69 protein-coding genes and 2 other annotated features (1 of these 71 only partly in view) are annotated in these 57,198 nt (G+C 36.7%); all 69 genes read right to left on the bottom strand.

The annotated features are described in order from the left end of the window. Window positions 1-226, bottom strand: the start of a protein-coding gene (locus tag COE53_RS04240; RefSeq protein ID WP_483295420.1) for an ATP-binding protein. Its footprint begins 1,088 nt before the window's first position; only the first 226 of its 1,314 coding nucleotides appear in the window; it begins with the start codon at window positions 224-226; its stop codon lies off the left edge, out of view. Between the two features lie 114 nt (window positions 227-340). Then, window positions 341-2,035: an NAD-dependent malic enzyme gene (locus tag COE53_RS04235; protein ID WP_142350392.1), complete on the bottom strand. Its 1,695-nt coding sequence runs from the start codon at window positions 2,033-2,035 to the stop codon at window positions 341-343. 232 nt (window positions 2,036-2,267) lie between these two features. After that, window positions 2,268-3,704 carry an aspartate ammonia-lyase gene (gene aspA, locus COE53_RS04230; protein ID WP_091024988.1) on the bottom strand — a complete coding sequence of 479 codons (1,437 nt, stop codon included), beginning with the start codon at window positions 3,702-3,704 and terminating at the stop codon, window positions 2,268-2,270. 18 nt (window positions 3,705-3,722) lie between these two features. After that, window positions 3,723-4,994: a cation:dicarboxylate symporter family transporter gene (locus tag COE53_RS04225; protein ID WP_069033622.1), complete on the bottom strand. Its 1,272-nt coding sequence runs from the start codon at window positions 4,992-4,994 to the stop codon at window positions 3,723-3,725. Window positions 4,995-5,366: 372 nt separating this feature from the next. Then, window positions 5,367-5,759, bottom strand: a complete 393-nt coding sequence (rpsI, locus tag COE53_RS04220) for a 30S ribosomal protein S9 (protein ID WP_056467505.1) — start codon at window positions 5,757-5,759, stop codon at window positions 5,367-5,369. A 21-nt stretch (window positions 5,760-5,780) separates the two neighbouring features. Next, a complete protein-coding gene (rplM, locus tag COE53_RS04215; protein WP_056467502.1) occupies window positions 5,781-6,218 on the bottom strand; it encodes a 50S ribosomal protein L13 in 438 nt (145 codons plus the stop codon). 157 nt (window positions 6,219-6,375) lie between these two features. Further along, window positions 6,376-7,119: a tRNA pseudouridine(38-40) synthase TruA gene (gene truA, locus COE53_RS04210; RefSeq protein ID WP_069033621.1), complete on the bottom strand. Its 744-nt coding sequence runs from the start codon at window positions 7,117-7,119 to the stop codon at window positions 6,376-6,378. A 12-nt stretch (window positions 7,120-7,131) separates the two neighbouring features. Continuing rightward, window positions 7,132-7,926, bottom strand: a complete 795-nt coding sequence (cbiQ, locus tag COE53_RS04205; protein WP_069033620.1) for a cobalt ECF transporter T component CbiQ — start codon at window positions 7,924-7,926, stop codon at window positions 7,132-7,134. Then, the gene (locus COE53_RS04200; protein WP_098947490.1) at window positions 7,923-8,789 is read right to left on the bottom strand and encodes an energy-coupling factor ABC transporter ATP-binding protein; all 867 of its coding nucleotides are present in this window, start codon (window positions 8,787-8,789) and stop codon (window positions 7,923-7,925) included. Before COE53_RS04200 ends, cbiQ begins: the two co-directional genes overlap by 4 nt. Beyond that, entirely contained in the window at window positions 8,765-9,607 is an 843-nt protein-coding gene (locus COE53_RS04195; protein WP_091024993.1) for an energy-coupling factor ABC transporter ATP-binding protein, read from the bottom strand. The genes COE53_RS04200 and COE53_RS04195 overlap by 25 nt, the downstream gene beginning before the upstream one ends. A 113-nt stretch (window positions 9,608-9,720) precedes the next feature. Then, a complete protein-coding gene (gene rplQ, locus COE53_RS04190; protein ID WP_056467487.1) occupies window positions 9,721-10,083 on the bottom strand; it encodes a 50S ribosomal protein L17 in 363 nt (120 codons plus the stop codon). An 84-nt stretch (window positions 10,084-10,167) separates the two neighbouring features. Continuing rightward, a complete protein-coding gene (locus tag COE53_RS04185; RefSeq protein ID WP_056467484.1) occupies window positions 10,168-11,112 on the bottom strand; it encodes a DNA-directed RNA polymerase subunit alpha in 945 nt (314 codons plus the stop codon). 166 nt (window positions 11,113-11,278) lie between these two features. Then, entirely contained in the window at window positions 11,279-11,668 is a 390-nt protein-coding gene (gene rpsK / locus COE53_RS04180) for a 30S ribosomal protein S11 (RefSeq protein WP_056467481.1), read from the bottom strand. Window positions 11,669-11,697: 29 nt separating this feature from the next. After that, window positions 11,698-12,063: a 30S ribosomal protein S13 gene (gene rpsM, locus COE53_RS04175; protein WP_056467478.1), complete on the bottom strand. Its 366-nt coding sequence runs from the start codon at window positions 12,061-12,063 to the stop codon at window positions 11,698-11,700. 21 nt (window positions 12,064-12,084) lie between these two features. Continuing rightward, window positions 12,085-12,198, bottom strand: a complete 114-nt coding sequence (gene rpmJ, locus COE53_RS04170) for a 50S ribosomal protein L36 (RefSeq protein ID WP_000868344.1) — start codon at window positions 12,196-12,198, stop codon at window positions 12,085-12,087. 38 nt (window positions 12,199-12,236) lie between these two features. Next, a complete protein-coding gene (infA, locus tag COE53_RS04165; protein ID WP_056467475.1) occupies window positions 12,237-12,455 on the bottom strand; it encodes a translation initiation factor IF-1 in 219 nt (72 codons plus the stop codon). A gap of 226 nt (window positions 12,456-12,681) precedes the next feature. After that, window positions 12,682-13,332 (bottom strand): adenylate kinase, encoded by a 651-nt coding sequence (locus tag COE53_RS04160; RefSeq protein WP_056467472.1) that lies wholly within the window; start codon window positions 13,330-13,332, stop codon window positions 12,682-12,684. A 49-nt stretch (window positions 13,333-13,381) separates the two neighbouring features. Further along, entirely contained in the window at window positions 13,382-14,689 is a 1,308-nt protein-coding gene (gene secY / locus COE53_RS04155; RefSeq protein ID WP_069033616.1) for a preprotein translocase subunit SecY, read from the bottom strand. A gap of 1 nt (window position 14,690) precedes the next feature. Further along, window positions 14,691-15,131, bottom strand: coding sequence for a 50S ribosomal protein L15 (gene rplO, locus COE53_RS04150; protein ID WP_056467467.1), 441 nt, complete (start codon window positions 15,129-15,131; stop codon window positions 14,691-14,693). A 30-nt stretch (window positions 15,132-15,161) separates the two neighbouring features. Beyond that, window positions 15,162-15,344: a 50S ribosomal protein L30 gene (rpmD, locus tag COE53_RS04145; protein ID WP_056467464.1), complete on the bottom strand. Its 183-nt coding sequence runs from the start codon at window positions 15,342-15,344 to the stop codon at window positions 15,162-15,164. Between the two features lie 15 nt (window positions 15,345-15,359). Continuing rightward, window positions 15,360-15,860, bottom strand: coding sequence for a 30S ribosomal protein S5 (gene rpsE, locus COE53_RS04140; RefSeq protein WP_056467462.1), 501 nt, complete (start codon window positions 15,858-15,860; stop codon window positions 15,360-15,362). A gap of 20 nt (window positions 15,861-15,880) precedes the next feature. Next, the gene (rplR, locus tag COE53_RS04135; protein ID WP_069033615.1) at window positions 15,881-16,243 is read right to left on the bottom strand and encodes a 50S ribosomal protein L18; all 363 of its coding nucleotides are present in this window, start codon (window positions 16,241-16,243) and stop codon (window positions 15,881-15,883) included. 33 nt (window positions 16,244-16,276) lie between these two features. Beyond that, entirely contained in the window at window positions 16,277-16,813 is a 537-nt protein-coding gene (gene rplF, locus COE53_RS04130) for a 50S ribosomal protein L6 (protein ID WP_069033614.1), read from the bottom strand. Between the two features lie 30 nt (window positions 16,814-16,843). Next, a complete protein-coding gene (gene rpsH / locus COE53_RS04125) occupies window positions 16,844-17,242 on the bottom strand; it encodes a 30S ribosomal protein S8 (protein WP_056467453.1) in 399 nt (132 codons plus the stop codon). Window positions 17,243-17,275: 33 nt separating this feature from the next. After that, window positions 17,276-17,461 carry a type Z 30S ribosomal protein S14 gene (locus COE53_RS04120; protein ID WP_056467450.1) on the bottom strand — a complete coding sequence of 62 codons (186 nt, stop codon included), beginning with the start codon at window positions 17,459-17,461 and terminating at the stop codon, window positions 17,276-17,278. A 34-nt stretch (window positions 17,462-17,495) separates the two neighbouring features. Beyond that, the gene (gene rplE / locus COE53_RS04115; protein ID WP_069033613.1) at window positions 17,496-18,035 is read right to left on the bottom strand and encodes a 50S ribosomal protein L5; all 540 of its coding nucleotides are present in this window, start codon (window positions 18,033-18,035) and stop codon (window positions 17,496-17,498) included. Window positions 18,036-18,063: 28 nt separating this feature from the next. After that, complete coding sequence (rplX, locus tag COE53_RS04110; protein WP_056467443.1) at window positions 18,064-18,375, bottom strand: 50S ribosomal protein L24; 312 nt, start codon at window positions 18,373-18,375, stop codon at window positions 18,064-18,066. A 56-nt stretch (window positions 18,376-18,431) separates the two neighbouring features. Continuing rightward, a complete protein-coding gene (gene rplN, locus COE53_RS04105; protein ID WP_056467440.1) occupies window positions 18,432-18,800 on the bottom strand; it encodes a 50S ribosomal protein L14 in 369 nt (122 codons plus the stop codon). A 46-nt stretch (window positions 18,801-18,846) separates the two neighbouring features. Then, window positions 18,847-19,110, bottom strand: a complete 264-nt coding sequence (gene rpsQ, locus COE53_RS04100; protein WP_069033612.1) for a 30S ribosomal protein S17 — start codon at window positions 19,108-19,110, stop codon at window positions 18,847-18,849. Between the two features lie 21 nt (window positions 19,111-19,131). Beyond that, complete coding sequence (rpmC, locus tag COE53_RS04095; RefSeq protein WP_056467434.1) at window positions 19,132-19,332, bottom strand: 50S ribosomal protein L29; 201 nt, start codon at window positions 19,330-19,332, stop codon at window positions 19,132-19,134. Further along, window positions 19,322-19,756: a 50S ribosomal protein L16 gene (rplP, locus tag COE53_RS04090; RefSeq protein WP_069033611.1), complete on the bottom strand. Its 435-nt coding sequence runs from the start codon at window positions 19,754-19,756 to the stop codon at window positions 19,322-19,324. Before rplP ends, rpmC begins: the two co-directional genes overlap by 11 nt. Before the next feature lie 2 nt (window positions 19,757-19,758). Next, entirely contained in the window at window positions 19,759-20,418 is a 660-nt protein-coding gene (gene rpsC, locus COE53_RS04085) for a 30S ribosomal protein S3 (RefSeq protein ID WP_056467428.1), read from the bottom strand. Between the two features lie 3 nt (window positions 20,419-20,421). Then, window positions 20,422-20,763, bottom strand: coding sequence for a 50S ribosomal protein L22 (rplV, locus tag COE53_RS04080; protein WP_056467425.1), 342 nt, complete (start codon window positions 20,761-20,763; stop codon window positions 20,422-20,424). A gap of 17 nt (window positions 20,764-20,780) precedes the next feature. Beyond that, the gene (gene rpsS, locus COE53_RS04075; RefSeq protein ID WP_069033610.1) at window positions 20,781-21,059 is read right to left on the bottom strand and encodes a 30S ribosomal protein S19; all 279 of its coding nucleotides are present in this window, start codon (window positions 21,057-21,059) and stop codon (window positions 20,781-20,783) included. 57 nt (window positions 21,060-21,116) lie between these two features. Beyond that, the gene (gene rplB, locus COE53_RS04070; protein WP_056467419.1) at window positions 21,117-21,947 is read right to left on the bottom strand and encodes a 50S ribosomal protein L2; all 831 of its coding nucleotides are present in this window, start codon (window positions 21,945-21,947) and stop codon (window positions 21,117-21,119) included. A 31-nt stretch (window positions 21,948-21,978) separates the two neighbouring features. Beyond that, on the bottom strand, window positions 21,979-22,269 hold the full coding sequence (gene rplW, locus COE53_RS04065; RefSeq protein ID WP_056467416.1) for a 50S ribosomal protein L23: 291 nt from the start codon (window positions 22,267-22,269) through the stop codon (window positions 21,979-21,981). Beyond that, on the bottom strand, window positions 22,269-22,892 hold the full coding sequence (gene rplD / locus COE53_RS04060) for a 50S ribosomal protein L4 (protein WP_069033609.1): 624 nt from the start codon (window positions 22,890-22,892) through the stop codon (window positions 22,269-22,271). Before rplD ends, rplW begins: the two co-directional genes overlap by 1 nt. A 27-nt stretch (window positions 22,893-22,919) precedes the next feature. Further along, window positions 22,920-23,549 (bottom strand): 50S ribosomal protein L3, encoded by a 630-nt coding sequence (gene rplC / locus COE53_RS04055; RefSeq protein ID WP_056467410.1) that lies wholly within the window; start codon window positions 23,547-23,549, stop codon window positions 22,920-22,922. 33 nt (window positions 23,550-23,582) lie between these two features. Further along, window positions 23,583-23,891, bottom strand: coding sequence for a 30S ribosomal protein S10 (gene rpsJ / locus COE53_RS04050; RefSeq protein WP_056467407.1), 309 nt, complete (start codon window positions 23,889-23,891; stop codon window positions 23,583-23,585). A 336-nt stretch (window positions 23,892-24,227) separates the two neighbouring features. Further along, window positions 24,228-25,415 carry an elongation factor Tu gene (gene tuf / locus COE53_RS04045; RefSeq protein WP_056467401.1) on the bottom strand — a complete coding sequence of 396 codons (1,188 nt, stop codon included), beginning with the start codon at window positions 25,413-25,415 and terminating at the stop codon, window positions 24,228-24,230. A gap of 130 nt (window positions 25,416-25,545) precedes the next feature. Next, window positions 25,546-27,624 carry an elongation factor G gene (gene fusA, locus COE53_RS04040; protein ID WP_069033608.1) on the bottom strand — a complete coding sequence of 693 codons (2,079 nt, stop codon included), beginning with the start codon at window positions 27,622-27,624 and terminating at the stop codon, window positions 25,546-25,548. A 235-nt stretch (window positions 27,625-27,859) separates the two neighbouring features. Beyond that, window positions 27,860-28,330, bottom strand: a complete 471-nt coding sequence (gene rpsG / locus COE53_RS04035; RefSeq protein ID WP_056467395.1) for a 30S ribosomal protein S7 — start codon at window positions 28,328-28,330, stop codon at window positions 27,860-27,862. 32 nt (window positions 28,331-28,362) lie between these two features. Then, window positions 28,363-28,785, bottom strand: coding sequence for a 30S ribosomal protein S12 (gene rpsL / locus COE53_RS04030; RefSeq protein ID WP_056467392.1), 423 nt, complete (start codon window positions 28,783-28,785; stop codon window positions 28,363-28,365). A 248-nt stretch (window positions 28,786-29,033) separates the two neighbouring features. Continuing rightward, on the bottom strand, window positions 29,034-32,642 hold the full coding sequence (rpoC, locus tag COE53_RS04025) for a DNA-directed RNA polymerase subunit beta' (protein WP_091024918.1): 3,609 nt from the start codon (window positions 32,640-32,642) through the stop codon (window positions 29,034-29,036). Window positions 32,643-32,689: 47 nt separating this feature from the next. Continuing rightward, a complete protein-coding gene (rpoB, locus tag COE53_RS04020) occupies window positions 32,690-36,220 on the bottom strand; it encodes a DNA-directed RNA polymerase subunit beta (protein ID WP_069033606.1) in 3,531 nt (1,176 codons plus the stop codon). A 246-nt stretch (window positions 36,221-36,466) separates the two neighbouring features. Further along, window positions 36,467-37,066, bottom strand: a complete 600-nt coding sequence (locus COE53_RS04015) for a class I SAM-dependent methyltransferase (RefSeq protein WP_069033605.1) — start codon at window positions 37,064-37,066, stop codon at window positions 36,467-36,469. A gap of 110 nt (window positions 37,067-37,176) precedes the next feature. Further along, window positions 37,177-37,536: a 50S ribosomal protein L7/L12 gene (rplL, locus tag COE53_RS04010; RefSeq protein WP_069033604.1), complete on the bottom strand. Its 360-nt coding sequence runs from the start codon at window positions 37,534-37,536 to the stop codon at window positions 37,177-37,179. A 56-nt stretch (window positions 37,537-37,592) separates the two neighbouring features. Next, complete coding sequence (gene rplJ, locus COE53_RS04005) at window positions 37,593-38,093, bottom strand: 50S ribosomal protein L10 (protein WP_069033603.1); 501 nt, start codon at window positions 38,091-38,093, stop codon at window positions 37,593-37,595. A gap of 43 nt (window positions 38,094-38,136) precedes the next feature. Continuing rightward, window positions 38,137-38,274, bottom strand: a sequence feature (ribosomal protein L10 leader region). Between the two features lie 54 nt (window positions 38,275-38,328). After that, entirely contained in the window at window positions 38,329-39,018 is a 690-nt protein-coding gene (gene rplA / locus COE53_RS04000; protein WP_056467376.1) for a 50S ribosomal protein L1, read from the bottom strand. 115 nt (window positions 39,019-39,133) lie between these two features. Then, window positions 39,134-39,559: a 50S ribosomal protein L11 gene (rplK, locus tag COE53_RS03995; RefSeq protein ID WP_056467373.1), complete on the bottom strand. Its 426-nt coding sequence runs from the start codon at window positions 39,557-39,559 to the stop codon at window positions 39,134-39,136. 169 nt (window positions 39,560-39,728) lie between these two features. Then, window positions 39,729-40,262 carry a transcription termination/antitermination protein NusG gene (nusG, locus tag COE53_RS03990; protein ID WP_056467370.1) on the bottom strand — a complete coding sequence of 178 codons (534 nt, stop codon included), beginning with the start codon at window positions 40,260-40,262 and terminating at the stop codon, window positions 39,729-39,731. A gap of 114 nt (window positions 40,263-40,376) precedes the next feature. Then, the gene (secE, locus tag COE53_RS03985; RefSeq protein WP_235832964.1) at window positions 40,377-40,574 is read right to left on the bottom strand and encodes a preprotein translocase subunit SecE; all 198 of its coding nucleotides are present in this window, start codon (window positions 40,572-40,574) and stop codon (window positions 40,377-40,379) included. 110 nt (window positions 40,575-40,684) lie between these two features. Further along, on the bottom strand, window positions 40,685-40,831 hold the full coding sequence (rpmG, locus tag COE53_RS03980; RefSeq protein ID WP_082459366.1) for a 50S ribosomal protein L33: 147 nt from the start codon (window positions 40,829-40,831) through the stop codon (window positions 40,685-40,687). Window positions 40,832-40,965: 134 nt separating this feature from the next. Continuing rightward, window positions 40,966-41,616 carry an RNA polymerase sporulation sigma factor SigH gene (sigH, locus tag COE53_RS03975; protein ID WP_056467364.1) on the bottom strand — a complete coding sequence of 217 codons (651 nt, stop codon included), beginning with the start codon at window positions 41,614-41,616 and terminating at the stop codon, window positions 40,966-40,968. A gap of 65 nt (window positions 41,617-41,681) precedes the next feature. Beyond that, complete coding sequence (locus COE53_RS03970) at window positions 41,682-42,161, bottom strand: NYN domain-containing protein (RefSeq protein ID WP_254664585.1); 480 nt, start codon at window positions 42,159-42,161, stop codon at window positions 41,682-41,684. Window positions 42,162-42,195: 34 nt separating this feature from the next. Then, window positions 42,196-42,939, bottom strand: a complete 744-nt coding sequence (gene rlmB / locus COE53_RS03965; protein ID WP_069033601.1) for a 23S rRNA (guanosine(2251)-2'-O)-methyltransferase RlmB — start codon at window positions 42,937-42,939, stop codon at window positions 42,196-42,198. Between the two features lies 1 nt (window position 42,940). Further along, entirely contained in the window at window positions 42,941-43,357 is a 417-nt protein-coding gene (locus COE53_RS03960) for a Mini-ribonuclease 3 (RefSeq protein ID WP_098947489.1), read from the bottom strand. A gap of 4 nt (window positions 43,358-43,361) precedes the next feature. Beyond that, a complete protein-coding gene (gene cysS, locus COE53_RS03955) occupies window positions 43,362-44,762 on the bottom strand; it encodes a cysteine--tRNA ligase (RefSeq protein ID WP_069033599.1) in 1,401 nt (466 codons plus the stop codon). Between the two features lie 4 nt (window positions 44,763-44,766). Beyond that, window positions 44,767-45,405 carry a serine O-acetyltransferase gene (cysE, locus tag COE53_RS03950; protein WP_069033598.1) on the bottom strand — a complete coding sequence of 213 codons (639 nt, stop codon included), beginning with the start codon at window positions 45,403-45,405 and terminating at the stop codon, window positions 44,767-44,769. 83 nt (window positions 45,406-45,488) lie between these two features. Further along, window positions 45,489-45,708: a binding site (T-box leader), on the bottom strand. A 42-nt stretch (window positions 45,709-45,750) separates the two neighbouring features. Next, window positions 45,751-47,211, bottom strand: a complete 1,461-nt coding sequence (gene gltX, locus COE53_RS03945) for a glutamate--tRNA ligase (RefSeq protein ID WP_098947488.1) — start codon at window positions 47,209-47,211, stop codon at window positions 45,751-45,753. A gap of 42 nt (window positions 47,212-47,253) precedes the next feature. Next, a complete protein-coding gene (gene ispF, locus COE53_RS03940) occupies window positions 47,254-47,733 on the bottom strand; it encodes a 2-C-methyl-D-erythritol 2,4-cyclodiphosphate synthase (protein WP_069033596.1) in 480 nt (159 codons plus the stop codon). A gap of 11 nt (window positions 47,734-47,744) precedes the next feature. Then, entirely contained in the window at window positions 47,745-48,431 is a 687-nt protein-coding gene (ispD, locus tag COE53_RS03935; RefSeq protein ID WP_098947487.1) for a 2-C-methyl-D-erythritol 4-phosphate cytidylyltransferase, read from the bottom strand. A gap of 20 nt (window positions 48,432-48,451) precedes the next feature. Further along, window positions 48,452-49,522 (bottom strand): PIN/TRAM domain-containing protein, encoded by a 1,071-nt coding sequence (locus tag COE53_RS03930; RefSeq protein ID WP_069033594.1) that lies wholly within the window; start codon window positions 49,520-49,522, stop codon window positions 48,452-48,454. A gap of 49 nt (window positions 49,523-49,571) precedes the next feature. Next, a complete protein-coding gene (gene disA / locus COE53_RS03925; RefSeq protein WP_069033593.1) occupies window positions 49,572-50,645 on the bottom strand; it encodes a DNA integrity scanning diadenylate cyclase DisA in 1,074 nt (357 codons plus the stop codon). A gap of 2 nt (window positions 50,646-50,647) precedes the next feature. After that, window positions 50,648-52,027 carry a DNA repair protein RadA gene (radA, locus tag COE53_RS03920; RefSeq protein WP_069033592.1) on the bottom strand — a complete coding sequence of 460 codons (1,380 nt, stop codon included), beginning with the start codon at window positions 52,025-52,027 and terminating at the stop codon, window positions 50,648-50,650. A gap of 179 nt (window positions 52,028-52,206) precedes the next feature. Continuing rightward, entirely contained in the window at window positions 52,207-54,648 is a 2,442-nt protein-coding gene (clpC, locus tag COE53_RS03915) for an ATP-dependent protease ATP-binding subunit ClpC (RefSeq protein ID WP_069033591.1), read from the bottom strand. Window positions 54,649-54,668: 20 nt separating this feature from the next. Then, entirely contained in the window at window positions 54,669-55,736 is a 1,068-nt protein-coding gene (mcsB, locus tag COE53_RS03910; protein ID WP_098947486.1) for a protein-arginine kinase McsB, read from the bottom strand. A gap of 5 nt (window positions 55,737-55,741) precedes the next feature. After that, complete coding sequence (mcsA, locus tag COE53_RS03905; RefSeq protein ID WP_069033589.1) at window positions 55,742-56,290, bottom strand: protein-arginine kinase activator protein McsA; 549 nt, start codon at window positions 56,288-56,290, stop codon at window positions 55,742-55,744. A 19-nt stretch (window positions 56,291-56,309) separates the two neighbouring features. Continuing rightward, window positions 56,310-56,771: a CtsR family transcriptional regulator gene (locus COE53_RS03900; protein WP_069033588.1), complete on the bottom strand. Its 462-nt coding sequence runs from the start codon at window positions 56,769-56,771 to the stop codon at window positions 56,310-56,312. Window positions 56,772-57,198 lie beyond the last annotated feature (427 nt).

Below are 57,198 nucleotides of genomic sequence, written 5' to 3'. Positions count from 1 at the left end.
CACGGAATACAAAAACAGATATGCCTATTAACAGCCCTATTAGAACAGAATGATAATTCCTAAAATACAATAAAGAAAAGAAAAAAATTGGGGTTCCAAAACTAACACGAAATATATTATCAAATGGATGAAAGTTTAGTTCACCGGCTATCGGAACAATAACCATAAGTGCAATAACAATCCAGAAATCTTTACCTTGCAATCCTTTAGATTTCAAATCCGCCACTTCCTGATTTTTGCTACTAGTATATCGTCTTGTTGTTATTAACACAATGATCCTCCATACTACTAAATTTCATAAGAAAATACAGCTTGATAAAACAAGCTGTATTTTTTATTTTTATATAGTGACCAATTCTTTAGTAGCTTTAATAGGTCGATATGCAGGCTCCCACATAGCGTTACGTACAGCTTGCTCAATATCGTCGTGTACAACTCGAGCTACCCCGTCAGCAACTGCTGCTTTTGCTACTTCAATCGCAACTACTTCTGAAATAGTACGTAGATTCTCAATTTGAGGTAGTAATGGTGCACCTAATTTACTTACATCGATCATTTCCGCTACAGCTTCTGCTGCCGCTGCAAACATTCCATCAGTAATAATACTTGCGCGTGAAACATTTGTTCCAAGTCCTAAGCCTGGGAAAATAAGAGCGTTATTTGATTGACCAATTACATAAACCGTTTTGTTATATGTTACTGGAGCAAAAGGACTTCCTGTTGCTACCAATGCTCTTCCTTCAGTCCACTTGATTAAATCAGAAGGTTTTGCTTCTGCAAGTGGTGTAGGATTGGACATCGGTAAAATTACAGGTCTTTCAACATGTGCTGCCATATCTCTTACAATCTCTTCTGTGAAAGCACCGGCAACAGTTGAAGTACCAATTAAGAGCGTAGGATGAACTTGGCTTACAACTTCTGCTAGGCTTGCACCTGAATTATTTTCCTCGATAGGGCGTGCATATGGTTGTTGGAAGTCGAACAACCCTTCCATATCCTCTGCAAGCAATCCATTTCGGTCAATACACCAGAATCTGCGGTTTGCTAATTCGAATGAAAGGCCTTCACGTACCATTGCATCACGTACTTGATCTGCTATTCCAATACCTGCTGCTCCTGCACCGAATACAACTACACGATGTTCACTTAATGGAATACCAGATGCATTCACTGCCGCTAGCACAGCTGCAAGTGATACAGCTCCTGTACCTTGAATATCATCATTGAAAGTACAAACTTGGTGACGATACCTATCTAAAATGTTTCGCGCATTTTTAGAGCTAAAATCCTCCCAATGAAGTAATGCATTTGGGAATTTTTCGACTGCAGTCGTTACAAACTTATCAATAAACGCATCATATCGGCTATCGCGAACGCGAGGATGTCTGTTTCCAACATAAAATGGATTATCTAGTAGCTCTTCGCGATCAGTACCGACATCTAAAATGACTGGTAATACTCGTGCTGGATCAATACCTGCCGCAGCTGTATATACCGCTAATTTACCGATTGCGATATTAATACCTCCAACTCCCCAGTCACCAATTCCTAATATTCCTTCACCGTCAGTAATAACGATTAAATCAATTTCATCTGCATTTGCGCCATAATTATCAAATGCTTGTTCGATACCATCTTCTTCATTAATCGATAAATACAAACCACGAGGTCTTCTATATTCATTACTATAACGTTGAATCGCTAAACCAACTGTTGGTGTATAAACAACAGGAAGCATTTCTGGTAAGTGATCAGTTAGTACTCGATAAAATAACGTTTCATTACGATCATGTAAAGCTGATAATGCAACATTTTTATGCAAATCAGTAGGTTGTGACGAGAATTGCGCGTAAGCACGTTTAGCTTGCTCCTCCAGCGTCAGTACAGCTGGCGGTAATAATCCTGTTAAACCTAATTCTTTTCGTTCCTCTTGAGTAAATGCAACTCCTTTATTAAGCATTGGCACACCTAATAATTCGGCACCTCGCAAGGTAGTCTCCACTTCACCATTCGAACCTACCTTGAATTTATGCATATAATCCCATCCCTTATCTATCTATTTTATTTTATTTTTATCTTTTTTAGTTAAGCAAAAAAGGGCTTTTCGCCCTTACTTTGTAATAATTAATTGTCAAACTGATTTAAAATGACTGTTCTTTCAATGTGCAAAGCCAGAAGCGGTGCTAAATTTACATACATGGCGGTATAAGCACCGCAAACAGGCTAAGCAACATAGAAAGTGAGCGTAAATCAGAAGGCTGACTGTTTTATTGACGCTCTAAAAGAACTGCACCAGCAATACCAGGGTGAGTCATTTCAAATGGATCTAAAATTAAATCAAGTTCTTCTTCTGATAATACGTCATATTTTAAGCAAAGTTCACGAATTGGTTTTCCTGTTAGAATTGCTTCTCTAGCTATTCTCGCAGCAACTTCATAACCGATATGTGGATTAACCGCTGTGATTAGACCAACGCTCTTTTCTACATATTCTTTCATTCTGTCTTCATTCGCTTCAATTCCTTTTAAACAATTATCTGTAAACGCACGGAATGCATTATTCATTATGTTAATTGATTGAAGTAAATTAAATACTAGAACAGGCTCCATAACGTTTAATTCTAATTGTCCTGCTTCAGACGCTAAACAGATTGTATGATCATTACCGATTACTTGGAAAGCAACTTGGTTAATTACTTCTGCCATTACAGGATTTACCTTACCTGGCATAATAGATGAACCTGGTTGACGAGCTGGCAATGAAATTTCACCAAGTCCTGCACGTGGGCCTGAAGCCATTAAACGTAAATCATTCGCAATTTTAGACATATTCATCATACATACTTTTAGAGCAGCCGATACTTCTGTATAAGCATCAGTGTTTTGAGTAGCATCAACAAGATGCTCAGCTCCAACAAGTGATAATCCGCTTATTTCAGCAAGTTGCTTAACAACTAGTTCAATATAGCGTGGATCTGCATTTAAACCAGTCCCAACCGCTGTAGCTCCCATATTTACCTCATATAAGTGCTGACGAGATTGTTCGATACGTTTTATATCACGACCAAGTACTCGAGAATATGCTTCGAATTCTTGTCCTAAACGAATCGGTACTGCATCTTGTAAGTGAGTACGGCCCATTTTAATTACATGGTCAAATTCTTTTGCCTTTAAGTCAAATATATCACGCATATAATTCATTGTGTTTAATAATTTCTCTAACATATTTAAAGTCGCGATATGAATTGCAGTTGGGAATGCATCATTTGTAGACTGCGACATATTTACATGGGTATTAGGACTAATGCAGAAATAGTCACCTTTTTCTTTACCTAGAATTTCAAGCGCACGATTTGCAATAACCTCATTTGCATTCATATTCATTGATGTCCCTGCGCCACCTTGGATAGGATCAACAATGAACTGATCATGCCATTTGCCCTCAATAATTTCTTGAGCTGCCTCTGCAATCGCTTTACCATTTCCTTCATAAAGGCGTTTTGTTTCTACGTTAGCAAGTGCTGCTGCCTTCTTTACAATTGCTAAAGCTTTAATAAGCTCTTCGTGAATTTTATAACCAGTAATAGGAAAGTTCTCAACTGCGCGTAATGTTTGGACACCATAGTAGGCATCTGCAGGAATTTCTTTTTCCCCTAAAAAATCTTTTTCAATGCGTATGTTTGGTTTAATTTCAGTAGCCGCCATTTGTTTTTTCTCCCATCTTTACGCAACTTTTGATTCCTTAATAGACTCAATATATTGTTGCGCTTTCTCTTTATCGTATTCGCCTTCCCATTTCGCCATCGTAATGGCCGCTAACGAGTTTCCTAATACATTTACTGCAGAACGAACCATATCTAAAATACGGTCAATACCCGCAATTAATGCGATTCCTTCTAAAGGTAATCCCATTGAACCTAGTGTAGCCAGTACTACTACGAACGATGCACCAGGGACACCGGCCATACCTTTTGATGTAAGCATTAGTACAAATAATAATGTTATCTGCTCCATAAATGACATGTGAATATTGTACATCTGAGCAACAAATAATGCAGCAAGAGCTTGGTAAATCGCTGAACCCGTTAAGTTAAATGAGTACCCTGTCGGTATAACAAAGGATACAATTGCTTTTGGACAACCCATTTCTTCCATCTTTTTCATAATGTTTGGAAGTACTGCTTCCGAACTTGCTGTTGTAAATGAAAGAATCAGCTCTTCCTTTAAAATCTTCATTAGTGTAAAAATATTCGTCCCTGTCATTTTAGCATTAATACCTAAAATAACAATAGCAAAAAATGCCACAGTTATATAAACAGCTAAAACAAGTTTACCAAGTGGTAATAAAGTACTTACACCAAACTTTGCAACTGTTACAGCAATCAACGCGAAAACCCCAAACGGAGCAGTTTTCATAACTTGATTTGTAACCCAAAACATCGCTTCTAATACGCCTTCAAAAAATCCAAGAACAGGCTTCCCTTTTTCCCCTATCGCTGCTACTCCTAAACCAAATAAAACAGAGAAGAAAATAATCGGCAATAAATCACCTTGTGCCATTGATTCAAATACATTTTTCGGGAAAATATGAACAATTGTCTCTGCAAAACCACTTTGTTGTGTTGCCGTCGCTGTTTGTTCATATGCTGAAATATCACCTTTTTGCAGATGAGTCATATCCACGCCTTTACCTGGGTGGAATAAATTCGCTGCAAGCATTCCAATTCCTAGTGCAATCGTCGTAATAATTTCAAAATAAAGAAGTGTTTTTCCTCCAAGTTTTCCTAGCTTCTTTATATCCCCTACACCTGCTACAGCTACTACAAGAGCTGAAATTACAATTGGCATAACGATCATTTTAATTAAATGAATAAAGATATCACCAATCGGTTGAATATAAGATATTGCCTTTTCGTTTCCGTATACTAAAGCTCCTACAACAATACCTAATATAAGAGCAACAAAGATTTGCGTAGCTAATCCAAATTTCTTCATATAAATCCCCCTTGTTAACGCTTTCATATATATAAATGAAATACATAACTAATTTTAAATGCAAACCTACAAAACAATACAAAAACCTACAAACGCTCTTAAAATAATTATAAAAAGTTTCAAAAAAGCTAAATGCTTGACCATTATTGAACAATGAGGAGAGCAAAGAATAGAAGTGCGAGTAAAAAAAACCGTTTCATTTTGGAATAACAACAGGGATGCAACAATCAAAGGAAAGATCAGAGAAAAGGAAGCAGTTGAGTGGAAGGATTGAACATAGGAATTTCAATTATATATATGATGAATAAACCCGCAAAATAAAAAAACTCCTGTCCACAAAGTGGAGAGGAGTTTTGAACGTATAAATAAAAATTAACGTTTTGAGAACTGAGGAGCTCTACGTGCACCTTTAAGACCGTATTTTTTACGCTCTTTCATACGTGCATCACGAGTTAATAATCCAGCGCGTTTTAAAGTTCCGCGGTATTCAGGATCAACTTGTAATAATGCTCTTGAGATACCGTGACGAATTGCACCAGCTTGACCAGTGTATCCACCACCGTTAACGTTTACTAAAATATCATAGCTACCTAATGTTTCAGTTGCAACAAGTGGTTGTTTAACAACTTCTCTTAATGCAGCGAATGGGATGTAATCTTCAAAATCACGACCGTTAATGATAACGCGTCCTTCGCCAGGAACTAAACGTACACGAGCTACTGAGCTTTTACGACGTCCTGTGCCATAGTATTGTACTTGTGCCATGTGAATGCCCTCCTTTTATAATTATCCGCGAAGTTCGTAAACTTCTGGTTTTTGTGCTTGGTGTGGATGCTCGTTACCAGCATACACGTGTAACTTTTTAATTTGAGCACGTCCAAGACGTCCTTTTGGAAGCATACCTTTAACAGCTAACTCAAGCATTTTAACTGGGTAGTTAGTACGCATTTCTAAAGCTGTACGCTCTTTTAAACCACCAGCATACATTGTATGACGGTAGTAAATTTTATTGTTTAATTTGTTTCCTGTTAATTCAACTTTCTCAGCATTGATGATGATTACGTTATCACCTGTATCAACGTGTGGTGTGAAAGTTGGTTTGTGCTTACCGCGAAGTAAAGTAGCTACTTCAGTTGCAAGACGACCTAAAGTTTTTCCTTCAGCGTCTACAACGAACCACTTACGTTCAACTTCGCTAGCTTTTGCCATATAAGTTGTGCGCATTCTATTTTCCTCCTAATACAATATACATAAAGTAAAATTGTTTTTATTGTTTATCTTTAACACGACTGGTTCCGGGGCTAATCGTGGTTCTTAAAACAATACCGTATTTAATATTAAACTTTATACCTTCTAATGTCAAGCAAATGTTACACCAGGATTAGTTGTTATAATCAACTTTCCATAAAAAAAGTCCATTAGGCGGTGAAGTCTTGCCAGCCTTGGCTCGATCACGTGCTAACAATGCGTTTTTAACACTTTTTACATCACGCTTTCCTTGCCCTACTTCAATTAATGTTCCAACAATTATTCTTACCATATTATAAAGAAAACCATTTCCTTCAAGAGCGATGACAATCCCCTGATCTGTTTTATTAATACTTCCTTTATAAATCGTTCGTACTTTGTCCTTTATATCTGTATTTGATGCACAAAAGGAACTAAAATCATGAGTACCTAATAAGCATTCTAAAGCTTCTTGCATTTTAGCAATATTTAAATCAAAAGGAAAAAAATAATGATGGTTTCTGGAAAAAACATTTTCATCTTTTTCATTCCAAATAAAATAACGGTATTCTTTTCGAACGACGTCAAATCTAGAGTGAAAATGATCATCGACGATTTCTACAGATCTAACATTAATATCTTTAGGCAATTGTGCATTTAACGCTCTTTTCCATTGCTCTGGTTGAAGGGCATATTCACTATCAAAATGAATTACTTGTCCTACTGCATGTACCCCTGTATCTGTCCTACCAGATGCATGGATTCTAATTGGAATACCTTTGTGCATTTTTGTTAGAACCTTCTCAAAATCTGTTTGGACTGTTCTCTGATTAGGTTGAACTTGGTAACCATTAAATAGTGTGCCATCATATGAAATTATACATTTAATTCGATTCATAACTTATCTCCATTACTTACGTAAAAACAATAATAGTAAAAATAATATCAGTAATACAACAAAACATGCTGTATCCCGTACATGCCACTTCATAATGCGAAACTTTGATCTTCCATCTCCGCCTTGGTAACCTCTAGCTTCCATCGCAACTGCTAAGTCTTCAGCCCGTTTAAATGAATGAATAAATAATGGAACAAGTAAAGAAATTAATGCTTTTAACCGGTCTTTTATAGGTCCTGAAGAGAAATCCACTCCTCTAGACGATTGTGCCTTCATAATCTTTTCAGTCTCTTCCATAAGCGTTGGAATAAAGCGTAGGGAAATTGACATCATTAAAGCCATTTCATGCACAGGTAGACCAAACCTTTTAAATGGATTAAATAATGACTCAAGTCCATCGGTAATTTCGATTGGATTTGTTGTTAATGTCAGTAAAGTAGTAATTGAAACTAAAAGAAAAAATCTCAAAGATATATAAATCCCTTGAATAATTCCTTCTTTATGAATTTCGACCCATCCAAAATGATAAATTAGTGGTCCCTCTTTATTTGTAAAAACATGCAATAAAAACGTAAACACTGCTAATAACCAGATTGCTTTTAATCCTTTTAAATAATAATTAAGAGGTACTCTTGATAGCAATACTGTTACAATTGAAAATAAAAATAATATGCCGTATGTTATAAAATTATTTGCTAAGAAAACGATACAAATAAAAATGAACATTGTAAGAAGTTTTGCTCTAGCATCTAGACGATGAATAAGTGAATCGATTGGAATATATTTTCCGATAATTAGACTATTCATTTTGTTTCCCCATTATAAAGATTCGCTATATAATTAGCGAGCTGTTCGATTGTTAAACTTGTAGCTTTTTCATTAATGCCTAATTTTTGATTTAGTTCTTGGTGGAATTTTAAAGAAAGTGGAATCTGTAATCCAATTTCCTCTAATTCCTTTTCATATGAGAACACTTCTAAAGGGCTTCCCTTTAAATACGTAGTCCCTTTTTGAAGCACATGGATCGTATCAGCATATCTCGCTGCATCTTCCATGCTATGCGTCACCAAAATGATCGTCAGGCCCTTTTCTTTATGCAATTGGTAAAACATATCCATTAAAGCCTTTTGACCACTAGGATCAAGACCAGCAGTTGGTTCATCCAAAACTAAAACCTCTGGCTCCATTGCTAAAACACCTGCAATAGCAATCCTTCTCATTTGACCACCACTTAATTCAAATGGTGACTTTATTAAATATTCTTCACTTAAGCCTACTTTTTCAATTAGATCTTTAGCTCTTTTTTTTGCTTCTTCTTCAGATACACCAAAATTCATTGGACCAAAGCAAATATCTTTTTCTACAGTTTCTTCAAATAATTGTTGCTCAGGAAACTGAAAAACTAATCCTACTTTTTTTCTTAATGATTTTAAATTCTTGTTTTTTTTATCTGGCAAAAGGGTAATATCGTCTATTTTAGCGATGCCCTCTGTTGGTTGTAAGAGGCCATTTAAATGTTGCAGAAAAGTAGATTTACCTGAGCCTGTGTGACCAATTACAGCATAATATGACCCATTTGGTATCGTAACATCAATATCATAAAGAGCACGATGCTCAAAAGGTGTCTTCGGCTGATAAGTATAGCCTACTTTTTCAAAAGTAATTTGCATAATTCGCTCACCAAGCTTTCTTGCTCTAGATGGTCTTGTCTCAAAGGTAAACCTTTTTCGATTAATAAACTAGAAAGGTTATTTGTAAAAGGAGATGCTAATCCTAGCGACTCTAAAGAAAACTCTGTTTTTAAAAGCTCTTCTGGAGTTACGCTTTGAACTAAATGACCATCATGCATAATTAAAATACGGTCTGCATGTATTGCTTCTTCTATATCATGAGTAATTGAAATAACAGTCATATTAATGTCTTTATGTAAATCACGTATTGTCTCGATTACTTCTTTTCTACCGAAAGGATCTAACATCGATGTAGCTTCATCTAATATTAATATACTTGGTTGAATTGCTAATGCTCCTGCTATTGCTACTCTTTGTTTTTGGCCTCCAGAAAGAGAGTGTGGCTCATGGAGTACAAATTCATTCATATTGACGATGTTTAAAACTTCTTCAATTCGACGATCCATTTCTTTTTTCTCAATTCCATGGTTTTCTAAACCAAATGCAATATCATCTATTACTGTTGTGCCTACAAACTGATTATCAGGATTTTGAAATACCATCGCTATTTTCTTTCGCACGTCCCAAATTGTTTTTTCTGATAAGCTAATTTCCTCATCAATCACAATTTGACCCTCTTCGGGTAATATTAATCCATTTAAAAGTTTAGCTAATGTTGACTTTCCTGATCCGTTTCGCCCAACTATAGCAATCCATTCATTTTCTTTAATAGTAAATGATACAGAATGAACTGCATTTGATTGTGCCTGTGGATATTTAAAAGATATGTTATCTACTTTAATACTATCTTTTCTCATTTGTTCACCTATAATTTCTCATTGTTTATAGATATATAATAGTCTAAAAGTAAACAGAAAAAAAGGGCAACGACATGTTTACAAGAAACGTCGAGCCCTTTTGTATTCGAATATTAAACTAATTCGATAACAACCATTGGTGCAGCGTCTCCACGACGAGGACCAATTTTTGCGATACGAGTGTATCCACCTTGGCGCTCAGTGTAACGAGGAGCGATGTCAGCAAATAATTTTTGTAAAGCGTCTTGACCGTTTTCAGCGTTAGCAACTTCATTACGGATGTAAGCAGCAGCTAGACGACGAGCGTGTAAGTCTCCACGTTTACCTAAAGTAATCATTTTTTCAACAACTGAACGTAACTCCTTCGCACGAGTTTCAGTTGTTTGAATACGTTCGTTGATAATTAAATCAGTAGCTAAGTCACGTAACATAGCTTTACGTTGTGAGCTAGTACGTCCTAATTTTCTGTATCCCATTTCTAGTTCCCTCCTTTGTAAGTAGTATCAAAATTGGGTCATATAGACATGAAGAGAACGCCTCTCCCTTTATCGAAGCTACAATCAGTCTTCTTTACGTAGGCCTAGACCTAACTCTTCTAACTTATGTTTTACTTCTTCTAAAGACTTACGACCTAAGTTACGTACTTTCATCATGTCTTCTTCTGTCTTATTCGCAAGCTCTTGTACAGTATTAATACCAGCTCGCTTTAAGCAGTTATATGAACGAACAGAAAGATCAAGTTCTTCAATCGTCATTTCAAGGACTTTATCTTTTTGATCTTCTTCTTTTTCAACCATGATTTCTGCATTTTTAGCTTCGTCAGTTAAACCTACAAAAATGTTTAAGTGTTCAGTAAGAATTTTTGAACCAAGTGCGATAGCATCCTTAGGTCCAATACTTCCGTCAGTCCAAACATCAAGTGTTAACTTATCGAAATTTGAAACCTGTCCCACACGTGTATTTTCAACTTGGTATGTGACACGAGACACTGGAGTGTAAATCGAGTCGATAGGAATAACACCTATTGCTTGATCCTCTCTTTTGTTACCATCTGCAGGGATGTATCCACGTCCACGTCTAGCAGTTAGACGCATACGTAAATGAGCATCTTTAGCAAGAGTTGCAATATGAAGATCTGGATTTAGAACTTCCACATCGCTATCATGCGTAATATCGGCCGCAGTAATTGGCCCTTCACCGCGTACATCAATTTCTAATGTTTTTTCTTCATCTGAATAAATTTTCAGAGCAAGTTTTTTAACATTAAGGATAATTGTTGTAACGTCTTCTACAACACCTTCAACTGTAGAGAACTCATGTAACACGCCATCAATTTGAATAGCAGTTACAGCGGCACCAGGAAGTGAGGATAAAAGGATACGACGTAAGGAGTTACCTAGCGTTGTACCATATCCACGCTCAAGTGGTTCAATAACGAATTTACCATATTTGGAATCGTCACTGATCTCAACCGTTTCGATTTTCGGCTTTTCGATTTCAATCATTTTTTAAACCCTCCTTCAAAACGTCGAAACCCTCGGTTAGACCATGCTAACCGAAAGTCCCTATTAGGCAGTTCCTAATTGTGCACAACAAGAGATGTCTGTTAATATTTGCCAAACATATATCATAATCCATTATAGACAATTTTTGAAAATTTATACAGACAAATTATACACGACGACGTTTTGGTGGACGGCATCCGTTATGTGGAACTGGAGTAACGTCTCTGATAGCAGTTACTTCAAGACCAGCAGCTTGAAGAGCACGGATAGCAGCCTCACGACCAGCACCCGGACCTTTAACAGTTACGTCAAGAGTTTTTAAACCGTGTTCCATAGAAGCTTTAGCAGCAGTTTCAGCAGCCATTTGTGCAGCGAATGGAGTAGATTTACGAGATCCTTTGAAACCTAATGATCCAGCGCTTGACCAAGAAATTGCGTTACCATGAACATCAGTGATTGTTACGATTGTGTTATTGAAAGTTGAACGAATATGAGCTGTACCAGCTTCAATATTCTTTTTCACACGACGTTTACGTACATTTGTTTTACGTGCCATGTTGAATACCCTCCTTTACTTAAAAAATATTATTTCTTCTTGTTCGCTACTGTGCGGCGTGGGCCTTTACGAGTACGAGCATTGTTTTTAGTGTTTTGACCACGAACAGGTAAGCTACGACGGTGGCGAATACCACGATATGAACCGATTTCGATTAGACGTTTAATGTTTAAAGAAACTTCACGACGAAGATCCCCTTCAACTTTCAACTTATCGATTAATTCACGAATTTTACCTAATTCTTCTTCTGTTAAATCACGTACACGAGTGTCTTCTGAAATACCAGCTTCAGCTAAGATTTTTTCAGAAGTTGCACGACCGATTCCGTATACATAAGTTAAAGAAACAACCACGCGTTTGTCGCGAGGAATATCTACACCAGCAATACGAGCCATTCTAGTGCACCTCCTTCTTTATTAACCTTGTTTTTGTTTATGTTTTGGATTTTCACAAATTACCATTACTTTACCACGTCTGCGGATAACTTTACATTTTTCACAGATTGGTTTTACTGATGGTCTCACTTTCATGATTTCAACCTCCTTGTAGATTACGGAGTGCATATTTATTATTTAAAACGGTACGTAATACGGCCACGAGTTAAATCATATGGAGATAGTTCTACAGTAACTTTGTCACCTGGAAGAATACGAATGAAGTTCATACGAATTTTACCAGAAACGTGTGCAAGAACGACATGACCATTTTCCAATTCAACCTTGAACATCGCATTCGGAAGTGTTTCCGTAACGGTACCTTCAATTTCAATTACATCATCTTTCGCCATTAGGGCATTCTCCTTTCTTCAAATCAGTAGCTTGCTTGTAGGCAAACATACGCTTAGGAACATTAAGCCAAAGTGCTCTGATATGTTGGAGATTTTTGGCCTACTAAAGACCTATATTATATCAATCGTTCCAAGCAAAGCCATGTTTAAGCTTTAATAACAGTATCAGTTTTGACGAAACAACAATACGTCATACACAAGGAACGACGATCTTATCGTTCAATTATTAAACTAACTCTTTTAAAAGATTATCAATGTCATTGAAAACTTTATTAATCTCTTGTTCACCTTCAATTGTTTTTACATAACCAAGATTATTATAGAAATCAAGTAAAGGCTGAGTTTGTTTGATATTTACTTCAAGGCGATTTGCAACTGTTTCTTCATTATCATCCGCACGTTGATAAAGTTCTCCGCCACATTTAGGGCAAACACCCTCTTCAACAGGTGGATTGAAAATTAAATGATAAGTTGCTCCACACTCTTTGCAAATACGACGACCTGTTAAACGTTCAATTAAAAGTTGTTGGTCTACATGAATGTTTAACACGAAGTCAATTTTACGATTCATTACTTTCAGAGTCTCTTCTAGTGCTTCAGCCTGCGCAACTGTTCTAGGAAAGCCATCCAGTAAAAAACCATTTTGGCAATCATCTTTAGCTAATCGTTCACGTACAATACCAATTGTTACCTCATCAGGAACAAGATGACCTTGATCCATAAACGATTTTGCTTGAAGACCTAGTTCTGTGCCGTCTTTAATCGCTGCACGGAACATATCACCAGTAGATATATGAGGAATGCCGTATTTTTCGACAATTTTCTCAGCTTGTGTGCCTTTGCCTGCACCAGGAAGCCCCATAAGAATTAAATTCATGGTTAATCCTCCTCAAAATTAGGTGAGCAATAGGGAATTATGCATTTCCCTATGCTCGTTCTTTTATAAAGCCTTTGTAGTTTCTCTTAACAAGCTGACTTTCTAATTGTTTCATTGTTTCAAGCGCAACGCCGACTACGATTAGTAAACTTGTTCCTCCAATTTGAGCTGAAGGTGGTAAGTTCGCAATTTTACCAAATACGATTGGTAATAAAGCGATGACAGCTAAGAAAATTGCTCCTACGAAAGTTAAACGATATAAGACTTTAATGATATATTCTTGAGTGCTCTTACCTGGGCGAATACCCGGGATGTAGCCACCTTGCTTCTGAAGATTTTCAGCCATTTGCTCTGGATTTGCCTGAACAAAAGTATAAAAATATGTGAAAGCAATGATCAAGATTAAATAAAATGCCATTCCCCATGGATTGTTATACGTAAAATGCGTTTTAATCCATTCAGTCACATTGTTACTTGGTAAGAACGATGCAATTGTTGAAGGAGTAATTAAAAATGAAACAGCGAAGATTACCGGAATAACCCCAGCGCCATTTACTTTTAAAGGCAAGTGAGTAGATTGTCCTCCGACATAGCTATTATTACCATTGTTACGTTTAGCATATTGAATTGGAATTTTACGATTAGCTTGTTGAATGTAAATTACAGCTACGATTACTAAAAGTAAAACTAAAAACACTATACCAACCTTAACGATGTTCATGAATAGCGCGTCTCCAGCATTTTGAAATTGTTGCTGATAGACTTGGTGAAGTGTATTAGGAATAGCAGCAACTATACCGCCAAAGATGATAACTGATATACCGTTCCCTACACCTTTAGCAGTAATCTGCTCACCTAACCACAATAAGAAAGATGTTCCAGCTGTTAGTACAATTGCTATATAAATATAGGTTGACCAACCTGGATTTTCTATTAACATTCCGCCAGTAACATTGTTCATACTGATTGATAATCCAATTGCTTCTACAAAACCTAGAATAATTGTGATGTATCTAGTCAGTTGAGTCAATTTACGTCGACCAATCTCACCTTGCTTCGACCATTCAGTTAACTTCGGAACAACGTCCATTTGAAGTAACTGAATAATGATTGAAGCAGTAATGTAAGGCATTATACCCATTGCAAAAATCGAGAACTGTTTAAGAGCTCCTCCACCGAATGTATTTAACACTCCGAAAATACTCGTCGTACTATCTTGAGATGCTAATACATCAGCGTTGACGTTTGGAACAGGTATAAACGTTCCAATACGAAATACAATTAACATTAATAACGTAAAGAATATTTTTTTTCTAATATCTGCAATGCGCATAAAGTTGGAGATTGTCCGGAACATTTTAGATCACCTCAGCATTTCCACCAGCTGCTTCGATTGCCTCTACTGCAGAAGATGAGAACTTGTGAGCTTTAACAGTAAGTTTAACTTCTAACTTACCTTTACCTAAAATCTTAATACCAGCTAATTCTTTACGAACAATACCAGTTTCGATCAGTAACTCAGGAGTTACTTCAGTTCCGTTTTCGAAGCGATTTAACGTTTCAACATTAACGATTGCGTAATCTTTACGGTTGATGTTAGTGAAACCACGTTTTGGTAAACGACGGAATAAAGGAGTTTGACCACCTTCAAATCCAAGACGAACACCGCCACCTGAACGAGCGTTTTGTCCTTTATGACCTTTACCAGCAGTTTTACCAGTACCTGAACCAATACCACGACCGATACGTTTAGATACTTTACGAGAACCTTCTGTAGGTTTTAATTCATGAAGTTTCATTAGGGCACCTCCTTACTTATTCATGTTCAATTAAATTTCTTTTACAGATACAAGGTGAGAAACTTTATTAATCATCCCACGCATTGCAGCGTTATCTTGTTTAACAACAGTTTGGTTTGTTTTAGTAATACCTAAAGCACGAACTGTTGCGATTTGATCTTGTTTACGACCAATTACACTGCGAGTAAGGGTAATTTCTAACTGTTTAGCCATCGTTATCCCTCCTTATTAACCTAGTAATTCTTCTACAGATTTACCACGTAATTTTGCAACTTCATCCGCACGTTTTAAGTTACTTAAACCTTCGATTGTAGCACGTACAATGTTTACTGGTGTGTTAGAACCAAGAGATTTAGATAAAATATCATGTACCCCAGCAAGTTCTAATACCGCACGAACAGGACCTCCAGCGATAACTCCAGTACCTTCAGAAGCAGGTTTTAAGAATACTTCACCAGCTCCAAAACGACCAGTAATTACGTGAGGAATTGTAGTTCCAACGATTGGTACATTAATTAGATTTTTCTTAGCATCTTCAACAGCTTTACGAATAGCATCAGGTACTTCTTGAGCTTTACCAGTACCAAAACCTACATGACCGTTTTTGTCACCAACAACTACTAATGCTGCAAAGCGGAAACGACGACCACCTTTTACAACTTTAGCAACACGGTTGATCGTAACTAAGCGTTCTTCAAGCTCTAATTTATTAGGATCAATGCGACGCATGTATGTCCCTCCTTCTTTTATTAAAATTGTAAACCAGCTTCACGAGCAGCTTCAGCTAAAGCTTTTACGCGACCATGATATAAGTAACCACCGCGGTCGAATACAACTACAGAAACACCTTTTTCAGTAGCACGTTTTGCAACTAAGCTACCAACTAATGTTGCTGCTTCGATGTTACCAGTACCATTTAAAGTTAATTCTTTATCTAAAGTTGATGCACTTGCTAATGTTACACCATTAACATCATCAATGATTTGAGCATAGATATGGTTGTTTGAACGGTAAACGTTTAAACGTGGACGTTCTTGAGTACCAGATAATTTAGTACGAACACGAGCATGTCTTTTTTTACGTACTGCATTTTTATCAGCCTTAAAGATCATCTTGGTCACTCCTTTCTCTTATCTAGTTATAGATTACTTCGCAGTTTTACCTTCTTTACGACGAACCATTTCGCCTTCGTAACGGATACCTTTACCTTTGTAAGGCTCTGGTGGACGTACTTGACGAATGTAAGCAGCAAGAGCACCTACACGTTCTTTGTCGATACCTTTAATACTGATTTTAGTATTTGAAGGTACTTCGATTTCAACACCATTTTCAGGAGTGATCTCAACTGGGTGAGAATAACCAACAGCTAGAACAAGTTTGTCACCTGTTTTAGTCGCACGGTAACCTACCCCAACTAATTCAAGGTTACGAGTATAACCATTAGTTACACCTTCAACCATGTTACCTAAGATAGCACGAGTTGTACCATGAAGAGCACGGTGCTCTTTGTTATCAGTTGGACGTGCAACTGATAATACGTTCTCGTTAACTTCGATTGTCATATCAGGGCTAAAAGTACGAGTTAACTCACCTTTAGGTCCTTTTACTGTAATAGTATTGTTGTTATTAGTAAGAGTAACTCCAGCAGGAATTACAAGTTCTTTTTTACCAACACGAGACATTCACTACACCTCCATTCTCTCTGTGTTATATTACCAAACGTATGCTAAGATTTCGCCACCAGTTTTTGCTTGACGAGCTTCTTTATCTGTCATTACACCTTTAGATGTTGAAACAATAGCAACACCTAAACCGTTAAGTACGCGAGGTACTTCGTCAGCTTTCGCGTATACACGTAAGCCAGGCTTAGAAATTCTTTTTAATCCAGTGATAACACGTTCGTTGTTCACACCATATTTTAAGAAAATACGGATGATACCTTGTTTATCATCTTCAATGTACTCAACGTCACGGATGAAACCTTCACGTTTTAGAATTTCAGCAACCTCTTTCTTTAGGTTAGAACCTGGGAATTCTAATTTCTCGTGACGTACCATGTTCGCATTACGAATGCGAGTAAGCATATCTGCAATAGGATCTGTCATGACCATGTTCAGATAACCTCCTTCCTAATATCTATAGAATTACCAACTAGCTTTTTTAACGCCAGGGATTTGTCCTTTATAAGCAAGTTCACGGAAACAAATACGGCAAAGTTTAAATTTACGTAATACTGAGTGTGGACGTCCGCAACGTTCGCAACGTGTATACTCTTGTACTTTAAATTTCTGAGCACGTTTTTGTTTCGCAATCATTGATTTTTTAGCCACGTTTTCGCCTCCTCTTCTTTAGCGCTGGCTTTCATTATTTTTGAAAAGGCATTCCGAATAATGTTAGCATTTCACGAGCTTCTTCATCAGTATTTGCAGTAGTTACAATAACGATGTCCATACCACGTACTTTGTTTACTTTATCATAATCGATCTCTGGGAAGATTAATTGCTCTTTAACACCTAAAGTGTAGTTTCCACGGCCATCGAATGCTTTTTTAGAGATTCCACGGAAGTCACGTACACGAGGTAAAGTTACAGAAACTAATTTCTCAAAGAATTCGTACATACGCTCACCGCGTAATGTAACTTTAGCACCGATAGGCATTCCTTCACGAAGACGGAATTGAGCGATTGATTTTTTAGCTCTAGTAACAACAGGTTTTTGACCTGCGATTAAAGTTAATTCCTCAACAGCAGTATCTAATGCTTTTGAATTTGAAACAGCCTCACCAACACCCATGTTGATGACGATCTTTTCAATTTTTGGCACTTGCATAACTGATTTATAGTTAAACTTGCTCACTAGAGCAGGAGTGATTTCATTTTGATATTTCTCGACTAGGCGGTTCATTCAGTTGACCTCCTTTCATAAATTTCTATTATTTATCAAGTAATTCGCCTGATTTTTTTGCAATACGTACTTTTTTACCATCCACTAATTGGTAACCTACGCGTGTAGGTACTCCAGTTTTTGGATCTAATGCCATAACATTAGAAACATGGATTGGTGCTTCTTTCTCGATGATGCCACCTTGTGGGTTAGCTTGAGTAGGTTTTGAGTGTTTTTTAATGATGTTAACACCTTCAACTAGTACGCGGTTATTCTTTGGAAAAGCAGCAAGGATAACACCTTGTTTTCCTTTGTCTTTACCAGAGATAACTTGAACTTTATCACCTTTTTTTACATGCATCTTCTTCGTGCACCTCCTTAATAAGGCTTTCTGAAGTATTTATTAAAGTACATTAATTAAAGTACTTCTGGAGCTAATGATACGATTTTCATGAAGTTGCTATCACGTAATTCACGTGCAACTGGTCCGAAAATACGAGTACCACGTGGGCTCTTATCATCTTTAATGATAACAGCTGCGTTTTCATCAAATTTGATGTAAGTACCGTCTGGACGACGAACACCGCGTTTCGTACGAACGATAACAGCTTTAACTACATCACCTTTTTTAACAACGCCACCTGGTGTTGCTTGTTTTACTGTACATACGATGATATCACCGATGTTAGCAGTTTTACGGCCTGAACCACCTAATACTTTAATAGTAAGTAATTCACGTGCACCTGAATTGTCAGCAACTTTTAAACGAGTTTCTTGTTGGATCATGTCAAATTGACCTCCTTTCGGATTAAGAATGATATCCGATCATCTATTAGATAATAACAGCTTCTTCTACGATTTCAACTAAACGGAAACGTTTTGTAGCTGATAATGGACGAGTCTCCATGATTTTTACGATATCGCCAACTTTTGCAGTGTTTAGCTCATCGTGCGCTTTATATTTCTTAGAATATCTAACGCGTTTTCCGTATAGTTTATGTGTTTTATAAGTTTCAACTACAACAGTAATTGTCTTATCCATCTTATCAGAAACTACACGTCCTGTGTAAACTTTACGTTGGTTACGTTCGCTCACTGTGCAAACCTCCCCTCATCATTAATTATTAGAGTTAATTTCTCTTTCACGAACTACAGTTTTCATACGAGCAATTGCTTTACGAACCTCGCGGATACGAGCAGTGTTCTCTAATTGTCCTGTAGCTAATTGGAAACGAAGATTGAATAACTCTTCTTTAAGAGATTTCACTTTTAATTCAATTTCAGCAGTGGTAAGATCGCGAATCTCATTAGTTTTCATTAGAATCACCACCATTGTCTTCACGTTTTACAAACTTACATTTAACTGGTAATTTGTGAGCTGCTAAGCGTAGTGCTTCACGAGCTACTTCTTCAGATACACCAGCGATTTCGAACATAATTTTTCCTGGTTTAACGACTGCTACCCAACCTTCAGGAGCACCTTTACCGCTACCCATACGAACCTCAAGAGGTTTAGCTGTGTAAGGTTTAGAAGGGAAGATTTTAATCCATACTTTACCGCCACGTTTCATGTAACGAGTCATTGCACGACGCGCTGCTTCAATTTGACGGTTAGTAATCCAAGAAGCTTCAGTAGATTGTAAACCGAATTCACCAAATGCTACTTCAGTACCACCTTTGGCACGTCCGCGCATTTTTCCACGATGCTCTCTTCTATATTTAACACGTTTAGGCATTAACATAATTAATTTCCTCCTTCCTCAGAAGCTTTCTTTTTTGTAGGAAGAACTTCACCTTTGTAGATCCATACTTTTACGCCTAGTTTACCGTATGTTGTATCTGCTTCTGCAGTTGCATAATCGATATCCGCACGTAATGTATGAAGTGGCACTGTACCTTCACTATATGATTCTGAACGAGCAATATCTGCTCCGCCAAGACGACCAGAAACTTGTGTTTTAATACCTAATGCACCAGCACGCATAGCACGTTGAAGTACTTGCTTTTGAGCACGACGGAAAGAAACACGGTTTTCTAATTGACGAGCGATGTTTTCAGCTACTAATTTAGCATCAAGATCTGCTCTTTTAATTTCGATGATGTTGATATGAACACGTTTGCCAGTAAGGTTGTTTAAAGCTTTACGAAGAGCTTCAACTTCCGAACCACCTTTACCGATTACCATACCTGGTTTTGCAGTGTGAACAGTAATGTTTACACGGTTAGCAGCTCTTTCGATTTCTACTTTAGAAACAGCAGAATCTTTTAAACGAGTGCTGATGTACTCACGAATTTTGATGTCTTCATGTAAAAGATCAGCGTAATCTTTTTCAGCGTACCATTTAGATTCCCAATCTTTAATAATACCAACACGAAGTCCGACTGGATTTACCTTTTGTCCCATCGATTATCCCTCCTTCTTCTCTGATACCACGATTGTAATGTGGCTTGTGCGTTTGTTGATTGCGCTAGCACGTCCTTGTGCACGAGGGCGGAAACGTTTTAAAGTAGCACCTTCATCAACGAATACTTTTTCGATGTATAAGTTATTAACATCCATATCATAGTTGTGCTCTGCGTTAGCAATAGCAGATTTTAATAATTTTTCTACAACAGGAGAAGCAGTTTTTGGTGTGTGTCGAAGGATTGCGATCGCTTCGCCAACTTGTTTACCTCGGATTAAATCGACTACTAGACGAACTTTACGAGGAGCGATACGAACTGTTCTCAGTACAGCTTTAGCTTGCATTGGAGTGCCTCCTCTCATTATCTTCTAGTTTTCTTGTCATCCGCATCGTGACCTTTATAAGTACGAGTTGGAGCAAATTCACCAAGTTTGTGACCTACCATATCTTCCGATACATATACAGGTACGTGTTTACGACCATCGTACACTGCAATAGTATGTCCGATAAATTGTGGGAAAATAGTCGAACGACGTGACCAAGTTTTAACAACTTGCTTAGAGTCAGTCTCGTTTAATTTCTCAACTTTAGCTAATAAGTGATCATCAATAAATGGACCTTTTTTCAGGCTGCGTCCCATTGTGGTACCTCCCTTCGTGATTGACCTACGGTTCTAGTGAACCGTAGCACAATCGCGTTATTTTTTACGACGACGAACGATAAACTTGTCTGACGCTTTGTTTTTCTTACGAGTTTTGTAACCAAGAGTTGGTTTACCCCATGGAGACATTGGTGATTTACGTCCGATTGGAGAGCGTCCTTCACCACCACCGTGTGGGTGATCAACTGGGTTCATTACAGATCCACGTACAGTTGGGCGTTTACCCATCCAACGAGAACGACCTGCTTTACCGATGTTAATAAGTTCGTGATGTTCGTTACCAACTTGACCTACTGTCGCGCGGCAAGTTGCTAAAATCATACGTACTTCACCAGAGTTTAAACGAACTAGTACATAACGATCTTCTTTACCTAATACTTGAGCAGAAGTACCAGCTGAACGTACTAATTGTCCTCCACGACCTGGTTTTAACTCGATGTTGTGAATTGTAGTACCTACTGGAATGTTTACAAGTGGTAAAGCGTTACCTACTTTAATATCTGCTTCAGGACCTGAAACGATTTCCATTCCTACTACTAAGTTTTTAGGAGCTAGGATGTAACGTTTTTCTCCATCAGCGTAGTTAATTAACGCAATGTTTGCAGAACGGTTTGGATCGTACTCGATTGTAGCAACGCGTCCTGGTATACCATCTTTATCTCGTTTGAAATCGATGATACGGTATTGACGTTTGTGTCCACCACCTTGGTGACGAACAGTAATTTTACCTTGGTTATTACGGCCAGCTTTTTTACTAAGTGGAGCTAATAATGATTTTTCTGGTTTGTCAGTAGTGATCTCAGCAAAATCATTAGTAGTCATACCACGGCGACCGTTAGTGGTTGGTTTATACTTTTTGATTCCCATCGTAATTTCCCTCCTTTTCTAGTAGTTAGTATTAAACGCCTTCGAATAATGTAATTTCTTGGCTATCAGCAGTTAATTTAACGATTGCTTTTCTACGACGGTTTGTGTAACCAGCATGTTTACCCATACGTTTAAACTTACCTTTGTAGTTCATTACGTTAACTTTTTCTACTTTAACACCGAAGATTGCTTCAACAGCATCTTTAACTTCAGTTTTGTTAGCTCTTACATCTACTTCAAAAGTGTATTTTTTTTCAGCGATTGCTTCCATAGAAGCTTCAGTGATAACTGGGCGTTTGATAATATCACGAGGATCCTTCATTACGCAAGCACCTCCTCTACTTTTTCCACCGCAGCTTTAGTCATGATTAATGTATCATGATGTAAAACGTCGATTACGTTTACTTCATTTGCTGCAAGAACTGTGATTCCAGGGATATTGCGAGCAGATAAAGCTACGTTTTCATTTAGGTCAGCTGTTACGATTAAAACTTTCTTAGCAACTGATAAGCCAGTTAATACAGTAACCATATCTTTTGTTTTTGGTGCGTTTAACGCTAAATCTTCAAGAACTAGCATGCTTTGTTCTAATACTTTAGTAGATAAAGCTGATTTAATCGCTAAGCGACGTACCTTTTTAGGTATTTTATATGAGTATGATCTTGGAGCTGGACCGAATACGATACCACCACCACGCCATTGTGGAGAACGGATTGAACCTTGACGAGCACGGCCAGTTCCTTTTTGTCTCCATGGTTTGCGACCACCACCACGTACTTCAGAACGTGTTTTAACTTTGTGTGTACCTTGACGTAAAGATGCACGTTGCATCATTACAGCATCAAATAAAGCATGTTCGTTTGGAGCGATTCCGAATACAGCATCAGCTAATTCGATTTCTCCTACTTGAGCACCTGTTTGATTAAACATAGTAACTTTAGGCATTTTATTTCCTCCTTTCTTCTAAATTAATTATTTAGATTTAACCGCAGTACGGATTGTTACGTAAGATTTTTTAGAACCTGGTACATTACCTTTTACTAAAAGTAAGTTACGTTCAACGTCAACTTTAACGATTTGTAGGTTTTGTACAGTTACTTTTTCTCCACCCATTTGACCAGGTAAAGCTTTGTTTTTGAATACACGGTTCGGAGCAACAGGACCCATTGAACCTGGACGACGGTGGTAACGAGAACCGTGAGACATTGGTCCACGAGATTGTCCGTGGCGCTTAATGCTACCTTGGAATCCTTTACCTTTTGAAGTTCCAGTTACATCAACGATGTCACCATTTGCAAAAATATCTACTTTGACTTCTTGACCAACTTCATAAGCTGATACGTCAGCGTTGCGAAGTTCACGAACGAAGCGCTTAGGTGCAGTGTTTGCTTTAGCAGAGTGCCCTTTTTCTGGTTTGTTAGCTAATTTTTCACGTTTGTCAGCGAAACCGATTTGGATAGCTTCGTAGCCATCAGTTTCAGTAGTTTTCTTTTGTAAAACCACGTTTGGAGTAGCTTCGATTACAGTTACTGGAATTAACTCGCCGTTTTCAGCAAATACTTGTGTCATACCGATCTTTTTCCCTAAGATTCCTTTAGTCATAAGTCACACCTCCTGAATTTATATATAATGTTATTAAAGTTTGATTTCAATATCAACGCCAGATGGTAAATCTAGTCTCATTAATGAATCAACTGTTTGAGGAGTTGGATTCACGATATCGATTAAACGTTTGTGAGTGCGCATTTCGAATTGCTCACGAGAATCTTTGTATTTATGAACCGCACGAAGGATCGTGTAAACTGATTTCTCAGTTGGTAACGGAATCGGACCAGATACAGAAGCACCAGAACGTTTCGCTGTTTCAACGATTTTCTCTGCAGATTGATCTAAAATACGGTGATCATAAGCTTTTAAACGAATACGAATTTTTTCTTTTGCCATAATTTTCCCTCCTTTTTCGCCTATTTAAATAATAGACATACTCCATGGAAATTTCCTTACACTCGCCATGGCAAAGCGGCCGGGTGTATCAGCAACCTTCCACTTCTACGCAGTCAAAGACCAACATCATCTATTATACATAAAAAATAATGCTATTGCAAGCATTTGTTATAAGTTTAGATAAATAATGTTCTCGTCGTCTTCAGTACTTAGTTATTATATTATCTTCAATTATTAAAATCAAGCAAGAATCGGTTATATTGCATATTTTAAATATTTCCAATTAACTTATAAAAAAAGCTTAGAAGAAAAGATCTTCTAAGCTTTTAAGTTTAATTATTCAACGATTGTAGCAACTACGCCAGCGCCTACAGTACGTCCACCCTCACGGATAGAGAACTTAGTTCCTTCTTCAACAGCGATTGCGTTGATTAACTCAACAGTCATTTCGATGTTGTCGCCAGGCATAACCATTTCAACGCCTTCTGGTAATTGGATGATTCCAGTTACGTCAGTTGTACGGAAATAGAATTGTGGACGGTAGTTAGCGAAGAATGGAGTGTGACGTCCACCTTCTTCTTTAGATAAAACATAAACTTCAGCTTTGAACTTAGTGTGTTGTTTAACTGAACCTGGTTTAGCTAAAACTTGACCACGTTGGATATCGTCACGAGCAACCCCACGAAGAAGTGCACCGATGTTATCTCCAGCTTCTGCTTGGTCAAGAAGTTTACGGAACATTTCAACACCTGTTACAGTAGTTGATTTTGGCTCTTCAACAAGACCGATGATTTCTACTACGTCACCAACTTTAACGATACCACGCTCAACACGACCAGTAGCAACTGTTCCACGACCAGTAATTGAGAATACATCCTCAACTGGCATTAAGAAAGGCTTGTCAGTTTCACGAGCTGGTGTTGGGATATAAGAATCAACTTCAGCCATTAATTCATGAATTTTAGCTTCCCACGCAGCATCTCCTTCAAGAGCTTTAAGTGCAGAACCTTTGATTACTGGAATGTCATCGCCAGGGAATTCGTATTCTGATAATAGATCACGGATTTCCATTTCAACTAATTCAAGTAACTCTTCATCGTCAACCATGTCACATTTGTTCATGAATACTACGATGTAAGGTACACCTACTTGACGAGATAAAAGAATGTGCTCACGAGTTTGAGGCATTGGACCATCAGCAGCAGATACTACTAAGATACCACCGTCCATTTGAGCAGCACCAGTGATCATGTTTTTAACATAGTCAGCGTGACCTGGGCAGTCAACGTGTGCATAGTGACGAGTTTCTGTTTCGTACTCAACGTGTGCAGTAGAGATTGTGATTCCACGCTCTCTTTCTTCTGGAGCTCCGTCGATTTGATCGTAAGCGCGAGCTTCAGCTCCACCTACTTTAGCTAATACAGTTGTAATAGCAGCAGTTAATGTAGTTTTACCATGGTCAACGTGTCCGATTGTACCAATGTTAACGTGTGGTTTTACACGTTCGAATTTAGCTTTACCCATTGTAAAAATCCTCCTTATAATTAAGAAAATTAATTTTTAGTTTTATTATTATGCTATAAAGGGTAACTTGTACCCCTTATAGCTAACATCTAACATAAATAGTTATACATGATGAGAACTAAATAATCAATTACTCACCTTTATATTTTTTAATAATTTCTTCAGAAATTGATTTTGGTACATCTTCGTAATGGTCAAATACCATTGAGAACGTTCCACGACCTTGAGTGTTAGAACGTAATGAAGTTGCATAACCAAACATTTCTGAAAGTGGTACCATAGCACGAACAACTTGAGCGTTACCGCGTGCTTCCATACCTTCAACGCGTCCACGACGAGATGTAATATCACCCATGATATCTCCTAAGTATTCCTCAGGGATAACAACTTCTACTTTCATTAATGGTTCAAGTAGAACTGGGTTACATTTCTTAACAGCATTTTTAAGAGCTAATGAAGCAGCTACTTTAAACGCCATCTCGTTTGAGTCAACATCATGGTAAGATCCATCGAATAATTTCGCTTTAATGTCGATTAGTGGGAAACCAGCTAATACACCATTTTTAAGTGAATCTTCAAGACCTGCAGCTACAGCTGGGATGTATTCACGAGGAACAACACCACCAACGATTGCATTTTCAAATTCGAAGCCTTTTCCTTCTTCGTTTGGTGAGAATTCAATCCAAACGTGTCCGAATTGTCCACGTCCACCTGATTGACGAACGAATTTACCTTCTACTTGTGCAGAAGAACGGAAAGTTTCACGGTATGCTACTTGAGGAGCACCAACGTTAGCTTCTACTTTAAATTCACGACGCATACGGTCAACGATGATATCAAGGTGAAGCTCACCCATACCAGCGATGATTACTTGACCAGTTTCTTGGTCAGTATGTGCACGGAAAGTTGGATCTTCTTCAGTTAATTTAACTAATGCTTGACCCATTTTATCTTGGTCAGCTTTAGATTTTGGTTCGATCGCAATTGAGATAACTGGATCAGGGAACTCCATAGACTCAAGAATTACTAGATTCTTTTCATCACATAAAGTATCACCAGTTGTAGTGTCTTTAAGACCTACAGCAGCAGCGATATCTCCAGCGTATACTTTCGAAATCTCTTGACGAGAGTTAGCATGCATTTGTAGGATACGTCCTACACGCTCACGCTTACCTTTTGTAGAGTTTTGAACGTATGAACCAGATTCTAACGTACCTGAGTATACTCGGAAGAACGTTAATTTACCAACATAAGGATCAGTCATGATTTTGAATGCTAATGCAGCGAAAGGCTCTTCATCACTTGAAGGAACGATTTTCTCTTCATCAGTATCAGGTAATGTTCCTTTGATAGCTGGTACATCTAATGGAGATGGTAGGTAGTCAATTACTGCATCAAGCATTAATTGAACACCTTTGTTTTTGAAAGCAGAACCACAAACTACTGGGTAGAATTGTACTGAACATGTAGCTGTACGAATAGCAGCTTTTAATTCAGGAATTGTGATTTCTTCACCTTCAAGGTATTTCATCATTAATTCTTCATCTAACTCAGCTACCGCTTCGATTAAACGACCACGGTACTCTTCAGCTAGTTCTTGATATTCTTCTGGAATTTCGATTGTTTCAATGTCAGTTCCTAAGTCATTATTATACTTAATAGCTTTCATTTCAACTAGGTCAACAATACCCCAGAAGTTATCTTCAGCACCCATCGCTAATTGGATTGGGTGTGCGTTAGCTTGTAAACGGTCATGTAACGTACCTACAGAGTATAAGAAATCCGCGCCGATTTTATCCATTTTGTTAACGAATACTACACGTGGAACTCCGTAAGTAGTTGCTTGGCGCCAAACTGTTTCAGTTTGAGGCTCAACACCTGATTGAGCATCAAGTACTGCTACTGCGCCATCAAGTACACGTAGTGAACGTTCAACTTCTACAGTGAAGTCTACGTGACCTGGAGTATCAATGATATTTACACGGTGGTTATTCCACTGAGCTGTTGTAGCAGCAGATGTGATTGTGATACCACGCTCTTGCTCTTGCTCCATCCAGTCCATTTGTGAAGCTCCTTCATGAGTTTCACCAATTTTGTGAATACGACCTGTGTAATAAAGGATACGCTCTGTTGTTGTTGTTTTACCAGCATCAATGTGAGCCATGATCCCGATATTACGAGTGTTATTTAAGGAGAACTCTCTAGTCATCAGGGTTCTTTCTCCCTTCCAGTATTAGTTAGGATTTTTTAGTACAAGAAAAAGTTATTCCTATACATACTTCATGTTATTAAGTTAAGCAAGCACTACAAGCAAGGAACTATTATGTCATCCTAAATTATGTAATCCGACGTTCACCTATTTAATCTAGCAAGCTAAATTAGAAATAGGTGAACGACTTAACCAACATTCATTATGTGCAGAAATAACTAAATTGCTTTTAATCTTACCAACGGTAGTGAGCAAACGCTTTGTTCGCTTCTGCCATTTTGTGTGTATCTTCACGTTTCTTAACTGCAGAACCTGAGTTGTTAGCTGCATCAAGAATTTCATTAGCTAAACGCTCTTCCATCGTTTTTTCTCCACGAAGACGAGCATAGTTAACTAACCAGCGAAGACCTAAAGTTGTACGGCGCTCAGGGCGAACCTCAACTGGTACTTGGTAGTTTGAACCACCAACACGACGAGCTCTAACTTCTAGAACTGGCATGATATTTTTAAGAGCTGCTTCGAATACTTCCATTGGTTCTTTACCAGAACGTTCTTGGATTAATTCAAATGCTCCGTATAAGATAGCTTGAGACTTTCCTCTTTTTCCGTCAATCATCATTTTGTTGATTAAACGAGAAACTAATTTTGAATTATAAAGTGGATCTGGCAATACATCTCTTTTTGCAACAGGACCTTTACGTGGCATGTTATTTCCTCCTTTCGGCTAGTTGTTATTTATTACTTCTTAGCTGCTTTTGGTCTCTTAGTTCCATATTTAGAACGACCTTGCATACGTTTGTCAACACCTGCAGTATCTAATGCACCACGAACGATATGGTAACGTACCCCCGGTAAATCTTTTACACGTCCACCACGGATAAGAACAACACTGTGCTCTTGTAAGTTGTGTCCGATACCTGGGATATAAGCAGTTACCTCGATTTGGTTAGTTAAACGCACACGAGCATATTTACGTAAAGCTGAGTTTGGTTTCTTTGGAGTCATTGTACCAACACGAGTACAAACACCACGTTTTTGTGGAGCTGATAAATCAGTTGATTTTTTCTTTAATGAGTTGAAACCTTTATTTAATGCTGGTGATTTTGATTTCCATACTTTAGAAGTACGTCCATTACGCACTAACTGGTTAATAGTAGGCATGAGTTTTCCTCCCTTCAAATATTTATAAGACCACACATCCAGGTGGTTCATAATAAGTTGAAAACAAAGTTTTTGCAAGAAGAAGGAAGCCCTACTTCTCACAAAAACAGTTTTAACTACTGTATATTCCTAAATTAGCCCCGGATCTAACCTGCTTAGATTAGCAGTGCTATTGTCTAGGAGCAACCTTGAATATCTTATCATTTTTCATCAAATGATGTCAACTCAAGTTTGAAAATATTTTAAGTTTATTTTTCAACTAATACTTCTTCGTTCATTTCAACTGATTCAGTTAAATCTTTAACAAGATCTACTTTACGGTATCTGTTCATACCTGTACCAGCTGGAACCAACTTACCTATAATAACATTCTCTTTTAATCCTAGCAACTCATCACGTTTTCCTTTAATCGCAGCGTCTGTTAATACACGCGTTGTTTCTTGGAATGATGCAGCAGATAGGAATGAGTCTGTTTCTAATGATGCTTTTGTAATACCTAGTAATAATGGGCGCGCAGTAGCTGGTTGTTTACCTGCAAATAAAGCTTCTTTATTCGCTTCAGTAAACTGGTGTAGTTCTAATAATGTACCAGGTAGTAAAGTTGTCTCACCTGCATCCATTACACGAACTTTCTTCAGCATTTGACGTACCATTACCTCTACGTGCTTATCGCCAATTTCTACCCCTTGCATACGGTATACTTTTTGCACTTCACGTAGTAAGTATTCTTGAACAGCATTTGTACCTTTTACTTTTAACAGTTCTTTCGGATCGATTGAACCTTCTGTCATTACTTGACCACGTTCAATTGATTCACCTTCTTGAACTTTTAGTCTAGCGCCATAAGGAACTGGGTAGTTTCTAGATTCAACTGAGCCTTGAACAATAATTTCTTGTTTATCTTTAGCGTCAGTAGAAATTGAGATAATACCATCAATTTCAGAAATAACTGCTTGACCTTTAGGATTACGTGCTTCAAATAGTTCTTGAATACGAGGTAAACCTTGAGTAATATCGTCTCCTGCTACCCCACCTGTATGGAATGTACGCATCGTTAACTGTGTACCTGGTTCACCGATTGATTGTGCAGCAATAATACCTACTGCTTCACCAACTTCAACCTCAGCACCTGTAGCTAAGTTACGGCCATAACATTTTTTACATACTCCATGGTTAGTATTACATGTGAACGCAGAACGAATATTAACTTCTTCAATACCAGCATCGATAATTTCACGAGCTAAGTCTTCTGTAATTAAATCGTTCTCTTGAGCAAGTAATACACCTGTTTCTGGGTGGCGTATAGTTGAACGTAAATGACGACCAACTAAACGATCGTATAATCCTTCAATAATTTCGTTACCTTCTTTAATTGCCTTAACATGTAATCCACGGTCAGTACCACAATCATCTTGGCGAACGATTACATCTTGTGCAACGTCAACTAGACGACGAGTTAAGTAACCTGAATCGGCTGTTTTTAGTGCTGTATCGGCAAGACCTTTACGTGCACCGTGTGTAGAGATGAAGTATTCAAGTACCGTTAGACCTTCACGGAATGAAGATTTGATTGGTAACTCGATAATACGACCAGCCGGGTTGGCCATCAGACCACGCATACCTGCAAGCTGAGTAAAGTTTGATGCGTTACCACGGGCACCAGAGTCACTCATCATAAAGATAGGGTTACGTTTATTTAGGGAAGCCATCAGTTTTCCTTGAATTACATCCTTCGCATCACTCCAAATAGCGATTACACGATCATAACGCTCATCTTCTGTGATTAAACCACGACGGAATTGTTTTAGTACTTTATCTACTTTTTCTTGAGCTTCAGCAATAATTAACTGCTTCTCCGGTAATACGATGATATCGGATACACCAACTGTAATACCAGCTTTAGTAGAGTGTCTAAATCCAAGATCCTTCATGCGGTCTAGCATTTTTGATGTTTCAGTAATTTTGAAACGTTTAAATACTTCTGCGATGATATTTCCAAGTATTTTCTTTTTGAAAGGAGCAATTTCTTCTCTGCTTTCAATGATTTCTTTAATATTCGAACCTTTAGATACAAAATACATCTGAGGAGTTTCCTTCTCAAGATTACTCTGAGTAGGTTCATTAATATATGGGAACGAAGTAGGTAAGATTTCATTGAAGATTAACTTACCAACCGTTGTAATTAATAATGAATTTTTTTGTTCTTCAGTAAATGTTTCGTTATTTAATGAATTTGCTGCAACAGCAACACGAGAATGTAAATGTACATAACCATTTTGGTATGCAATTAACGCCTCATTGATATCTTTAAATACCATACCTTCACCGACAGCGCCTGCACGCTCAAGAGTTAAGTAATAGTTACCTAATACCATATCTTGAGATGGTGTAACTACTGGCTTACCATCTTTCGGGTTAAGGATGTTTTGTGCTGCAAGCATTAGGATACGAGCTTCTGCTTGTGCTTCACTTGATAACGGTACGTGAACAGCCATTTGGTCACCATCAAAATCGGCATTGTATGCAGTACATACAAGTGGATGAAGACGGATTGCACGGCCTTCTACTAATGTAGGTTCGAACGCTTGGATACCAAGTCTGTGTAGAGTTGGGGCACGGTTTAGTAACACCGGATGCTCACGAATAACTGATTCTAATACATCCCAAATCTCAGGGTGTAAACGCTCAATTTTACGTTTCGCAGACTTAATGTTATGTGCTAATCCACGCTCTACTAATTCTTTCATCACGAATGGCTTGAATAATTCAATTGCCATTTCTTTTGGTAATCCACATTGATACATTTGTAAGTTTGGTCCTACAACGATAACCGAACGGCCAGAGTAGTCAACACGTTTACCAAGTAAGTTTTGACGGAAACGCCCTTGCTTACCTTTAAGCATGTGAGAAAGAGATTTTAATGGACGGTTACCTGGTCCAGTAACTGGACGGCCACGGCGACCATTGTCAATTAACGCATCAACTGCTTCTTGAAGCATACGTTTTTCGTTTTGTACGATGATGCTTGGTGCACCAAGGTCTAATAAACGTTTTAAACGGTTGTTACGGTTAATTACTCGACGATATAAATCGTTTAGATCTGAAGTTGCAAAACGTCCACCATCTAATTGAACCATAGGTCGTAATTCAGGTGGGATTACTGGTAGCACATCTAAGATCATCCAAGAAGGCTCATTACCAGAGTTACGGAATGCTTCTAAAACTTCTAAACGTTTAATTGCTCTTGTACGACGTTGACCTTGAGCAGTTTTCAACTCCTCTTTTAATGAATCAACATCTTTTTCAAGATTAATATCGCTTAATAGTTTTTTAATTGCTTCAGCACCCATAGATGCTTGGAAAGTTTGACCATAACGCTCACGATAAGCACGGAACTCCTTCTCGGAAAGCAATTGTTTCTTTTCTAAAGGAGTATCTCCAGCTTCTGTTACTACGTAAGAAGCAAAGTAGATTACTTCTTCCAGAGCACGAGGGGACATGTCTAAAACAAGTCCCATTCGGCTTGGAATACCTTTGAAATACCAAATATGTGATACTGGTGCAGCTAATTCAATGTGACCCATACGCTCACGACGTACTTTTGCACGAGTTACTTCAACTCCACATCGATCACAAACTACACCTTTATAACGTACACGTTTATATTTTCCGCAATGACATTCCCAATCTTTCGTAGGACCGAAAATGCGTTCACAGAAAAGACCATCTTTTTCAGGTTTTAATGTACGGTAGTTAATTGTTTCAGGTTTTTTAATTTCCCCGTATGACCACGAGCGAATTTTGTCAGGCGATGCAAGTCCGATCTTCATATACTCGAAATTATTTACATCTATCAAGGGGCCTACCTCCCTTTCTGTCCTAAGGTTTTACCCTAATATAATACTTATTCTTTTACGTATTCCATATCCATCGCTAAATGTTCTGAAGCTTGATCATCATCATCTTCAGTATCACGCATTTCGATTTCTTGATCTGTTGCAGACATCATTTTAACATCCATACCTAGAGATTGTAATTCCTTAATCAATACTTTGAATGATTCTGGAACACCTGGTTCTGGTACATTTTCACCTTTAACGATTGCTTCATATGTTTTCACACGGCCAACAACGTCATCAGATTTAACTGTTAAGATCTCTTGTAATGTATAAGCAGCACCGTATGCTTCAAGTGCCCAAACCTCCATCTCACCAAAACGCTGTCCACCAAATTGTGCTTTACCACCAAGTGGTTGTTGCGTAACAAGTGAGTATGGTCCCGTTGAACGAGCATGTAACTTATCGTCAACCATGTGTGCAAGTTTGATCATATACATGACACCTACAGAAACACGGTTATCGAAAGGCTCACCACTACGTCCATCATATAATACAGTTTTAGCATCACGTGCCATACCAGCTTCTTCAATTGTTCCCCAAACATCTTCCTCACGCGCTCCGTCAAATACTGGAGAAGCAACATGAATGCCAAGATATCTTGCAGCCATACCTAAGTGCAGCTCTAATACCTGACCGATGTTCATACGAGAAGGTACCCCTAATGGGTTTAACATGATATCAACTGGCGTTCCATCAGGTAAGAATGGCATATCTTCTTCTGGTAAAATACGAGATATAACCCCTTTATTACCATGTCGTCCAGCCATTTTATCCCCTTCAGAGATTTTACGTTTCTGAACGATATAAACACGAACAAGTTGGTTTACTCCTGGTGGTAATTCATCACCGTTTTCACGAGTGAATACTTTCACATCAAGAATAATTCCGCCTCCACCGTGTGGAACACGTAAAGATGTATCACGAACTTCACGAGCTTTTTCACCGAAGATTGCATGTAGAAGACGTTCTTCAGCAGTTAATTCAGTTACACCTTTAGGCGTTACTTTACCAACTAATAAATCTCCATCTTTAACTTCCGCACCAATTCGGATAATTCCACGCTCATCAAGATTTTTAAGTGCATCTTCACCAACGTTTGGAATATCACGAGTGATTTCTTCAGGTCCTAATTTTGTATCACGAGCTTCTGATTCATATTCTTCAATATGAACTGAAGTGTAAACATCTTCTTTAACAAGACGGCGACTCATAATAATCGCATCCTCGTAGTTGTAACCATCCCATGTCATGAATGCTACTAATACGTTACGTCCTAGAGCTAATTCACCTTTTTCCATTGAAGGTCCATCTGCAAGAATTTCGCCTCTTACTACTTCGTCACCAACACTTACGATTGGGCGTTGGTTATAACAAGTACCTTGGTTTGATCGTACGAATTTTAACATACGATATTTATCAAGGTCACCTTTAACTTTTTGTCCATCTACTTCTAAGTAGCGACGTACCCAAACTTCTTTCGCTTCAACACGTTCAACGATACCTGGGTGTTTACAAATTACTGCAGCACCAGAGTCTTTTGCTGAAACGTATTCCATACCTGTACCTACGATTGGTGATTCAGGGTTTAATAATGGTACTGCTTGACGTTGCATGTTCGCTCCCATTAGGGCACGGTTTGAGTCATCGTTCTCTAAGAAAGGAATACATGCTGTCGCAGCTGATACTACTTGTTTTGGAGATACATCCATGTAGTCAATACGTTCACGTTTAACAACTGTGTTGTCTCCACGGAAACGAGCTACTACATCTTCATCTAAGAAGCTTCCGTCTTCACCTAAACGTGCATTCGCTTGGGCTACAACGTATAGATCCTCTTCATCAGCAGTTAAATAGTCAATTTTATCAGTTAGACGACCTGTTTCAGGGTCTACACGACGATATGGAGTTTCAATGAAACCAAATTGATTTACTTTTGCATAAGAAGAAAGTGAGTTAATTAATCCGATGTTTGGTCCCTCAGGCGTTTCAATCGGACACATACGACCATAGTGAGAGTAATGAACGTCACGTACTTCAAATCCTGCACGTTCACGTGTTAAACCACCTGGTCCAAGTGCTGATAGTCTTCGTTTATGAGTTAATTCAGCAAGAGGATTTGTTTGATCCATGAATTGAGATAACTGTGAACTACCAAAGAATTCTTTAATTGAAGCAATTACAGGGCGAATATTAATTAACGCCTGTGGAGTAACTGCGTTTGTATCTTGAATTGACATACGTTCACGTACTACACGTTCCATACGAGATAAACCGATACGGAATTGGTTTTGAAGTAATTCACCAACTGAACGTAAACGACGATTTCCTAAATGGTCAATATCGTCAGTGTCACCTACGTTATGTAGCAGGTTAAAGAAGTAAGAAATTGAAGAAATAATGTCCGCAGGTGAAATGTTTTTCACACTTTTGCTTACATTCGCATTTCCAATAACTTGAATAACTTGTTCACCATCTTCTACAGGAGCGTAAATTTTAATAGATTGTAAAGTAATCTCATCTTCTAATACGCCACCAGCAGGGTGAGCAACTTTTTCACCGATATTCTTTTCTAAGAATGGAAGAATACGGTCTAACGTACGGCGATCAAGAGTTGTCCCTTTTTCTACAATAATTTCACCAGTTTCTGGGTCCACTAGAGTTTCTGCAATACGTTGGTTAAACAGTCTATTTTTAATGTGTAATTTTTTATTTATTTTGTAGCGTCCAACGCTAGCTAAGTCATAACGCTTCGGATCAAAGAAGCGAGTAATTAATAGGTTTTTAGCGTTTTCTACTGTAGGTGGTTCACCTGGACGTAATCTTTCATAGATTTCAAGAAGCGCTTTTTCAGTGCTATCTGTGTTATCTTTTTCAAGAGTATTACGTAGGTATTCATTTTCGCCTAATAAGTCTAGAATCTCTTGGTCTGTACCAAACCCAAGCGAACGTAGTAGTACCGTTACAGGTAATTTTCTTGTACGGTCAATACGTACATAAACTACATCCTTCGCGTCCGTTTCGTACTCTAACCAAGCACCACGGTTCGGAATAACTGTAGCCGTAAAACCTTTTTTACCATTTTTGTCTATCTTTCCACTATAGTACACACTTGGAGAACGTACTAATTGTGAAACGATTACACGTTCAGCACCATTAATAATGAATGTGCCTGTGTCCGTCATCAATGGGAAATCACCCATGAAAACGTCTTGCTCTTTAACTTCGCCAGTTTCCTTATTTAATAGGCGAACTTTTACTCGAAGCGGAGCAGCGTAGTTTACGTCACGCTCTTTTGATTCTTCTACAACATACTTCGGCTCACCTAAACTGTAATCAATGAATTCTAATGATAGATTACCTGTGAAATCCTCAATTGGTGAAATGTCTTGGAACATTTCTCTCAAACCTTCATCTAAAAACCATTGGTAAGATGCTGTTTGAATTTCAATTAAGTTAGGTAACTCTAAAACTTCACTGATACGAGCATAACTTCTGCGTTGGCGGTGTCGTCCATATTGAACTAGTTGACCTGTCAACATATTCACCCCTTAAATTAAGAGTATTTATAACAAAAAAATAGTAACAAATAAGCAGAAAAATGCCACTTACTTGTTAGACAAAAAATAAAATGGTTTCAAAATGAAAACCATTTATTAAACTCAACGACAGTCATTTTACTATCATTTCCAAAGAATATAGAAATATACCCACTTTCAAAAAATCATTTTTGAAAATAAATATATATTGGCATTTAATAATACTATCACAAGCAAAAATTACAGTCAATCTTTTTTACTTTTTATGATATAATATCCTTTATCTTTTTTCACTACCTCAACCTCGTCGAACGTTTCTTTTAATAATTCAAGAGCAGATGGCGCTCCTTGCTTCTTTTGTATAACTACCCAAAGCTCTCCACCAGGGAGTAATTTATCATGAGCACCTTTCAAAATTTCATGAACAACACTTTTCCCAGCACGAATTGGCGGATTTGTTAAAATAGCAGCATATTGTCCAGTTACATTTTCATAGATGCTACTTTCATAGATTTTCACATTATCAATCTTATTTACATTCGCATTTTCTTTCGCTAATTCTATCGCTCTTAAATTCACATCGACCATTTCCACTGTTCGACTAATACCATCTTTTGCGATTGATAATCCTATTGGACCGTATCCACATCCAACATCTAAAATATTACCTTCAATTTCTGGAAACGTGAAAATGTTAATTAAAACACGGGATCCAAAATCAACTTCATTCCTAGAAAAAACCCCTGAATCAGATTGGAATTTTAAATCATTACCTCTCAGAGTAAACGAAAATACCTTTTTATCAGTTTTACTATTCGGTTGATTTGTAAAATAATGATCTGCCATAAAAAACTCCTTCTTCCATAAATATACTTATCAACAGTCTTCCCAAAAGCAATCCCATATGTACAAAAAAAGCTCGCATAAATGCGAGCTTTTCTAAAAACTTTTAGAAATTACTTAACTTCTACGTTAGCGCCAACTTCTTCAAGTTTAGCTTTCATTTCTTCAGCTTCTTCTTTGCTGATTCCTTCTTTAATTGCTTTAGGAGTGTTGTCAACTAATTCTTTAGCTTCTTTTAATCCTAAACCAGTTAATTCACGAACTACTTTGATTACTTTGATTTTTTGGTCGCCAGGGCTAGCTAATACTAAATCAAATTCAGTTTGCTCAGCAGCAGCTTCTACAGCGCCACCCATCATAGCTACAGGAGCAGCAGCAGTTACGCCGAACTCTTCTTCGATTGCTTTTACTAAGTCATTTAATTCTAATACAGTCATGTTTTTAACTGCTTCAATGATTTGTTCTTTAGTCATTGTTAATTTCCTCCTTGTTTATACCTTTAAATTATATATTTTAAGCGATCTTGGCATTAAGCGCCTTGTTCTTCTTTTTGTTCTGCAACTGCTTTAGTTGCAAGAGCGAAGTTGCGGATTGGTGCTTGTAGCACGCTAAGCAACATAGAAAGTAAACCTTCGCGAGATGGAAGTTCAGCAAGAGCTTTAACTTCTTCAACAGTAGCAACGTTTCCTTCGATTACACCAGCTTTAATTTCTAAAGCTTCATGTTTTTTAGCGAAATCGTTGATTACTTTAGCAGGAGCAATTACATCCTCCGTACTAAACGCGATTGCGTTTGGACCAGTTAATGATTCGTTTAAACCAGCTAAGCCAGCCTCTTCAGCAGCACGACGAGTTAAAGTGTTTTTGTAAACTTTGAACTCAACGCCAGCTTCACGTAATTGCTTACGTAATTCAGTTACTTCAGCAACATTTAAACCACGGTAGTCAACAACAATTGTTGATTTACTATCACGTAATTTAGCAGCTACTTCAGATACAACTTGTTTTTTAGCTTCTAATACTGCGCTCATTTATTACACCTCCTGTGGATTTTAGTGTGTATACCGCAAAAGTGTAACCATAGCAAAACCTCCACGAACTTTTTTTAAAAAAAGACATGGAGGTTGTATATGCACGAATTTATCAGTTATACACCTCGGTAGGATATTAAGCATAAGCACCTACTGTCTACGGTAGTCTATTTAATTAGCAAGACAAACTCCATTATAGAGAGTTCTTGTCGAATTGTCAACTTTGTTTTTTATCTTAGAAACTAGCTGGATCTACTTTGATACCAGGGCCCATAGTTGAAGTGATTGCTACGTTCTTCATGTATGTTCCTTTAGCAGCAGCAGGTTTAACTTTTACCATAGTTTCAAAGATTGTTGTAAAGTTTTCTACTAACTTTTCGTTTTCGAAAGATACTTTACCGATTGGTACGTGAATGTTACCAGCTTTATCAACACGGTATTCAACTTTACCAGCTTTGATTTCGTTAACAGCTTTAGTTACGTCAAATGTAACTGTACCTGTTTTCGGGTTTGGCATTAAACCTTTAGGTCCTAATACACGTCCTAATTTACCAACTTCAGCCATCATGTCTGGAGTTGCTACTACTACATCAAAGTCGAACCAACCTTGTTGGATTTTGTTAATCATGTCAGCATCGCCTACGAAATCAGCACCAGCAGCTTCAGCTTCTTTAGCTTTTTCACCTTTAGCGAATACTAATACACGTTGTACTTTACCAGTACCGTGTGGAAGAACTACTGCACCACGAATTTGTTGGTCAGCTTTCTTTGGATCTACTCCTAAACGGAATGCTACTTCAACTGTTGCATCAAAGTTAACAGTTGTAGTCTTTTTAACAAGTTCAACAGCTTCGTTTACTGCGTAAACAGCTGTACGATCTACTAATTTAATAGCTTCTTGGTATTTTTTACCTTTGTTAGCCATGTTTTATTCCTCCTAATGTGGTTTTAACGGATTTTCCTCCCACGAATAAAGGTTGCGATAAAACACATCAAATGATGTTCGCAACCTCCTCAATCACACCTTATTGAAGATGGGATTAGTCTTCAATAACGATACCCATACTACGTGCAGTACCTTCTACCATACGCATAGCAGCTTCAACAGAAGCAGCATTTAAGTCAGGCATTTTTTGTTCAGCAATCTCACGCACTTTATCGCGTTTAACTGTTGCTACTTTTTTACGATTTGGTTCACCAGAACCAGACTCGATACCAGCCGCTACTTTAAGAAGTACAGCAGCAGGAGGAGTTTTCGTAATAAATGTAAACGAACGATCTTCGAATACAGTGATTTCAACAGGAATAATTAGACCAGCTTGGTCAGCTGTACGAGCGTTGAACTCTTTACAGAATCCCATGATGTTAACACCTGCTTGTCCTAATGCAGGACCAACTGGTGGTGCTGGGTTTGCTTTTCCTGCAGGAATTTGCAATTTTACCATTTTAATTACTTTTTTAGCCACGAGACACACCTCCTTAAGTCCGTGATGTGGTAATGGGGTTTTACACCCTCCCACTCATATCGTGTTGCATTTTCATGCATATTCTTATACAGAAGTTAATACCATCTTTTCGATGCATATTGACCTTTAAAAGTCTAACATTTTCAAATTAAAAATGCAAGGTCTTGTATTATAATTTTTCAACAAGATGTAAATCCAGTTCTACTGGCGTTTCTTTATTAAAGAATTCTACTAACACAGTCACTTTTTTCTTTTCGAAGTCAATTTCCTTAATTGATCCAGTATAATTCGCAAATGGTCCTTCTTTTAATCGAACAACTTCATTTACATCTAAATCAATATCGATTGTTTGTTCATCTAGACCCATATGTTTTAGAATATGCGTAATTTCTTCTTCTAAAAGTGGGGTTGGTTTTGAACCAGATCCAGCTGAGCCAACGAAACCAGTTACTCCCGGTGTATTACGAACTACATACCAAGAATCGTCAGTCATTACTAGTTCAACTAATACATAACCTGGAAACACTTTACGTTTCGTTACTTTCTCTTTACCGTTCTTCATTTCTACTTCTGATTCTTCTGGAACTATTACACGGAAAATTTTATCCTGCATTCCCATTGTTTCTACACGTTTTTCTAAATTTGCTTTTACTTTATTCTCATATCCTGAGTAAGTATGAACTACATACCATCTTTTTTCCATGTTAGAGGACTACTTGTCCTTCCCTCCCCGGTCAACTTTCTTTGCAAATTAAAAAACCCGTCACCGGGCTTTTTTTTAAACATTATCACTCATTATAGCACAATTAGTTTTAACTTATTCAAGAATAAGTCGAATTAGTTTAGAAAGTCCTGTGTCAATTACAGCGAAGAATACTACAAAGAATAAAACTGTAGCTAATACTGTAACTGTTGAATTAACTAATTCTTTACGTTTAGGCCATGAAACTTTTTTCATTTCACTTTTTACTTCGCGAAAAAACTTACCGATACGACCCACAGATGCAACCCCCATATATACTAGTTTAGAGATTTACGAAACGTCCGCCTTGTCCAAAAAATAGTGCTGAATCTAGTTTATATAATGAATAAGGACATTCGCAATTATCATTTATCTTACTTCATTTATTTTGTTTCTTTATGTGTAGTATGCTCATTGCACGTTTTACAAAACTTTTTCATCTCCAAACGTTCTACAGAAGAGGAATTCTTCATCGTGGAGTAATTTCTATTATTGCAATTAGCGCACGACAGGACAACTTTTTTTCTCATGGTGACACCAACCTAATTCATCTATAATTATCCATTTAGAATGTACCATGTGAATTATAAACTGTCAAACTCAATGGTATACCCTTGTATTCCTATACATTATCACGAATTACAAGGGAGTTTCTTTGATCTGATTAAACTGACAGTTCTCTTATTTCCATATATCTTTCAAGCTTTCTTTTCACTCTTTGTAAAGCATTATCAATCGATTTCACATGTCTATTTAATTCTTCTGATATTTCTTGGTAAGATCGACCATCTAAATAGAGTGATAATACTTTTCTTTCTAAATCGCTTAATAATTCAGACATTTTAAGCTCTATGTCCACATTTTCTTCTTGATTGATCACAAGTTCCTCTGGGTCCATGTTTTTTGTTTCTGTTAAAACATCCAGTAAAGTACGATCAGATTCCTCATCGTAAATAGGCTTGTCCAATGAAACATAAGAATTTAACGGAATATGCTTTTGCCTAGTAGCTGTTTTAATTGCTGTAATAATTTGTCTTGTAATGCATAATTCTGCAAACGCCTTGAAAGACGAAAGTTTGTCTTCTTTGTAATCACGAATTGCTTTGTATAATCCAATCATACCTTCTTGAATGATGTCTTCACGGTCAGCTCCTATTAGGAAATAAGACCTAGACTTTGCTTTAACGAAATTTCGGTATTTTTGAATTAAAAATGTTAGTGCCTCTTGATCACCCTCTCGAACATATTCGAGAATTACCTCATCTTCTAAAGGGCCATACTCTATCATTAGCTTCAATTCCTGTTCAACGTTCACAATTAGCACCTCCGACCAAACAATTTAATTAAATTATACAGCACAAAGAAGAAGGAAACAATAAGTCATCGTTCCCCTCTTCGCCATTTTTCTAAAATTTCTGTTTGTTTCGAATTCAAAGTCTTACTAATTGTCAGTCTTTGATCAGGTATTTCACTAATTTGACTACTTATCATTTTTTTATTTTGAGTAACTGATCGATATAGTTCCATTGCAGGTATACGAAGTGCACCTTGTCCAAATATTTGCCATTGCTCAGTAAAGTCAGATGTCGCAACATAAATATGATGGTTAACATGACGAAGCTCAATTGCCAGTTTTTCAATTTTTTCATCAGCCGTCTGGTTTTTTCGAGTAAAAATCACTTCGACCTTTGAATTCTTGTCGACCTTTTCGATTCCATTTACAAAATGAGCATCAAATACAACAATTATAGACATCCCTGTGTATGCCTTATACTCAGCAAGCTGAGTAATTAGATAATCTCGTGATTTATCAAAGTCAATTTCTCGAAGTTTTCTAAGATTCGGCCAAGCTCCAATCATGTTATAACCATCTACAATAAGAATCTCTTTCTTTTTATGATCCAAGTGGATGTCTCTTACGATGTATTTCATACATTAATAAACTAGCCGCAACAGACGCATTTAAAGATGTAACTTTACCGACCATTGGTAACTTAATTAGGAAATCACATTTTTCCTTTAAGATCCTGCTCATGCCTTTACCTTCGCTACCAATAATTAAACCCAGAGAAATTTGGCCATCCATGTTTCGATAGTCATCAGCACCTTTTGCATCTGTACCAAAAATCCAAACTCCTCTTTCTTTTAATTCATCTACCGTTCTTGCTAAGTTCGTTACTCGAGCTACTGGAATGTATTCAATTGCTCCAGTAGAAGACTTAGCAACCGCTGAGGTTAAACCTACCGCTCTTCTCTTTGGAATAATGATCCCATGAGCACCAACTGCATCTGCAGTTCTCATAATTGAGCCTAAATTATGAGGGTCTTCAATTTCATCAAGAATTAAGAAGAATGGTTGTTCATTTCGACTACTAGCCACTTCAAACAAATCATCAATTTCCACATATTCATATGCAGCCACTTGTGCTACTACACCTTGGTGGTTTCCTTTAACCATTCCATCTAATTTCTTGTTTGGTGCAGTTTGAACTATCACTTTGTTTTGGTTAGCTAATTCTAAAAGTTTATGGATTTGACCTTTATTTGCTCCTTCGCTAACCCAAATTTTATTTATATCACGACCTGAACGTATTGCTTCCATAACTGGATTACGTCCAATAATAAATTCCTCAGACATATTATTCTCCTTTATCATTCTCAATAAATTGAATCGCAAAATGTACAATTGTATTGAGTCTATCTTCATTTTTTAATAAATAATGGTATCCAATTAACGCTTCCATTGCGGTTGCGTACCGATATGTTTGTACATCAGTATTTTTTGGCACAGTTCCTGACTTTGCATTACGGCCCCTTTTAACGACCGCAACTTCTTCATCTGACAATATCTCAGTAAAAAGCATTTCTCTAATTACTTTAGCTTGTCCTTTCGCAGAAACAAATCTTGTTGCTGCTCGGTGAAGTTGATTAGGTCTCACTTTTCCTTTTTCAAGGAGGTGATGACGTACATAAATTTCAAATACAGCATCACCTATATAAGCAAGTGCTAAACTGTTTAGTTGTTTAGCATCAACATTTTGGTTACTTTCAATCATGAAGTTATCCTCTTTTCCAGCGAATACCTTGCGGAGTATCTTCAATGATTATATTCATTTCTTTTAATTGATCACGAATTTGGTCCGCTAATGCAAAATCACGATTTTTACGTGCGTCGGTACGTTTTTGAATTAATGCTTCGATTTCATCATCTAACATTGCTTCTTCTTTAACTAGTGTAATGCCTAGTACATTTGATAATTCATCAAAAGTTGCTACTAATTGGTTTAATACATTCGTAGAAGTATGTGTCTCTAGTAAATATTGATTTGCCAATTTAGCTAATTGATATAAAACAGAAATCGCATTAGCTGTATTAAAATCATCATCCATTACTTTTGTGAAGACAGCTTTTTCATCTGCTATTTCTTTTAACCACTTATTGTCATCTTCAGTTAAGTTAGTACTACTTTCTAGACGGTGCTTACTATTTTGGTAAGCCGTTTTAATACGTTCAAAACCATTTCTAGCTTCTTGTAAAAGTTCATCGCTATAGTTAATTGGATGACGATAATGCACTGATAACATGAAGAAACGTAATAACATAGGATCAACAATTTTAATAATGTCATGGACTAATACAAAGTTACCCAATGATTTAGACATTTTTTCGTTGTCAATATTGATGTATCCATTATGCATCCAATAATTTGAAAAAGTTTTCCCGCTTAAAGCTTCTGACTGAGCAATTTCATTCTCATGGTGTGGGAATGATAAGTCTTGACCGCCTGCATGAATATCAATTGTGTCACCAAGGTATTTCTTTGCCATTGCTGAGCACTCAATATGCCATCCTGGTCTACCTTTCCCCCATGGACTTTCCCAGAATATTTCGCCTGGTTTTGCTGCTTTCCATAGAGCAAAATCTAGTGGGTCTTCTTTCTTTTCGCCAACTTCAATTCTTTCACCAATTCGAAGGTCTTCAATTGATTGGTGTGAAAGTTTACCGTAACCTTCAAATTCCTTTGTTTTGAAGTAAACATCACCTTCAGATTCATATGCATAACCTTTTTTTACTAGCTCATCGATAAACTCAATAATAATATCCATATTATCCATTACACGAGGATGATTCGTTGCTGTTTTGCAACCTAGCTCTTGAACATCTTCAAAATATGCATTAATAAAACGATCTGCTATAGTTGGGACATCTGAACCTAATTCATTTGCTGCTTTAATTAACTTATCATCAACATCAGTGAAATTTGAAACATAGTTTACTTCGTATCCACGATATTCAAAATAGCGTCTTACTGTATCAAAAACAATAGCAGGTCTTGCATTACCAATATGAATATAGTTATATACAGTAGGTCCACATACATACATTTTGACCTTGCCTTCTTCTATAGGCTTAAAATCTTCTTTATTTCTTGTTAAGGTATTATAAATTTGAATTGCCATAGTGTTACTTCCTTTCAGATATTCTCATTAAACTTCTTAGCTCTTCTAATTCCGCTTCTAGTTGTAGTAATCGATCTGCTACTGGGTCAGGTAGATCACAGTGATCAAATTGATTATTTACTCTAATTCCATCTTGAACAACTATCTTCCCAGGTATACCAACAACCGTAGTATTCTTTGGAACATCCTTTAGCACAACTGAATTTGCACCGATTTTTGCATTTTCTCCGATTGTGATTGATCCTAGAACTTTTGCTCCCGTAGCTACTAATACTCCACTCAATAAGGTCGGGTGTCGCTTACCTTTTTCCTTACCGGTTCCACCTAATGTTACTCCTTGATAAATCGTAACATCATCACCTATTTCACATGTTTCTCCAATTACAACTCCTGCACCATGATCGATAAAAAATCGTCTACCAATTTTCGCCCCTGGGTGAATCTCGATTCCTGTTAAAAAACGAGCAAACTGTGAAATACTCCTTGCAATAAAGTGCCATTTTTTCCGATAGAAATAATGAGCAAATCGATAAAGCCATAATGCATGTAAACCAGCATACGTAAGAATAACTTCTAAATAGCTAGTAGCGGCTGGATCGCGTTCAAATATCGTCGCTACATCTTCCTTCATGTACTTTAGCATCTTCATTTCCCCTTAAAGAATTTATTAAGAATTTGATTTTTTTCTCTATAAAAAATAAAAAGCGTCCCAGTGTACATAAAATACACAGAGACGCTTAATGCGCGGTTCCACTCTGTTTAGATAAAATAAATTTATCTCAACTCATGTAATGTAACGGTTTCCACCGCCTTAGCCTACTAAAACGTATTTTTCGGCTAAGGACTCAAGGGGGCACTTCAATGACTACTGTTAAAATCACTTTCACCAGTGTGATTCTCTCTGGGTAACGAGTAAGCATTTACTTTTCCCTATCAACATTTTACCTATATGAATATTACTTATATATATTACAAATTAATCAAAATGTTAACCAATTATTTGTTGTAAACGAGCAATAACTTTTTCTTTTCCTAATAAAGTCATCGCTGCTGGTAATTCAGGACCATGACATTGACCAGTTGTTGCCACACGAATTGGCATAAATAACTTTTTGCCTTTTTGTCCAGTTGACTTTTGAACTGATTTCATTGCAGCTTTAATTGAATCAACTGTAAATTCTTCAGAAGCATTAAGTTCTTCAACTAATGCTGAAAGTACTTCTTTCACTTGCTCTTCAGAAATAACAGCTTGCTCTTCTTCACCGAATGTTAATACATCTTTGAAGAATAAGCTTGATAATTCTACAATTTCAGCACCAAAGCTCATTTGGTCTTGATATAAAGCTACTAGATTTGTAACCCACAGATTTTCATCTGCAGTGCGTTCTTCATTTACAAAACCAGCTTTAATTAGATGTGGTAATGAAATTTCTACCACTTTTTCTAATGGTTGCTCTTTAATATATCGGTTGTTAATCCAAGTTAATTTTTGCTTATCAAACATAGCAGGAGCAGAACTTAAACGGCTAGGATCAAAAATCTTAATAAATTCATCCTTGCTGAAAATCTCTTCTTCACCAACTGGTGACCAACCAAGAAGAGCAATAAAGTTAAATAACGCTTCTGGTAAGTAACCAAGATTTTGATATTGTTCAATAAATTGTAATACAGATTCGTCACGTTTTGAAAGCTTTTTACGGTTTTCGTTCACAATTACTGCCATATGACCAAAACCTGGAGCATCCCAATTTAATGCACGATATACCATTATTTGTTTAGGTGTATTAGAAATATGCTCTTCACCGCGAAGTACGTGACTAATCTTCATTAATGCATCGTCAACTACTACAGCGTAGTTATAAGTAGCGATTCCGTTCTTTTTAACAAGAACCCAGTCGCCGATATCTTTTGATTCAAATTTAATATTTCCACGAACGATATCTTCCCACTCATACGTATCGTTTGCTGGTACTGCAAAACGAATAGTGTGCTCTGCACCTGCTGCTTCTTTTACAGCTCTTTCTTCAGCTGTTAAATGACGGCATTTTCCGCTATAACGTGTAGTTGGATGACCAGCAGCTAATTGTGTTTCACGTTCCGCTGCAAGCTCTTCCTCTGTACAATAGCACTTGTATGCATGACCATTCTCAATTAATTCATTAGCATATTGTTTGTATAAGTCTAGTCTTTCTAGCTGGCGATAAGGACCGTACTCGCCACCTTTATCTGGACCTTCATCCCAATCAATACCTAACCAGTGTAAATATTTCGCTTGGCTTTCTTCGCCACCTTCAACATTACGTTCAATATCAGTATCTTCAATACGTAATACCATATCACCGTTAAAATGCTTAGCAAATAAATATACGTATAATGCTGTACGTGCATTTCCAATATGTAAATGACCTGTCGGACTAGGTGCATAACGAACTCTTACTCTATTTGACATTTATAGACACTCTCCACTAATTAATTAATATACTTTATTAGTTTAAGCCTTCTTTTGTAACAATACAACCGCTTGGGATGCAATTCCTTCTTTTCTTCCTGTAAAACCTAATTTTTCAGTTGTTGTTGCTTTAACATTAATACAATCAGATGTCGTTTCAAGCAGTTCGGCAATTCGCTCTCTCATTAATTGGATATATGGTGCCATTTTAGGCGCTTGAGCAATAATCGTACAATCTGCGTTAACTACCTCATAGCCTTTATCCTTAACAATATGAAATACGTGTTGAAGTAGTTTTGCTGAATCAGCATCTTTAAAAGCTGGATCTGTATCCGGGAAATGTCTACCTATATCTCCTTCACCAATAGCCCCTAGCAATGCATCCGATATTGTATGAAGAAGAACATCGGCATCAGAATGACCTAATAAACCTAACTCGTACGGGATCTCAATTCCACCAATAATTAATGGGCGATTTTCTGCAAAAGCGTGAACATCAAACCCTTGTCCAATTCTAAACATGTAAACACCTTCTAACCTCTATATTGTTCATAGATTGTTTCTGCAAAAAACAAATCTTCTTTAGTTGTTACTTTAATATTGTTATAATCTCCATTTACTACAAAAACTTTACTTCCGTTCCATTCAACTAAGCTAGCATCATCAGTTCCTAAATAACCATTTTCAATTGCTTTTTGATGCGCTTCTATTAAGCATTTGTATGTAAAAGCTTGGGGAGTTTGTACTCCCCAAAGTGTAGAACGATCGATTGTTTCAACGACTTCTTGATCAATAACTTTCTTTATTGTATCTTTCATCGGAACTGCACAGATGACTGCCTCATGTTCATTCATCTTTTCAAGAATCCGCTCAATCACTGCATTTGTTACAAAAGGTCTCGCCCCGTCATGTACTAAAATAAAACTTTCAGTATCCTTAATTGAAACTAAACCATTATAAACACTTTCTTGCCTCTCTGCTCCACCTTTTATATAGGTTATTTTATTTTGAATAAAGCTTGGCAAATTTAAAGTTTCAAAGAACTCTTTTTCAGATTCTTTAATTGGTAAGATAATCTCATTACAGCGATGATCTTCGCCAAATACTTTTAAGGTTAATTCAATAATTGGCGAGCTAATTATTTTTAGAAATAATTTATTATAGCCTGCACCCATTCGAGAGCCAGAACCCGCTGCTGGAATGATGACCTTATATTGCATTTTACGTATACCCCTCTAACTTACTTTACTTTTGCAAAAATCATGCGACCAGCAGAAGTTTGTAGTACGCTCGTAACGACTGTCTCTACTCGTTTACCAATTGATTCTTTACCGTCTTCTACAACGATCATTGTACCATCGTCTAAATATGCAACACCTTGTAATTTTTCTTTACCTTCTTTTACTACAAAAGCAGTTAATACTTCCCCTGGTAATACTACTGGTTTAATTGCATTTGCTAGATCGTTAATATTCCAAACTTTAATTTGCTGAAGTTCACTTACTTTATTTAAATTAAAGTCATTTGTCACTAAAATACCATTTTTTAATTTAGTAAGCTTTACTAATTTGGCATCTACTTCAGGAACATCTTCAAAATCACCTTCGTAGATTTCAACTTTCATAGCTAGCTCTTTTTGGATTCTATTTAGAATATCTAATCCTCTTCGCCCTCTATTTCGTTTTAACGTATCTGAGGAATCAGCTATATATTGTAACTCTGCTAATACAAATTGTGGAATCACAATTGTTCCTTCTATGAATCCAGTTTGGCATATATCAGCAATACGACCATCAATGATTACACTAGTGTCTAAAATTTTAACTGGAATATCGAATGCTGCATCTTGCTCTTCAGCAACCTTTTTCTTGGCCTTAGAAGATAAAGTAAATAAACTCAATAATTCTTCTCTTTTTTTAATCCCAACTTGAAAACCTAAATATCCTAATAAAATCGTAACAACTATTTGAATAATTGATGAAACATACTGTAATCTAATTGAGTCAATTGGCAATGAAATAAGAAATGCCAGAATAAGTCCAAAAACAAGTCCTAAACTACCAAACAAAATCATTGAAATAGGAGCCTTTAATAATTTCTCCTCAATATACTTAATAAACGTTACTGTTGGATCAACTAACCAAAGCGATAAAATAAAAAAGATCACTGCTCCACTTAAAGCTTGCACATAAGAATTATGCAAAATATTAGGTAACTCAGTTTTTAAGAGTTTATCTAATAGTGGAAAAAGTACTAAACCTAAAGTACTTCCGACAAAAATATAAATAACTTGAACGATCCTCTTTATCAATTCGCCACCTCCTTTAAATAAATAATAACTCTATCTTAGACGAAATAACTTAGTTATGTCTATTGATATACAGTTGCTCCTGAATTCGTTTTAATCCTTCTTTGATTTTTTTTGCACGAATTTCACCAATTCCATCAACATCATCCAACTCAGCAAGAGTAGCTTTGTAGATCCCTTTAAGGTGCTTAAATCGCTGTGTTAAATTTTCAATCACTAGCGGCGGCAGTCTAGAAATTTTCATCAACATACGATACCCTCTAGGCTCTACCATTTCCTCAAGATTTGTGTTATTCGGATAACCTAGTAATTTAATAATGGCATGATCCTCTAACAATTCTTCGTTTGCCAGTTCTTGGAGCTTTTGCAAAATACTTTTAGGATCTTGTTCCTTACTATAATGATAATCCTTTATTAAAAGTAATGCCTCCTCCTCAAGGTCCGAAATGATCTCAATTAACTGTAATTCAATCAGTCTTCCTTCATCACCAAGCTCAATTACATAATTATTAATTTCATTTTTAATTCGAAGAACCATTTCAACACTATGTAAAACATTTACAACTTCAAATAATGTCACTAGCTCTTCAAATTCTAAAATACTAAGTGAGGTAATTCCTTGATTCCATACAATTTTATATTTTTCAAGAGTCTGAATCGCCTGATTAGCTTTTGTTAAAATTACACCAATATCTCGCAGTGTATAGCGCAAATTACCTTTATATAAGGTAATAACATTACGTCTTTGCGAAATAGCAATTACTAAGTTTCCAGTCTGTCTTGATACTCGTTCTGCAGTTCGATGACGCATACCAGTTTCTTTTGTAAAGATTGATTGATCTGGTATCAATTGTGCATTTGCTAACAGGATTTTTGACCCTGTTTCATTTAAAATGAGCGCTCCATCCATTTTTGCTAATTCATATAAGCTAGCTGGAGAGAAAGGGTCATTAATATGAAAACCACCGTCGACCATTTCTTTTGTTTCATCATTAAAGCCAAGTACAATTAGTCCACCAGTCTGTGCTCTAAGTACATTATCAATGCCATCACGCAATGGTGTACCTGGAGCGATCATTTCTAAAACTGGCAACATTGATTTAGCTTTTTGTTTTTGATCCTCCATCTCTACCCTCCTAACACGTATTTTAATGCTTCATGTACTGTATTAATACCTATTATTTCCATTCCTTCGGGAAAACTCCATCCTCCAATATTTTTTGATGGAATTATTGCTCTTTTAAATCCAAGTTTAGCTGCTTCTTGTACTCTTTGCTCTATTCTAGATACCCTGCGAACTTCTCCTGTTAAACCGATCTCACCAATTACTACATCTGTTGGATTAGTAGGTTTATCTTGAAAGCTTGATGCTATACTTACCGCAACAGCTAAGTCTACAGCTGGCTCATCTAACTTCAGTCCTCCGGCAACCTTTAAATAAGCATCTTGATTTTGTAATAAAAGGCCCATTCTCTTTTCTAATACAGCCATAATTAACGATACTCTATTATGATCTATACCAGTTGCCATTCGTCTTGCATTTCCAAAGCTCGTTGGAGAGACAAGTGCTTGTAGTTCAACTAATACAGGTCTAGTACCTTCCATAGAAGCAACAACAGTTGAACCTGCTACTCCAAAAGGTCTCTCTTCTAAAAATATTTCCGATGGATTCAGTACTTCCACTAATCCTAACTCTTTCATCTCAAAAATACCAGTTTCATTAGTAGATCCAAAACGATTTTTAACTGCCCTTAATATTCGATATGTATGATGTCGTTCACCCTCAAAATATAATACTGCATCTACCATATGTTCCAGTAAACGTGGGCCTGCAATTGATCCTTCTTTTGTTACATGTCCTACTATAAAGATCGGGATCCCTTTAGTTTTCGCGAATTTCATTAATTCTGAAGTACACTCTCGTACTTGTGATACACTACCAGGAGCAGATGTTACTTCTTGTAAATAGATTGTTTGAATCGAATCAATTACAACAAAATCAGGAGCCATCTCATCCATATATCGAGCAATATGAGACAAATCTGTCTCGGATAAGACATATAAGTTTTGTGTAGCGACACCTAGTCGTTCTGCTCTTAATTTTATTTGCTTCTGAGATTCTTCACCTGAAACATATAAAACTTTATGGTCCTTTTTAGCCAATTGTGAGGAAACCTGTAATAGCATTGTCGACTTACCAATTCCCGGGTCACCACCAATTAATACTAATGAACCTAAAACGATACCTCCACCTAAAACCCGATTAAACTCATCAAATGAGGTTTCGATACGAGTTTCAGTGCCTATTTCAACTTCCATGATTGAAATTGGTTTCGTTCCTTCTACTGTAGCATTTGTATTAAATGTTAGCCTTCTTGAACTAGCAGGCTGTTCTATAAACTCAACCATTGTATTCCACTCGTTACATGCAGGACACTTTCCAATCCACTTAACCGATTCATATCCACAAGATTGACAAACGAATTTAGTTTTACTTTTTTTAGCCATATGTATAGTACCTCTTTTGTTACTATGATTTTCTATATTAATAGAGTATGTATTCTAAGTCTATCCTAACGCTTTTTTGATATAAGAAAAAGGGCTTCACGCCCTTTTTCACAAATTAGATAACTTTACAATTAATTTGTTCAATTATCCTTCATAAAAGGTATGAACTTTGTAATTGCTTATTGATTTACAGTTTCAGCCGCTGATCTAATCAAATATTCATTATCCTTTACATCAAGAATAACTTTTCGGCCTTTTTCAACATTACCTTTTAATAATTCTTCGGATAAACGATCCTCTACTTGTTTTTGAATTGCTCTTCTTAATGGACGAGCTCCGTATTCAGCATCGAATCCTTCATCTGAAATTTTATCAATTGCTGCATCTGATAATTCTAGTTCAATTTCTTGTTCTTTTAAACGCTTCGTTAAGCTATTAACCATTAAGTGAACAATTTCTTTAATATGTTTCTTCTCTAATGAATGGAAGACGATTGTTTCATCGATACGGTTTAGGAATTCAGGACGGAATGCTTTTTTCAGTTCCTCTAATACTTTTCCTTTCATATCTTTGTAATCTTTTTCTCCATCGTTAATATTGAATCCAACATATTTATTTGTTTTTAAAGCACTTGCTCCGACGTTTGATGTCATAATAACAAGTGTATTTCTAAAGTCAACTGTGCGACCTTTTGAATCGGTTAATCGACCGTCTTCTAATACTTGAAGTAGGATATTAAATACGTCTGGGTGAGCTTTCTCAATTTCATCTAATAGAATTACTGAGTAAGGTTTACGTCTAACTTTCTCAGTTAATTGACCACCTTCATCATAACCTACATATCCTGGAGGTGCTCCTACTAAACGAGATGTTGCGTGTTTTTCCATATACTCTGACATATCAATACGAATCATCGCATCTTCATCGCCGAAAATTGTTTCAGCTAATGCTCTAGCCAACTCTGTTTTACCTACCCCTGTAGGACCTAAGAAAATAAATGAACCAATTGGGCGTTTTGGATCTTTTAATCCAGCTCTTGCACGTCTTACAGCTTTAGAAACTGCTACTACTGCTTCTTCTTGACCAATTACTCGTTTATGAAGAACGCTTTCCATATTTAACAGTTTATCTGCCTCTGTTTGAGCAAGTTTTGTAACTGGAATATTCGTCCAAGATGATACAACATTCGCTATATCCTCTACAGTTACTTCGGAATTTTCTTTACCTTGTTTCTCTTTCCATTGACGTTTCGTATCTTCTAATTGTTCACGTAATCTTTGTTCTGAATCTCTTAATGATGCTGCTTTTTCAAATTCTTGACTTTGAACAGCTGCATCTTTCTCTTTACGAACTTCCTCTAATTTTAATTCTAATTCTTTTAAATTTGGCGGTGTTGTAAAGCTACGTAGTCGTACTTTAGAACCAGCCTCATCAATAACATCAATTGCTTTATCCGGTAAGAAACGGTCTGTAATGTATCGATCAGATAGTTTTACAGCTTCAATAATTGACTGATCAGAAATTGATACTCTATGATGTGCCTCATAACGGTCACGTAAGCCTTGAAGAATTTGAATTGACTCCTCTACACTCGGCTGATCAACTTGAATTGGTTGGAAACGACGCTCTAACGCAGCATCTTTTTCGATATATTTACGGTATTCATCAATTGTTGTTGCACCGATGCATTGTAGTTCACCACGTGCTAATGATGGCTTTAAGATGTTAGATGCATCAATTGCACCTTCCGCTCCACCTGCACCAATTAATGTATGAAGTTCATCAATGAAAAGAATAATATTACCAGCTTGACGAATTTCGTCCATTACTTTTTTCAGACGATCTTCAAATTCACCACGGTACTTAGTTCCAGCTACGACAGTACCCATATCAAGTGTCATAACTCGTTTATCTCTTAAAATTTCTGGTACTTCATTATTTACAATTTGTTGAGCTAAACCTTCTGCAATAGCTGTTTTACCAACACCAGGCTCACCAATTAATACTGGATTATTCTTAGTGCGTCGGCTTAACACTTCAATTACTCGCTGAATTTCTTTACCACGCCCGATTACAGGATCTAAGCGACCCTCTCTAGCTGATACTGTTAAATCACGAGCTAAGCTGTCTAATGTCGGTGTGTTTGCTTGATTAGCAGATCCATTTTGATGATTAGACGAGCTTTCATTACTGCCTAATAATTGAAGAACTTGTTGACGAGCTTTATTTAAGCTAACACCAAGATTATTTAATACTCTTGCTGCTACGCCTTCTCCTTCTCGAATTAATCCTAAAAGGATATGCTCTGTTCCTACATATGAATGACCTAATTTACGAGCCTCATCCATTGATAATTCAATCACTTTTTTAGCTCTAGGAGTGTAGTGTACAGTTTGAGCAACTCCTTGGCCACGTCCTATTAATGTTTCCACTTCTTGTTGTACTTTCTCTGGGCTTAATCCAAGTGCAAGTAATGCCTTAGCAGCAATCCCTTCTCCCTCTCGAACAAGTCCTAGTAAAATATGTTCTGTACCTATATTTGAGTGTCCAATTCGGATTGCCTCTTCTTGAGAAAGAGCTAATACTTTTTGAGCACGTTCTGTAAATCGACCAAACATCATAATTGGTTCCTCCCATATAATTAGTTATTTTTGTTAGATAGTCTTTCGCGTATTAGTGAAGCTCTTTTAATATCCCTTTCTTCGGGAGTAAGCTGATCACCGACATACTTTTGTAAGATACCTGGTTGGGTTAATATCATTAATTCATGTAAAAAGTTTTTAGATAACCCATCAATTAAACCTAGATCAATCCCTAATTGTACATCCGATAAACACTTAGCACTTTCCTTTGTTTCTATTATTCTTCCGTATTTCAATGTACCTAAAGAACGAAAGACTCGATCTTCTAAAAGAATTAAAGAAGTTCTTGCAAGTGCATCTCTTGCTGATTTCTCGTGTTTAATCAGTTGTTGAACAATTGTCGTTAAATCTTCTATTATTTCTTCTTCCGATTTCCCTAATGTTATTTGATTCGAAATCTGAAAGATATTACCTAATGCTTCGCTACCTTCACCATAAATTCCTCTTACTACTAAACCAAGTTGATTAATAGTAGGGATTAAACGGTTAAATTGTTTCGTGATGACTAGTGCTGGTAGATGCATCATCACTGAGGCCCTTAATCCGGTACCAACGTTAGTAGGACAACTAGTTAAATAACCAATTGTTTCATCAAAAGCATATTCAAGCTGACTCTCTATATAATTATCAATATGATTCGCTTGAGTAAGTGCCTCTCTAAGTTGTAAACCTGGAAATAGAGCTTGAATTCTTAAATGATCTTCTTCATTGATCATAATGCTAATTTGTTCATCCTGAGATAGTATACATGCTCCATGTACCGACTCTTGAACTAAATTAGGACTTATTAAGTGTTTTTCAATTAATACTCTTTTTTCTACTGGTTCTAACTTATTAATTTCAATATATTCAAAAGGTCCGTTTGGTAAAGCTGTACTACCTTCAAAATAATGTTTAACTAAATGACAAATTTCTTTAGCCTTGTCTTGACTAAGTAAAGTTGGATACAAATATGCACTGAAATTTCTAGCTAACCTAATACGACTACTTAAAACGATATCATCATCTGGGCCTTCTTGTTTCATCCATGGACTGATGGCCTCATTAATAATTCGATTAATAGACATGTAACTTACTCCACCTCCTTTTGAAGGGCTTGTAAATCTTTTTCAATTTCACGAATTTCATCCCGAATCTTAATTGCTTGCTCAAAATCTTCGTTATCAATAAAATTTTTCATTTGAGATTTCAAGTCTTGTAACTTCCTTTTCAAGGAGATTGCCCCATTAATCTTTTGAGGGATTTTCCCTGTATGCGATACATTACCGCTATGAATTCTTTTAACAATTGGTTTCATCTGATCCATAAATGTTTCATAACAAGTAGAACAACCTAACCGTCCAATTTTAGTAAACTTTTGAAAAGTCATCTTACATCTAGGACATTCAATTTGGGAATCTTGATGAAATTTATTTTTCTTCATTTCATAAATACCAGTATTACCTTTAAACAATCCAGCTAACAAATCATTTACAGAATAACCACCTATTTCAGAAAAAATATGTTTATTGTTCGATTCATTTGCGCATTTCTCACATAAGTGAATATCTGTTTTCTCACCATTAATAATTTTAGAATAGTGTAATGTTGCCGGACGTTCTTGACATTCTTGACAAATCATTATGGGCAACCTCCATATTCTATTTATACTTTAAGCTTCTTAGCATTGCCTTGAACATTCTTGCTCTTAACTCGTCTCTATAAGGTAAATTAACCATTATTACTGAACGATCTAATACACTTAACATCATTTTTGCTTCTCGCCCAGTAATTACATTTTTTTCAAGTAGTAGACGAATATAGTCCTCTGAGCTAGACTGTGCAATATTATTAGTAAAGCTACTTAATATTTGATCTATCACGCTCGCTTTATCATGAAATTGTACTTTAATAATTCGAATATACCCGCCGCCGCCGCGTTTACTTTCTACTACATATCCTCTTTCTAATGTGAATCTAGTATTTATTACATAATTTATTTGAGAAGGTACACAATCAAATTTATTCGCTATTTCACTTCTTTTTATCTCGACATAATCTTTATCGGATATGTCAAAGTAGTGCATTAGATATTGTTCAATAATATCTGATATATTCTTCATCTATTTACCACCTTTACTGACTTTGACTATCTTTGACTATTATTATATTCCTTTCATGAAAAATTTCAACTATTATCTCTTTACCATTTTTTCCAAACGATACAGCTCTTAATCTTTTTTATACATTAAGAATTGTATAAATTGGTAGCCTAGAAGAAAAATTGACGTATTTTTCAATATTGGATATTAAATATAAGTGCTATATCCTCTCTGTCATTACCTAAAGGCTCGCCAATTGGCGATTTTTCTTTATCAGTATATATATATATATGTTATACAATTCTTTTAAGAAGCTTTTTTTCCTTTTTACTTTTATTAAAAAAATTATTATTTTGATCAATCTCGTTTGATCATTTGAGCATTTTTAGATAACAAAAAAAACATCAGCCTAATTGCTGATGTTTTTGGTTACCAGGCGACGTTCTAC

Source organism: Bacillus sp. AFS029533 (assembly GCF_002585125.1).
GTDB lineage: Bacteria > Bacillota > Bacilli > Bacillales > Bacillaceae_G > Gottfriedia > Gottfriedia luciferensis_B.
This window is presented reverse-complemented; position numbering and strand designations above follow the sequence as displayed.

Bases quoted from the DNA above. Each gene is read 5' to 3' on its own strand.
- cysE (WP_069033598.1), bottom strand. From the start codon at position 45,405: ATGCTAAAGTACATGAAGGAAGATGTAGCGACGATATTTGAACGCGAT.
- rplD (WP_069033609.1), bottom strand. From the start codon at position 22,892: ATGCCTAAAGTTACTATGTTTAATCAAACAGGTGCTCAAGTAGGAGAA.
- rpmJ (WP_000868344.1), bottom strand. From the start codon at position 12,198: ATGAAAGTGAGACCATCAGTAAAACCAATCTGTGAAAAATGTAAAGTT.
- rplB (WP_056467419.1), bottom strand. From the start codon at position 21,947: ATGGGAATCAAAAAGTATAAACCAACCACTAACGGTCGCCGTGGTATG.
- rplX (WP_056467443.1), bottom strand. From the start codon at position 18,375: ATGCATGTAAAAAAAGGTGATAAAGTTCAAGTTATCTCTGGTAAAGAC.
- rpsC (WP_056467428.1), bottom strand. From the start codon at position 20,418: ATGGGACAAAAGGTAAATCCAGTCGGACTTCGTGTTGGTATTATTAAA.
- rpmC (WP_056467434.1), bottom strand. From the start codon at position 19,332: ATGAAAACTAATGAGATTCGCGATCTTACCACTGCTGAAATTGAATTA.
- aspA (WP_091024988.1), bottom strand. From the start codon at position 3,704: ATGGCGGCTACTGAAATTAAACCAAACATACGCATTGAAAAAGATTTT.
- rplM (WP_056467502.1), bottom strand. From the start codon at position 6,218: ATGCGCACAACTTATATGGCAAAAGCTAGCGAAGTTGAACGTAAGTGG.
- rplA (WP_056467376.1), bottom strand. From the start codon at position 39,018: ATGGCTAACAAAGGTAAAAAATACCAAGAAGCTATTAAATTAGTAGAT.
- ispD (WP_098947487.1), bottom strand. From the start codon at position 48,431: ATGCAATATAAGGTCATCATTCCAGCAGCGGGTTCTGGCTCTCGAATG.
- radA (WP_069033592.1), bottom strand. From the start codon at position 52,027: ATGGCTAAAAAAAGTAAAACTAAATTCGTTTGTCAATCTTGTGGATAT.
- rplV (WP_056467425.1), bottom strand. From the start codon at position 20,763: ATGCAAGCTAAAGCTGTACTGAGAACAGTTCGTATCGCTCCTCGTAAA.
- rplP (WP_069033611.1), bottom strand. From the start codon at position 19,756: ATGTTAATGCCTAAACGTGTTAAATATAGAAGAGAGCATCGTGGAAAA.
- rplF (WP_069033614.1), bottom strand. From the start codon at position 16,813: ATGTCTCGTGTTGGTAAAAAAGAACTTGTAATTCCTGCTGGAGTTACT.
- rpsE (WP_056467462.1), bottom strand. From the start codon at position 15,860: ATGCGTCGCATTGATCCTAATAAATTAGAGCTTGAAGAACGCTTAGTT.
- rplN (WP_056467440.1), bottom strand. From the start codon at position 18,800: ATGATCCAACAAGAAACTCGTTTAAAAGTTGCTGACAATTCAGGTGCA.
- COE53_RS03970 (WP_254664585.1), bottom strand. From the start codon at position 42,161: ATGATTGGAGCTTGGCCGAATCTTAGAAAACTTCGAGAAATTGACTTT.
- nusG (WP_056467370.1), bottom strand. From the start codon at position 40,262: ATGGAAAAAAGATGGTATGTAGTTCATACTTACTCAGGATATGAGAAT.
- tuf (WP_056467401.1), bottom strand. From the start codon at position 25,415: ATGGGTAAAGCTAAATTCGAACGTGTAAAACCACACGTTAACATTGGT.
- rpsH (WP_056467453.1), bottom strand. From the start codon at position 17,242: ATGGTCATGACAGATCCTATTGCAGATATGCTTACTCGCATTCGTAAT.
- rplR (WP_069033615.1), bottom strand. From the start codon at position 16,243: ATGATCTTTAAGGCTGATAAAAATGCAGTACGTAAAAAAAGACATGCT.
- rpsK (WP_056467481.1), bottom strand. From the start codon at position 11,668: ATGGCACGTAAAACAAATGTACGTAAACGTCGTGTGAAAAAGAATATT.
- rplC (WP_056467410.1), bottom strand. From the start codon at position 23,549: ATGACTAAAGGAATCTTAGGGAAAAAGATCGGTATGACACAAGTATTT.
- cbiQ (WP_069033620.1), bottom strand. From the start codon at position 7,926: ATGAATAGTCTAATTATCGGAAAATATATTCCAATCGATTCACTTATT.
- cysS (WP_069033599.1), bottom strand. From the start codon at position 44,762: ATGGCAATTCAAATTTATAATACCTTAACAAGAAATAAAGAAGATTTT.
- COE53_RS03900 (WP_069033588.1), bottom strand. From the start codon at position 56,771: ATGAAGAATATATCAGATATTATTGAACAATATCTAATGCACTACTTT.
- rpmD (WP_056467464.1), bottom strand. From the start codon at position 15,344: ATGGCTAAACAGTTAGAAATTACCCTTACTCGCAGTGTAATTGGTCGT.
- secY (WP_069033616.1), bottom strand. From the start codon at position 14,689: ATGTTCCGGACAATCTCCAACTTTATGCGCATTGCAGATATTAGAAAA.
- gltX (WP_098947488.1), bottom strand. From the start codon at position 47,211: ATGTCAAATAGAGTAAGAGTTCGTTATGCACCTAGTCCGACAGGTCAT.
- ispF (WP_069033596.1), bottom strand. From the start codon at position 47,733: ATGTTTAGAATTGGACAAGGGTTTGATGTTCACGCTTTTGCAGAAAAT.
- rpsL (WP_056467392.1), bottom strand. From the start codon at position 28,785: ATGCCTACTATTAACCAGTTAGTGCGTAATGGACGTACTTCTAAAGTA.
- fusA (WP_069033608.1), bottom strand. From the start codon at position 27,624: ATGACTAGAGAGTTCTCCTTAAATAACACTCGTAATATCGGGATCATG.
- COE53_RS04015 (WP_069033605.1), bottom strand. From the start codon at position 37,066: ATGGCAGATCATTATTTTACAAATCAACCGAATAGTAAAACTGATAAA.
- rplL (WP_069033604.1), bottom strand. From the start codon at position 37,536: ATGACTAAAGAACAAATCATTGAAGCAGTTAAAAACATGACTGTATTA.
- rplJ (WP_069033603.1), bottom strand. From the start codon at position 38,093: ATGAGCGCAGTATTAGAAGCTAAAAAACAAGTTGTATCTGAAGTAGCT.
- COE53_RS04225 (WP_069033622.1), bottom strand. From the start codon at position 4,994: ATGAAGAAATTTGGATTAGCTACGCAAATCTTTGTTGCTCTTATATTA.
- rpsM (WP_056467478.1), bottom strand. From the start codon at position 12,063: ATGGCTCGTATTGCTGGTGTAGATATTCCTCGCGACAAACGCGTGGTT.
- COE53_RS04195 (WP_091024993.1), bottom strand. From the start codon at position 9,607: ATGAGAAAAGATAGTATTAAAGTAGATAACATATCTTTTAAATATCCA.
- infA (WP_056467475.1), bottom strand. From the start codon at position 12,455: ATGGCGAAAGATGATGTAATTGAAATTGAAGGTACCGTTACGGAAACA.
- rplW (WP_056467416.1), bottom strand. From the start codon at position 22,269: ATGAAGGATCCTCGTGATATTATCAAACGCCCAGTTATCACTGAAGCT.
- COE53_RS04200 (WP_098947490.1), bottom strand. From the start codon at position 8,789: ATGCAAATTACTTTTGAAAAAGTAGGCTATACTTATCAGCCGAAGACA.
- clpC (WP_069033591.1), bottom strand. From the start codon at position 54,648: ATGATGTTTGGTCGATTTACAGAACGTGCTCAAAAAGTATTAGCTCTT.
- truA (WP_069033621.1), bottom strand. From the start codon at position 7,119: ATGAATCGAATTAAATGTATAATTTCATATGATGGCACACTATTTAAT.
- rpmG (WP_082459366.1), bottom strand. From the start codon at position 40,831: ATGAGAAAAAAAGTTGTCCTGTCGTGCGCTAATTGCAATAATAGAAAT.
- disA (WP_069033593.1), bottom strand. From the start codon at position 50,645: ATGGAGGATCAAAAACAAAAAGCTAAATCAATGTTGCCAGTTTTAGAA.
- secE (WP_235832964.1), bottom strand. From the start codon at position 40,574: ATGGGGGTTGCATCTGTGGGTCGTATCGGTAAGTTTTTTCGCGAAGTA.
- rpsS (WP_069033610.1), bottom strand. From the start codon at position 21,059: ATGGGACGCAGCCTGAAAAAAGGTCCATTTATTGATGATCACTTATTA.
- mcsA (WP_069033589.1), bottom strand. From the start codon at position 56,290: ATGATTTGTCAAGAATGTCAAGAACGTCCGGCAACATTACACTATTCT.
- COE53_RS04160 (WP_056467472.1), bottom strand. From the start codon at position 13,332: ATGAATTTAATTCTTATGGGGCTTCCTGGTGCAGGCAAAGGCACACAA.
- rplQ (WP_056467487.1), bottom strand. From the start codon at position 10,083: ATGGGATACAGAAAATTAGGACGTACTAGCTCACAACGTAAAGCTATG.
- rlmB (WP_069033601.1), bottom strand. From the start codon at position 42,939: ATGTCTGAGGAATTTATTATTGGACGTAATCCAGTTATGGAAGCAATA.
- COE53_RS03960 (WP_098947489.1), bottom strand. From the start codon at position 43,357: ATGATTGAAAGTAACCAAAATGTTGATGCTAAACAACTAAACAGTTTA.
- COE53_RS04235 (WP_142350392.1), bottom strand. From the start codon at position 2,035: ATGCATAAATTCAAGGTAGGTTCGAATGGTGAAGTGGAGACTACCTTG.
- mcsB (WP_098947486.1), bottom strand. From the start codon at position 55,736: ATGTCTATTAATCGAATTATTAATGAGGCCATCAGTCCATGGATGAAA.
- rplE (WP_069033613.1), bottom strand. From the start codon at position 18,035: ATGAACCGCCTAGTCGAGAAATATCAAAATGAAATCACTCCTGCTCTA.
- COE53_RS04185 (WP_056467484.1), bottom strand. From the start codon at position 11,112: ATGATTGAAATCGAAAAGCCGAAAATCGAAACGGTTGAGATCAGTGAC.
- rpsI (WP_056467505.1), bottom strand. From the start codon at position 5,759: ATGGCACAAGTACAATACTATGGCACAGGACGTCGTAAAAGCTCAGTA.
- rpsJ (WP_056467407.1), bottom strand. From the start codon at position 23,891: ATGGCAAAAGAAAAAATTCGTATTCGTTTAAAAGCTTATGATCACCGT.
- rpsG (WP_056467395.1), bottom strand. From the start codon at position 28,330: ATGCCACGTAAAGGTCCTGTTGCAAAAAGAGATGTATTGCCAGATCCA.
- rplO (WP_056467467.1), bottom strand. From the start codon at position 15,131: ATGAAACTTCATGAATTAAAACCTACAGAAGGTTCTCGTAAAGTATCT.